This window comes from Mesorhizobium sp., from assembly GCF_005063415.1.
GTDB lineage: Bacteria > Pseudomonadota > Alphaproteobacteria > Rhizobiales > Rhizobiaceae > Mesorhizobium.
The window spans coordinates 57,672-115,342 of sequence record NZ_SUEG01000004.1 but is presented as its reverse complement, the minus strand read 5'-3'; the positions used below and the strand labels follow the sequence as shown (position 1 = coordinate 115,342).

Annotated in this window: 50 protein-coding genes and 1 pseudogene (1 of these 51 only partly in view); 35 read left to right on the top strand and 16 right to left on the bottom strand. The window is 63.3% G+C overall.

Features of this window, described 5'->3' with window-relative positions; translation table 11 throughout:
• The first annotated feature begins 235 nt into the window (after positions 1-235).
• The 3 genes from E5W70_RS02655 to E5W70_RS02645 are packed head-to-tail and all read left to right on the top strand — an operon-like array spanning position 236 to position 4,855.
• Positions 236-511 (top strand): hypothetical protein, encoded by a 276-nt coding sequence (locus E5W70_RS02655; protein WP_292653910.1) that lies wholly within the window; start codon positions 236-238, stop codon positions 509-511.
• Positions 505-3,684 (top strand): multidrug efflux RND transporter permease subunit, encoded by a 3,180-nt coding sequence (locus E5W70_RS02650; RefSeq protein ID WP_292653909.1) that lies wholly within the window; start codon positions 505-507, stop codon positions 3,682-3,684. Before E5W70_RS02655 ends, E5W70_RS02650 begins: the two co-directional genes overlap by 7 nt.
• Before the next feature lie 16 nt (positions 3,685-3,700).
• Complete coding sequence (locus E5W70_RS02645) at positions 3,701-4,855, top strand: efflux RND transporter periplasmic adaptor subunit (RefSeq protein WP_292653908.1); 1,155 nt, start codon at positions 3,701-3,703, stop codon at positions 4,853-4,855.
• 326 nt (positions 4,856-5,181) lie between these two features.
• On the opposite strand, the gene E5W70_RS02640 is transcribed toward E5W70_RS02645, so the two are convergent.
• Together E5W70_RS02640 and E5W70_RS02635 are read right to left on the bottom strand one after the other, a co-directional pair.
• On the bottom strand, positions 5,182-5,592 hold the full coding sequence (locus E5W70_RS02640; RefSeq protein ID WP_292653907.1) for a cupin domain-containing protein: 411 nt from the start codon (positions 5,590-5,592) through the stop codon (positions 5,182-5,184).
• A 59-nt stretch (positions 5,593-5,651) separates the two neighbouring features.
• The gene (locus E5W70_RS02635) at positions 5,652-6,266 is read right to left on the bottom strand and encodes a TetR/AcrR family transcriptional regulator (RefSeq protein WP_292653906.1); all 615 of its coding nucleotides are present in this window, start codon (positions 6,264-6,266) and stop codon (positions 5,652-5,654) included.
• 254 nt (positions 6,267-6,520) lie between these two features.
• Between E5W70_RS02635 and E5W70_RS02630 the strand changes: the two genes are divergently transcribed.
• From E5W70_RS02630 to E5W70_RS02615, 4 genes are all read left to right on the top strand, one after another.
• Positions 6,521-7,252 (top strand): GntR family transcriptional regulator, encoded by a 732-nt coding sequence (locus E5W70_RS02630; protein ID WP_292653905.1) that lies wholly within the window; start codon positions 6,521-6,523, stop codon positions 7,250-7,252.
• A gap of 40 nt (positions 7,253-7,292) precedes the next feature.
• Positions 7,293-8,399, top strand: a complete 1,107-nt coding sequence (locus E5W70_RS02625) for a mandelate racemase/muconate lactonizing enzyme family protein (protein WP_292653904.1) — start codon at positions 7,293-7,295, stop codon at positions 8,397-8,399.
• Positions 8,400-8,613: 214 nt separating this feature from the next.
• Positions 8,614-9,936, top strand: coding sequence for a homoserine dehydrogenase (locus E5W70_RS02620; RefSeq protein WP_292653903.1), 1,323 nt, complete (start codon positions 8,614-8,616; stop codon positions 9,934-9,936).
• A 19-nt stretch (positions 9,937-9,955) separates the two neighbouring features.
• Entirely contained in the window at positions 9,956-11,443 is a 1,488-nt protein-coding gene (locus tag E5W70_RS02615; RefSeq protein WP_292653902.1) for an FGGY family carbohydrate kinase, read from the top strand.
• A gap of 259 nt (positions 11,444-11,702) precedes the next feature.
• Here the strand turns inward: E5W70_RS02615 and E5W70_RS02610 are convergent, their stop codons facing one another.
• Positions 11,703-12,665: a sugar-binding transcriptional regulator gene (locus tag E5W70_RS02610; RefSeq protein ID WP_292653901.1), complete on the bottom strand. Its 963-nt coding sequence runs from the start codon at positions 12,663-12,665 to the stop codon at positions 11,703-11,705.
• Between the two features lie 267 nt (positions 12,666-12,932).
• Here E5W70_RS02610 and E5W70_RS02605 point away from each other — a divergent pair, with 267 nt between their 5' ends.
• The 5 genes from E5W70_RS02605 (at position 12,933) to E5W70_RS02585 (ending at position 18,259) form a co-directional block, all read left to right on the top strand.
• Positions 12,933-13,943, top strand: coding sequence for an ABC transporter permease (locus E5W70_RS02605; RefSeq protein WP_292653900.1), 1,011 nt, complete (start codon positions 12,933-12,935; stop codon positions 13,941-13,943).
• A gap of 150 nt (positions 13,944-14,093) precedes the next feature.
• Entirely contained in the window at positions 14,094-15,032 is a 939-nt protein-coding gene (locus tag E5W70_RS02600; RefSeq protein WP_292653899.1) for a sugar ABC transporter substrate-binding protein, read from the top strand.
• Positions 15,033-15,065: 33 nt separating this feature from the next.
• A complete protein-coding gene (locus E5W70_RS02595; RefSeq protein ID WP_292653898.1) occupies positions 15,066-16,574 on the top strand; it encodes a sugar ABC transporter ATP-binding protein in 1,509 nt (502 codons plus the stop codon).
• 126 nt (positions 16,575-16,700) lie between these two features.
• On the top strand, positions 16,701-17,465 hold the full coding sequence (locus tag E5W70_RS02590; RefSeq protein WP_292653897.1) for an SDR family oxidoreductase: 765 nt from the start codon (positions 16,701-16,703) through the stop codon (positions 17,463-17,465).
• An 8-nt stretch (positions 17,466-17,473) separates the two neighbouring features.
• Positions 17,474-18,259, top strand: coding sequence for an SDR family oxidoreductase (locus E5W70_RS02585; RefSeq protein ID WP_292653896.1), 786 nt, complete (start codon positions 17,474-17,476; stop codon positions 18,257-18,259).
• 56 nt (positions 18,260-18,315) lie between these two features.
• Here E5W70_RS02585 and E5W70_RS02580 read toward each other — a convergent pair whose 3' ends face one another.
• Positions 18,316-19,386 (bottom strand): D-alanine--D-alanine ligase family protein, encoded by a 1,071-nt coding sequence (locus E5W70_RS02580; protein WP_292653895.1) that lies wholly within the window; start codon positions 19,384-19,386, stop codon positions 18,316-18,318.
• 33 nt (positions 19,387-19,419) lie between these two features.
• Positions 19,420-19,548: a hypothetical protein gene (locus E5W70_RS02575; protein ID WP_292653894.1), complete on the bottom strand. Its 129-nt coding sequence runs from the start codon at positions 19,546-19,548 to the stop codon at positions 19,420-19,422.
• Positions 19,549-19,948: 400 nt separating this feature from the next.
• Here E5W70_RS02575 and E5W70_RS02570 point away from each other — a divergent pair, with 400 nt between their 5' ends.
• The 4 genes from E5W70_RS02570 to E5W70_RS02555 all read left to right on the top strand — a co-directional run bounded on the left by E5W70_RS02570 (position 19,949) and on the right by E5W70_RS02555 (position 25,840).
• Complete coding sequence (locus tag E5W70_RS02570) at positions 19,949-20,923, top strand: ABC transporter substrate-binding protein (RefSeq protein WP_292653893.1); 975 nt, start codon at positions 19,949-19,951, stop codon at positions 20,921-20,923.
• Positions 20,924-20,997: 74 nt separating this feature from the next.
• On the top strand, positions 20,998-22,074 hold the full coding sequence (locus E5W70_RS02565; protein WP_292653892.1) for a glycine betaine/L-proline ABC transporter ATP-binding protein: 1,077 nt from the start codon (positions 20,998-21,000) through the stop codon (positions 22,072-22,074).
• On the top strand, positions 22,071-24,053 hold the full coding sequence (locus E5W70_RS02560; RefSeq protein WP_292653891.1) for an ABC transporter permease subunit: 1,983 nt from the start codon (positions 22,071-22,073) through the stop codon (positions 24,051-24,053). Before E5W70_RS02565 ends, E5W70_RS02560 begins: the two co-directional genes overlap by 4 nt.
• Positions 24,054-24,193: 140 nt before the next feature.
• Positions 24,194-25,840: a hypothetical protein gene (locus E5W70_RS02555; RefSeq protein ID WP_292653890.1), complete on the top strand. Its 1,647-nt coding sequence runs from the start codon at positions 24,194-24,196 to the stop codon at positions 25,838-25,840.
• 122 nt (positions 25,841-25,962) lie between these two features.
• Here the strand turns inward: E5W70_RS02555 and E5W70_RS02550 are convergent, their stop codons facing one another.
• The 5 genes from E5W70_RS02550 to E5W70_RS02530 are packed head-to-tail and all read right to left on the bottom strand — an operon-like array spanning position 25,963 to position 30,769.
• Complete coding sequence (locus E5W70_RS02550; RefSeq protein WP_292653889.1) at positions 25,963-27,144, bottom strand: M20 aminoacylase family protein; 1,182 nt, start codon at positions 27,142-27,144, stop codon at positions 25,963-25,965.
• Positions 27,145-27,191: 47 nt separating this feature from the next.
• Positions 27,192-27,965, bottom strand: a complete 774-nt coding sequence (locus tag E5W70_RS02545; RefSeq protein ID WP_292653888.1) for an amino acid ABC transporter ATP-binding protein — start codon at positions 27,963-27,965, stop codon at positions 27,192-27,194.
• Positions 27,952-28,872: an amino acid ABC transporter permease gene (locus tag E5W70_RS02540; RefSeq protein ID WP_292653887.1), complete on the bottom strand. Its 921-nt coding sequence runs from the start codon at positions 28,870-28,872 to the stop codon at positions 27,952-27,954. The genes E5W70_RS02545 and E5W70_RS02540 overlap by 14 nt, the downstream gene beginning before the upstream one ends.
• Positions 28,873-28,880: 8 nt before the next feature.
• Positions 28,881-29,750 (bottom strand): ABC transporter substrate-binding protein, encoded by an 870-nt coding sequence (locus E5W70_RS02535; protein ID WP_292653886.1) that lies wholly within the window; start codon positions 29,748-29,750, stop codon positions 28,881-28,883.
• A 29-nt stretch (positions 29,751-29,779) separates the two neighbouring features.
• Positions 29,780-30,769 carry a nitrate ABC transporter substrate-binding protein gene (locus E5W70_RS02530; RefSeq protein ID WP_292653885.1) on the bottom strand — a complete coding sequence of 330 codons (990 nt, stop codon included), beginning with the start codon at positions 30,767-30,769 and terminating at the stop codon, positions 29,780-29,782.
• Positions 30,770-30,878: 109 nt separating this feature from the next.
• Here E5W70_RS02530 and E5W70_RS02525 point away from each other — a divergent pair, with 109 nt between their 5' ends.
• Positions 30,879-32,216, top strand: coding sequence for a PLP-dependent aminotransferase family protein (locus E5W70_RS02525; RefSeq protein ID WP_292653884.1), 1,338 nt, complete (start codon positions 30,879-30,881; stop codon positions 32,214-32,216).
• 27 nt (positions 32,217-32,243) lie between these two features.
• Here the strand turns inward: E5W70_RS02525 and E5W70_RS02520 are convergent, their stop codons facing one another.
• Complete coding sequence (locus E5W70_RS02520) at positions 32,244-33,602, bottom strand: NAD(P)/FAD-dependent oxidoreductase (protein WP_292653883.1); 1,359 nt, start codon at positions 33,600-33,602, stop codon at positions 32,244-32,246.
• A gap of 260 nt (positions 33,603-33,862) precedes the next feature.
• Here E5W70_RS02520 and E5W70_RS02515 point away from each other — a divergent pair, with 260 nt between their 5' ends.
• A complete protein-coding gene (locus E5W70_RS02515; RefSeq protein WP_292653882.1) occupies positions 33,863-34,582 on the top strand; it encodes an XRE family transcriptional regulator in 720 nt (239 codons plus the stop codon).
• A 160-nt stretch (positions 34,583-34,742) separates the two neighbouring features.
• Positions 34,743-35,113, top strand: a pseudogene (locus E5W70_RS02510) (endonuclease domain-containing protein).
• Between the two features lie 118 nt (positions 35,114-35,231).
• Here E5W70_RS02510 and E5W70_RS02505 read toward each other — a convergent pair.
• Genes E5W70_RS02505 through E5W70_RS02490 form a run of 4 tightly spaced genes read right to left on the bottom strand, consistent with a single transcriptional unit; the run spans position 35,232 to position 38,988 of the window.
• A complete protein-coding gene (locus E5W70_RS02505) occupies positions 35,232-36,272 on the bottom strand; it encodes a DUF3445 domain-containing protein (RefSeq protein ID WP_292653881.1) in 1,041 nt (346 codons plus the stop codon).
• A 9-nt stretch (positions 36,273-36,281) separates the two neighbouring features.
• A complete protein-coding gene (locus E5W70_RS02500; protein WP_292653880.1) occupies positions 36,282-37,247 on the bottom strand; it encodes a PDR/VanB family oxidoreductase in 966 nt (321 codons plus the stop codon).
• The gene (locus E5W70_RS02495; protein WP_292653879.1) at positions 37,244-37,840 is read right to left on the bottom strand and encodes a dimethylamine monooxygenase subunit DmmA family protein; all 597 of its coding nucleotides are present in this window, start codon (positions 37,838-37,840) and stop codon (positions 37,244-37,246) included. The genes E5W70_RS02500 and E5W70_RS02495 overlap by 4 nt, the downstream gene beginning before the upstream one ends.
• Positions 37,841-37,854: 14 nt before the next feature.
• Positions 37,855-38,988 carry an aminomethyltransferase family protein gene (locus E5W70_RS02490; protein WP_292653878.1) on the bottom strand — a complete coding sequence of 378 codons (1,134 nt, stop codon included), beginning with the start codon at positions 38,986-38,988 and terminating at the stop codon, positions 37,855-37,857.
• A 284-nt stretch (positions 38,989-39,272) separates the two neighbouring features.
• On the opposite strand from E5W70_RS02490, the gene E5W70_RS02485 reads away from it, so the two are divergent.
• The 16 genes from E5W70_RS02485 to E5W70_RS02410 all read left to right on the top strand — a co-directional run bounded on the left by E5W70_RS02485 (position 39,273) and on the right by E5W70_RS02410 (position 56,832).
• Complete coding sequence (locus tag E5W70_RS02485) at positions 39,273-39,560, top strand: hypothetical protein (RefSeq protein ID WP_292653877.1); 288 nt, start codon at positions 39,273-39,275, stop codon at positions 39,558-39,560.
• A 10-nt stretch (positions 39,561-39,570) separates the two neighbouring features.
• On the top strand, positions 39,571-39,948 hold the full coding sequence (locus E5W70_RS02480; protein ID WP_292653876.1) for a hypothetical protein: 378 nt from the start codon (positions 39,571-39,573) through the stop codon (positions 39,946-39,948).
• A 16-nt stretch (positions 39,949-39,964) separates the two neighbouring features.
• Positions 39,965-40,126, top strand: a complete 162-nt coding sequence (locus E5W70_RS02475; RefSeq protein WP_023673991.1) for a hypothetical protein — start codon at positions 39,965-39,967, stop codon at positions 40,124-40,126.
• Between the two features lie 15 nt (positions 40,127-40,141).
• On the top strand, positions 40,142-41,542 hold the full coding sequence (locus tag E5W70_RS02470) for an amino acid permease (protein WP_292653875.1): 1,401 nt from the start codon (positions 40,142-40,144) through the stop codon (positions 41,540-41,542).
• Between the two features lie 49 nt (positions 41,543-41,591).
• Positions 41,592-42,272 carry a hypothetical protein gene (locus E5W70_RS02465; RefSeq protein ID WP_292653874.1) on the top strand — a complete coding sequence of 227 codons (681 nt, stop codon included), beginning with the start codon at positions 41,592-41,594 and terminating at the stop codon, positions 42,270-42,272.
• Entirely contained in the window at positions 42,269-42,601 is a 333-nt protein-coding gene (locus tag E5W70_RS02460; RefSeq protein WP_292653873.1) for a hypothetical protein, read from the top strand. The genes E5W70_RS02465 and E5W70_RS02460 overlap by 4 nt, the downstream gene beginning before the upstream one ends.
• 84 nt (positions 42,602-42,685) lie before the next feature.
• Positions 42,686-43,579, top strand: coding sequence for a glutamine amidotransferase family protein (locus E5W70_RS02455; protein ID WP_292653872.1), 894 nt, complete (start codon positions 42,686-42,688; stop codon positions 43,577-43,579).
• Between the two features lie 4 nt (positions 43,580-43,583).
• Positions 43,584-44,318, top strand: a complete 735-nt coding sequence (locus E5W70_RS02450) for a GXGXG domain-containing protein (RefSeq protein WP_292653871.1) — start codon at positions 43,584-43,586, stop codon at positions 44,316-44,318.
• A 6-nt stretch (positions 44,319-44,324) separates the two neighbouring features.
• On the top strand, positions 44,325-45,653 hold the full coding sequence (locus E5W70_RS02445) for an FMN-binding glutamate synthase family protein (protein WP_292653870.1): 1,329 nt from the start codon (positions 44,325-44,327) through the stop codon (positions 45,651-45,653).
• A gap of 35 nt (positions 45,654-45,688) precedes the next feature.
• A complete protein-coding gene (gene glnT, locus E5W70_RS02440) occupies positions 45,689-46,996 on the top strand; it encodes a type III glutamate--ammonia ligase (protein ID WP_292653869.1) in 1,308 nt (435 codons plus the stop codon).
• A 36-nt stretch (positions 46,997-47,032) separates the two neighbouring features.
• Positions 47,033-48,286 carry a sarcosine oxidase subunit beta family protein gene (locus tag E5W70_RS02435; protein WP_292653868.1) on the top strand — a complete coding sequence of 418 codons (1,254 nt, stop codon included), beginning with the start codon at positions 47,033-47,035 and terminating at the stop codon, positions 48,284-48,286.
• Positions 48,287-48,303: 17 nt separating this feature from the next.
• The gene (locus tag E5W70_RS02430) at positions 48,304-48,579 is read left to right on the top strand and encodes a sarcosine oxidase subunit delta (RefSeq protein WP_292653867.1); all 276 of its coding nucleotides are present in this window, start codon (positions 48,304-48,306) and stop codon (positions 48,577-48,579) included.
• A complete protein-coding gene (locus E5W70_RS02425) occupies positions 48,579-51,563 on the top strand; it encodes a sarcosine oxidase subunit alpha (protein WP_292653866.1) in 2,985 nt (994 codons plus the stop codon). Before E5W70_RS02430 ends, E5W70_RS02425 begins: the two co-directional genes overlap by 1 nt.
• Positions 51,556-52,185, top strand: a complete 630-nt coding sequence (locus tag E5W70_RS02420; RefSeq protein WP_292653865.1) for a sarcosine oxidase subunit gamma family protein — start codon at positions 51,556-51,558, stop codon at positions 52,183-52,185. The genes E5W70_RS02425 and E5W70_RS02420 overlap by 8 nt, the downstream gene beginning before the upstream one ends.
• Positions 52,186-52,506: 321 nt before the next feature.
• Positions 52,507-54,876 (top strand): aminomethyltransferase family protein, encoded by a 2,370-nt coding sequence (locus tag E5W70_RS02415; protein WP_292653864.1) that lies wholly within the window; start codon positions 52,507-52,509, stop codon positions 54,874-54,876.
• 246 nt (positions 54,877-55,122) lie between these two features.
• On the top strand, positions 55,123-56,832 hold the full coding sequence (locus E5W70_RS02410; protein ID WP_292653863.1) for an APC family permease: 1,710 nt from the start codon (positions 55,123-55,125) through the stop codon (positions 56,830-56,832).
• A gap of 257 nt (positions 56,833-57,089) precedes the next feature.
• Here E5W70_RS02410 and E5W70_RS02405 read toward each other — a convergent pair whose 3' ends face one another.
• Positions 57,090-57,671 carry the end of an aldehyde dehydrogenase family protein gene (locus E5W70_RS02405; RefSeq protein ID WP_292653862.1) on the bottom strand. It continues 912 nt past the right edge of the window, so 582 of the gene's 1,494 nt are visible here — the last part of the coding sequence; its start codon lies beyond the right edge, outside the window; it ends in the stop codon at positions 57,090-57,092.

Genomic DNA, 57,671 nt, shown 5'->3' with positions numbered 1-57,671 from the left:
GTTTCCCGAAATTCCCTCGGTGCACCTCTTGACTAGGGTGTTACCGGTCTGTAACTTTAGAGATGTTACTTACCTGTAACACCCGCATTGCATCATGTCAAATTCGCAAGTGCCGGCCATCAGCCCCGCCCCGATCGGCAAGGGGACGAACCGCACCTTACGGCCTCGGCCGGCGAGCAAGAGAACATCCGATCCGCGGCTTGCCGCGGATCGCCAAAAACCAGGAGCCGCTTCGATGTCGCAGCGCAATGATCTGACGATCGATGAAGTCGTGAGGGATCCGATGATCCGCATGCTGATGAAGGCCGACCGCGTCGACCCGCGGTCTTTCGAGGCGATGCTGCGTGCGCTGGCGGATGAACAGGCCGAGCGCCGCAATGCGCCGCGCCGCCTCGTGGAAGATTTCGGCTTTCTGGAAGATTCCGGCTCAACGCGCAGCCGGCGGATGTCCAGGGTGGCCAAGGCCTTTGGCCGGGCCAGAGCATCGGGCGAGGCGTGCATCTCATGGTAAACTTCTTCATCCATCGTCCGATCTTTGCGTCGGCGATCGCCATCATCATGGTGCTCGCCGGGGGGATCTGTTATTTCCTTCTGCCCGTCTCGCAATTTCCCGACATCACGCCGCCCCAGGTCGTGGTCAGCGCCCACTACCCGGGCGCCAGCGCGCAGGTCGTCGCCGACACGGTGACGACGCCGCTCGAACAGCAGATCAACGGCGTCCAGGGCATGACCTATATGTCGTCGTCGAGCTCCAATGACGGCTCCTCGACGATCACCATCACCTTCGACGTCGGCTACGACCTGAGCACCGCGGCCGTCGACGTCCAGAACCGCGTCTCGCAGGCGGCTTCCTCGTTGCCGGCCATCGTCAACCAGGGCGGCGTGACGATCAAGAAGCAGAACCCGAACTTCGTCCTGATCGTCGACCTCACCTCGCCGGACGATTCCGTCAACCCGGTCGCGCTGAGCAATCTCGCCTATCTGCAGGTGGTCGATCCGCTGAAGCGCCTGCCCGGTGTCGGCGACGTGCAGATCTTCGGCGAGCGGCGCTATTCGATGCGCATCTGGCTCGATCCCGACAAGCTCGCCAATCTCGGCATTACTGCCGTCGACGTGCAGAACGCCGTGGCCGAGCAGAACGTCCAGGTGGCGGCCGGCAAGATCGGGCAGTCGCCGGCTCCGGCCGGCACCGCCTTCGAGATGCAGGTCAACGCCGTCGGCAGGCTGAGCGATCCCAAGGAGTTCGGCGACATCGTCGTGCGGGCCAATACCGCCAACGGCTCGCTGGTCAGGCTGCGCGACGTTGCGCGCATCGAGCTCGGCGCGCTGCAATATTCGTCGTCGGCCTTCTTCGGCAAGGACCCGACGGTGGTGCTCGCGGTCTACCAGATGCCGGGCTCCAACGCGCTCGATCTGCAGCAGCGCGTCAAGGACAAGATGCAGGAGCTGTCGGCCCGCTTCCCGAAGGGCGTCAGCTACGCCATGCATTACGATACGACACGTTTCGTTTCGGCCTCGATGCACGACGTGCTGATCACGCTCGGCGAAGCGCTGGTCCTGGTCGTCGCCGTGGTGTTCATCTTCCTGCAAAGCTGGCGCACCACGATCATCCCGACGATCGCAATTCCGGTGTCGCTGGTGGCGACGCTGGCCGTCATGCATATGCTTGGCTTCTCACTGAATATGCTCAGCCTGCTCGGCATGGTGCTGGCGATCGGCCTCGTCGTCGATGATGCGATCGTCGTCGTCGAGAATGTCGAACGCCAACTTGAGGCCGGCCTCAAACCGCTGGCTGCCACGCGCACGGCGATGGCTGAGGTCACCGGCCCGATCATCGCGACGACCGCCGTGCTGATGGCCGTGTTCGTGCCGGTCGCCTTCATTCCCGGCGTGTCCGGCCGGCTCTACAACCAATTCGCCCTGACGGTGGCGATCTCCTTCGGCATTTCGGCCTTCGTCTCGCTGACGCTTACCCCGTCGCTCAGCGCCGCCTTCCTGCGCCACCGGCCGGAAACGCAGTTCGTGCTGTTCCGCTGGTTCAACATGGGCTTCGAACGGCTGGCGCATGCCTATGCGAATGGTGTGCGCATTCTCATCCGCCTGCGCTGGATCATGCTCGGCGTGTTCGCGGCCGGACTTGTCGCGACCTATTTCGTCTGGCAGCGCCTGCCCTCGACCTTCCTTCCGGTCGAGGACCAGGGCTACTTCTTCGTCGTCATCCAGCTCCCCGATGGAGCCTCGCTGGAACGCACCGACGCGGTGGCGCAAAAGGCACGCGACATCCTACAGAACACGCCCGGCGTCGACATCGTCGGCTCGATCAGCGGCTTGAACTTCCTGACCAGCGCCGCGCAGTCGAACTCGGCGGTCGAATTCGCCATCCTGAAGCCATGGGACGAACGCGGCCCCGACCAGAGCGCCTCGAAGCTCGTCGCCGACGTGCGCAACAAGCTGCTGCAAATTCCGGAGGCTTTTGCGCTGAGCTTCGACCCGCCGTCGATCCCGGGCATTGGCACCACCGGTGGCTTCGAGTTCCAGGTCGAGGACCTGACCGGCCGCGGCAGCGTGGCGCTCAACGATGCGACGCAAGCCGTGATTGCCGAGGCGCGCAAGCAGCCCGAGCTCAACCCGCAGCAATTGTTCTCGTCGTTCTCGACCTCGACGCCGCAGTTCAACTACGATCTCGATCGCGCCAAGGCGAAGCTGCTCGGGCTCAACCTGCCGGACGTGTTCAATACGCTGCAGATCTATCTCGGCTCGCTCTATGTGAACGATTTCAACTTGTTCGGCCGCACCTTCCGGGTGACGATCCAGGCCGACAAGGACTCTCGTGCCGGCCCGGCCGACATTTCGCGGCTCTATGTCCGCAATGCGTCGGGTGGCATGGTGCCGCTGAGCACGCTGGGCAAGCTTGTGCCCGTCGTCGGCCCAGAGACCGTGCCGCATTACAACAACAATGCGTCGGCCCTGATCAATGGCGGCGCCGCCCCCGGCTTTTCGTCCGGCCAGGCGGTGGCGGCAATGGAGCGTGCCGCTGCCACGGCGCTGCCCAGAGATTTCGGCTACGAATGGACCGGCATCACCTATCAGGAGCTCAAGGCGGGATCGATCGCATCCGTCGTCTTCGGCCTTGCCATCGTCTTCGTCTTCCTGATCCTCGCCGCGCAATATGAGAGCTGGGCGATGCCGTTCATGGTGCTGCTGGCGGTGCCGCTTGCATTGTTCGGTGCGTTCTTCGTGCTGTGGCTGCGCGGCATGCAGATCGACGTCTATTCGCAGATCGGCTTCGTCATGCTGATCGGACTGGCGGCCAAGAACGCGATTCTGATCGTCGAGTTTGCCCGGCGCCGGCGCGAAGAAGGCCTCAGCATCGTCGACGCCGCGATGGAAGCGGCGCGGCTTCGGCTGCGACCGATCCTGATGACCGCCTTCGCCTTCATCCTCGGCGTGCTGCCGCTGATGTTCGCCACAGGTGCGGGTGCCGCAAGCCGGCAGTCGATCGGCACCACCGTCTTTGGCGGCATGGTTGCGGCGACGATCCTGTCGCTGGTGTTCGTGCCGGTCTTCTACGCGGTGATCGAGCAGCTGCGCGAGCGCCGCGGCGAGAGCGAGCCGGTTTCCGAAGCGACCGAACAACCAACTGCCGAACCCGCCTTCGTGCCCCTGGCCGAAGCGGCTGAATAGGACTGGAGAATTGATCATGCGTAAATGGAAAATCGCGCTGGGAACGGCCGTCGCCCTTGGGGCGATTTCGGTGGCGAGCGTTCACCTGCTCGACATGGGCAGCCTCAGCCTCAACGCCGGCACAGCCGGGGCGGCGACACCCAAGCCGGAAGCCTTTGTCATGCCGGTGCCGGTGGTGAGCGTCGTCAAGAAGACGATCCCGATCTATCTCGACTACGCCGCCCGGGTGGAGCCAATCCGCAGCATCACGCTGCAGGCGCGCGTGCCGGGTTATCTGCAGGAGCAGGTCGCCACCGACGGCAGCGACGTTGCGAAGGGCGATCTTCTCTACAAGATCGCCCCGGAGGATTTCCAGGCTGCCCTCGAGCAGGCGAAGGCGCTTATCCAGCGCGACACGGCAACACTCGACTATGCGCGCTCCAATCTCGGGCGCGGCAGCGAGCTCGCCAAGAGCGGCTATCTCGCCAAGGACGTGTTCGACCAGCGCACCAGCACCTTGCGCGAGGCTCAGGCCTCGCTCGCCGTGAACCAGGCCGCCTTGCGGACCGCCGAGCTCAATTTGAGCTATACCGAAATCAGTGCCCCGTTCGCGGGACGTATCGGACGCAGCCAGGCTTCCGTTGGAACGCTGGTCAGCGTCGCCGGCACGGTGCTCAACTCGCTGGTGCAGCTCGATCCGATCTACGTCACTTTCAATCCGAGCGAAACGGACCTGACCCAGATCGAGGAAGCTCGGGCCGCGGGACCGATCAGTGTCGACGTGCTGCTTCCTGGTGAGACCGAACCGCGCCAGAAGGGCGATCTTACTTTCATGGACAACACGATCGATCGCTCGACCGGCACGATCACGGCACGGGCGACGGTCGGCAACGGCAAGTTCACGCTGCTGCCCGGCCAATATGTCCGCGTCCGGCTGCACGTCAAAGAGCAGCCCGATGCGCTGATGGTGCCGCAGACGGCACTCGGCTCAGGCCAGCTTGGCAAATACCTCTATGTCGTCGGCAAGGACAACACCGTCGACCAGCGTATCGTTTCGCTCGGACCGACCAATGGCGATCAGGTTGCCATCTTGAGCGGTGTGGCCGAAGGCGACCGGGTGATTACCGGCAATCTGCAGAAGATCGGCCCGGGAATGCCTATCTCGCCGCTGTCCGAGAAACCGGCCACCTGATAACCCCCATCAGGTCCGGTCCCGCGGCGCCCTCGGCTCCCACGCCAAGGGCGCCGCTTTTTGCTGATAGTTTCGACACGGTCGATTCAAGCCGTAGCGCGAACGGCGGCTCTGGCGACGATGGCAGCATAGAGGTGCTCTCTAGCTGTGAAAGCAGTTTGTGGATCAGCAAACGAGACATCCATCCAGCCGACGGCTTGTCGCGGCTGCACGTATCACTCGCGCGAAGGCCCGCTTCGACCTGGATGGATGGACTGCTGGATTTAGGCGGCATAAGGCACCGTCCTCCAGGTCAAATCCTGAGCCTGGCGCAACGGTTTCGCCGGTCAGGCCGCCTGCAGGATCTGGATTCCGTGGCGTCCGGTAAGCTCGATCACGCGGTTAATCATGTCAGCGGTCGGCGGGCCGGAGGGCGCGTCCTTGGATGCAGCCTCTTCGAAGAATGCGATCATCTCGTCGTCGACGATCGCCATGAATATAACCGGCACGGGACCAGCATTGCGATAGCCATGGGGCGCGTTGCCAGGAATGGTGACGACATCACCGGGTTCCACCTCATATTCTTGCGCGACACCATCGATCACCGTCCACATCGTGAGAGTGCCCTCGAGAATGCGGAAAATTTCCGCGGAAGGATGCGTGTGGGGCGGCGTGCCGCTTCCAGGAGGTACCGTGACGTCGATCACGTTGAGTGCCGTCCCAGCGAGCTTTGCCCGGACAGCGACCTGATCGCCCATCACCCAGAAGCCTTGAACCGAATCGGCCGGATGGACCGTCGCTTTGGTCTTATGCCAAGTCACTTGCTTTTTCCCTTTCGAACAGCGCCCTGCTGCGATTTTGCCGCATTGAGCAAGGCGCGAATTGCCCAGGCGGCTGCCTCTCCGGCCTCACGGCCGGTAAGACCCCAGTAGTCTTTCATCGTCTGCCAGGCAGTGGCGCTGAACAGGAGCTGGATCACGGCCTCAAGCTGGCGCGCCGCCTTCGGGTCCATTCCGTTTGCGACTTGCGAAAGGCTGCTCCGAAAGGCACGTTGCCGCTCACCATTGGCTTGCAGGCGCATCTCGCGCCCGGTAGCGCTCGCATGCGAGGCTCTGACTACGCCTTCGATTGCGTCCAACGAGGCGAAAAGGTCGGGAGGAAGATCGATCAGATCCTGCTCCCGCTCAGGCCAGAACCGCACTCCCAGCGAGGCATTGGTGCTGGCCCAAAAGGCTTCCAAAAGCGCTTCCTTCGTCGGGAAGTGGCGGAAGATCGTCCTTCGGTTCACGCCCGAAACCTCGGCAACCTCATCGAAGCCAAGGAGGCTGTACGGATTTTGCTCCAGGATCGTTCGAATGGACGCGAGGATGCGCTCGCGCGTGGCCTGCGCCTGCTCTGCCCGCAGCGGGCTCTCGTATTTCTGAGTCATCATTTGTGAATTCATGTCACTGCTAGTGACACAAAGCTTCCCAGTCGTCAATGGACATTGCGAAGGCTACGCACCAGTCCGTTTCCCGCTGCGAGAAGCCAGCTGACGCTCAGCGAGGCAAGCGGGAAGGCTTGCATGGCCAGGCTGGCTGAGGCCGGAAGAGCGCCAATGTCATGCAGGATCGACAATCCAGAAATTCCTCTTGTTAGATTGTCGACAATCTGCTTGTGTCGCTTTTGGTCTCCTGGAGCAGCCGGATGGCAAAGCTGGATTTCAATCCGATCGCCGATACGACACGCAGGGCAGAGATCGTCGCGCTGCTCCGGCGGGCGATCCTGACCGGCCAGCTGGAGCCGGGGCAGAAGCTCAACGAACTCAGGATTTCCGAGCAGATGCGGGTGAGCCGCGCGCCGCTGCGCGAGGCGATGCGCGAACTGGTGCAGGAAGGCATCCTGACCAGCATCCCCTACGCCGGAACCTTCGTCATCGACGTTACCGCCAAGGATATCGACGATGCCTATTCGCTCAACAAGGTGCTGGACGAATTCGCCATCGCGCGGACCTGGCCGCTTCGCGACCAGCGCTTCTTCGACGAACTCGACCGGCGCCATGCGGCGGTGAAGCAGGCGACGCGCGAACTGGACACGACGCGGCAGATCGAAACGGCGCTGCAACTGCATGGCCTGATCCACGAATGGGCCGACAATTCGGTGCTGCTTGAAACGTGGCAACGGCTGACCAGCCGGCTGCAGATGTATTTCGCGTTGCACCAGCGGGCGCGCAACGAGCCGGTGCCTGCCGAAGATGCTCACGAGACCTATGTGCGGCTGCTCAAGGGCACCGACATGCGCGCCGCCCAGCGCCATGCCAAGGAGCACATCGATTTCGATTTCGAGGCATTGCTCGCCTATGCGCGCGGGCTGGAGCGACGCGGCCCAAATGACGCTAGTCGTGCAAGCCCGACCCGCGGCCGGCCCGGAACCGCCTGATGAGCCCCACCCTTAATATCGCAGATAACGGACAGAAAACGTGCAGATCAAAACCATCAAAGCCTACCATGTCGTCCAGCCCTTCCTTGACGGGCCTTATCGTATGTCCAAGGGGCGCGTCGCCGATGCGTTCGACGCGGTGATCGTCGCCGTCACCGCCGATAGCGGGCTCACCGGCTGGGGCGAGATGGCGCCGCTCGGCAATTTCTATTCGCCGGCCTTCGCCGCCGGTACGCGCGCCGGTGTCGTCGAGATCGCGCCGTATCTCATCGGCCATGATCCACGCGGGCTTGCCAGTATCAACAGGCTGATGGATACCGTGTTCAAGGGCCATCCCTACATCAAGTCGGCGCTCGACATGGCGTGCTCGGATCTTGCGGCGCGCGCCGCCGACGTGCCGCTGGTGACACTGCTTGGCGGACGCGAAAGCGAGACTGCCGAACTCTACAAGGTCGTCACCCACGGCACGGTCGACGCGATGGCCGCACTCGCCAAGCGCATCGTCGACCAAGGATTTCACCGGCTGCAAGTCAAGGTCGGCGGCAACGTCCATGACGACATCGAACGCGTCACAGCCGTTGCCGCCGCGGTGCCGAAGGGCACCGTCATCTTCTGCGACGCCAATGCCGGCTGGACCCCTTACCAGGCGCGCCAGTTCGCCGACGCGACGCGCACCATCGACTACACGTTCGAGCAGCCCTGCACGACGATCGACGAATGCCTGTCGGTGCGCCGCTCGCTCGACAAGCCGATGGTGCTCGACGAATCCGTCGCCTCGCTGGACGATATGCTCGACATCCATCGCAAGGGCGCCGCCGATGGGCTGACGCTGAAGATCTCGCGGCTCGGAGGAGTAACCAAAACGTGCCAGATCCGCGACCTTGCCGTCGACCTGGGCTTCATGATCACGGTCGAGGACACTGGCGGCGCCGAGATCGACACATCGGCCATGGCGCATCTGTCGCTGTCGACGCCGGAGGAGCGCCGGCTGCACGCCATTGCCTTTCACGAATGGGTGACGGTGCGCACCGCATCCAACATGCCGCCTGTGTCGGGCAGCCGCATGGGCATTCCGGACGGGCCGGGACTCGGTATCGATGTCGTTCCCGACCTGCTCGGCGCGCCCTTCTTCGAGATCGGCCGCTAAGCGCAATAACGCTGCACCCCAATCAACCTGAATTTGCCGCGTCCTTCTGACTGCAGAGGCACGGCCGTGTGGATTGACCGCTCGTACGATCGTCTTCGGGCGATTGCAGAGCGACAATGCCCAATTGCCGGTTGAAATATTTTTCATTTGGAAATAGAAATGTTCAAAACGTTGATTTGGACGCTGCGGCGCGTCAGGAACTGGAGGAAGCGACATGTCCCATCCGCAATTTGCAGCGGAACTTCTGCAGCGCGCTGAACAGCAGGGACCGATCACCATCGGGCTTGCCGGCGCCGGGCAGATGGGCACCGACATCGTCGTTCAGGTCGCGCTGATGCCGGGCATGCGGATCGGCGCCATTTCCGAAGTCAGACCGCAGGCAGCGATCGACGCGGCGCTGCTCGCTGGCCACGACCGTTCCGACATCGTCCAGGCCGGCAATGCGGCAGCGATCGACCGCGCCATCGAGGCCGGCAAGATCGCGGTGACCGAAGATTTGCATGCGCTGGCGGCGGCCGGCCGGATCGACGTCATCATCGACGCGACGGGCAATCCCAACATCGGCACGCTGTTCGCGCTCGAAGTGATGAAGAACGGCAAGCACATCGTCATGCTCAATGTCGAGGCCGACATCACCATCGGCCGTTTCCTCAAGGAGGAGGCACGCAAGGCCGGCGTCGTCTATACGGGTGCGGCCGGCGACGAGCCGGCCTGCACGCTGGAGATCATCGGCTTTGCCAAAAGCCTCGGCTTCAACATCATCGCCGCCGGCAAGGGCAAGAACAATCCGCTGAAGATCGACGCCATGCCGGCCGACTACGAGAAGGAGGCGGCTGAGCGCAACATGAATGCGCGCATGCTGGTCGAATTCGTCGACGGCTCGAAGACGGCGATCGAAATGGTGGCAATCGCCAATGCGACCGGGCTGGTGCCCGACGTGCCGGGCATGCACGGCCCGACCGCGACGCTGGAGGAACTGGCAAGCGTGCTCTGCCCGCGCGAGGATGGCGGCGTGCTGCATCGCAAGGGCGTGGTCGACTATTCCATCGGCAAGGGCGTGGCGCCCGGCGTATTCTGCATCATCGAGACCCGGCATCCGCGTGTGCTGGAGCGCATGATCGATCTCAAGGTCGGCAAAGGCCCCTATTTCACGATCTTCCGGCCCTATCATCTGACCAGCCTGGAAGTGCCGCTGTCGGCGGCGCGCGCGGTGGTCTACAAGCGCGCCGACATGGAGCCGCTCGACCGTCCGGTCGCCGAGGCGGTGGCGGTTGCCAAGAGCGATCTTGGCGTTGGCCAGTCGCTCGGCATGATCGGCGAGAACGACTATCGCGGCTTCGCCATGACCTGGGAGGATGCGCGCGCCCGCGGCGCCCTGCCGCTCGGCCTTGCCGAACGCGCCAAGGTGGTCAAGCCGCTCAAGACCGGCGACTTCCTGACCTATGAAAATTGTGTACCCGACGATTCGATGGTGATAACCCAGATCCGCCGCCGTCTCGACCAGTCGGACGGACGGTTCGCTACCAACGCGGCCTGACCCGCCGGATCTCCGCCTGATGGAAGATGTCGTAATCGGGATCGACGCCTCGACCACGGCCGTGAAGGCAATTGCCTTCACGCGCGACGGCGAGGAGCTGTTCCAGGCGCGCGAGCCGTATCCGCTTTCAAATCCGAAGCCCGGCCATTTCGAGCAGGACGCCGAACATTGGTGGACGGCGCTGCTTGGCGCATTGAAGCAGGTCGCCGAGGCGGTCGGCGCTGCGCGGGTGGCGGCGATCTGCATCGCTCACCAGCGCGAGACCTTCACGCTGGTCGACAGCGCCGGCAAACCACTCATCCCTGCGATCCTGTGGCTGGACGAACGCGCCCGGCCTCAGGTTATCAGGCTTTCGGCCGAACTCGGCCGCGAGGCGATCCGCGGCTGGAGCGGCAAGCCGCCGGACCCGACGCCGGCGCTGTATGCGATCGCCTGGCTTGCCGAATACCAGCCGCAGGTGCTGCACCAGGCAGCAGCGCTGGTCGACGTGCACGGATTCTTCGTTCAGCGGCTGACCGGGCGATTGGTCACCAGCACCGCAAGTGCGGATCCGCTCGGGCTGCTCGACGTCGAGAAAGGTACCTGGCATCCCCGCCTCGTTGCGGCCGCCGGACTGCAGATGGAGCAATTGCCCGAGCTGGTCGCGCCGGGCGCAATTTGCGGCGGGCTTTCCACAACCGCGGCGCAGCTGACCGGCCTGAAGGCTGGCACGCCGGTTGTGGCAGGAGCCGGTGACGGGCAAGCTATGGGCCTTGGCATGGGTGTCTATGGCGAGGGCAAGAGCTATCTCTCGCTCGGCTCCGGCGTGGTCAGCGGCTGCTATTCCGGCAAGGTGAAAACCTCGGACGCCTTTCGGACGCTGGTCTCGCCGACCGGCTCCGGTTTCATGCTCGAGACCGTGCTGCGCTCGGGCATGCAACTGGTCGACTGGATCGTCCGCACCACCGCTTCGCCCTCGGCGGCAGCGCTGGAGAAAGCGGCGCTGGATGTTGCCGCAGGCAGCGACGGCCTGCTCATCATGCCCTATTGGGCCGGCGTCATGAGCCCGTATTGGGACGGTGCGGCGCGCGGCGCCATTGTCGGCCTGTCGCTGGACCACCGGCCGGAGCATCTCTTCCGCGCTGTCCTGGAAGGCATCGCCTTCGAGCAGGCCGTTGCCACCGAGGCCATGGAAGCCCAGGCCGGCGGACCGACGGCGATGATTGCCGCCGGCGGCGGCACCAATTGCGCGCTGCTCATGCAGATCATGGCAAGCGTGCTCCAGCGGCCGATCTCGGTTTCGCCGGTCAACGAGGCCGCCGCACTCGGCGCTGCGATGCTGGCGGCCTCGGCTGTCGGCTGGTTTGCCTCGCCCGAGGCCGCAGCAAAGACGATGGCCGCGCAGCCGTCAAGACAGGTCGACCCCGTCAAGGCCCTGGTCCCGACCTATCGCGCCCGCAAAGAAATCTACCGCGACCTCTATCACGCGACGCGGGATATCCACGCGCGGCTGGATGAGGTTGGGTAGGTTTAGTTAGCGAGATGCTGGCGGGACAGCGCCCCCCTCTGTCCTGCCGGACATCTCCCCCTCTTGGGGGGAGATCACGCGCTCAGCCGCGTTCGCCAATCTCCAACGTTGCAGGATGAGCGCCGGCGCCAAAGCTGCCAATCTCCCCCCAAGAGGGGGAGATGGCCGGCAGGCCAGAGGGGGGCGCGAAGGATCGCAACAGAACGGAATTACGGATGCTGCATTTGAGATCAGACTGAGACCTGCGACACAACAGATATCAGCGACCCAGCAGGCCTTTCGCCGCGTCTTCGTCGGTGATCAGAACCGATACCTTGGTGTTGGCGAGCGCAGCCCGCATCACCGCAACCTTCTCGCTGCCTCCCGACACCAGGACGATGCTCGGGATATCCGAAAGATCCTGCAGCGGATAGGCGCAAACGCGGCGGTTGACCTCGTGGTCGACCGGGCGGCCCTCGGCGTCGATGAAATGACACAGAATATCGCCGACGGCACCGGCCGCCTGCAGTTCCTCAAGTTCGCTTGGCTTGATGAAGCCGTAATTGGCGATCGGGCTGTCGTTGGAAAACGAGCCGACGCTGAGCACGGCGATGTTGGCCCGGCGTGCGCGGAAAACGACATCCTGAACGCTGCGCTGGCTCATGAAAGCGTCGCGCTGCTCCGGCCTGTCGGCATAGACCGGCACCGGCAGGAGGAAACACTCCGCACCGATCTTTTCGGCGAAATCCCAGGCGCTTTCGGTTGGATTGAGCGGCTGGGCATGGGTGAGGCCGCCAAGCATCGAAACCACCGTCGTCCTGGCGATCGGCCGCCGCGGCAATTCATTGATGGCGAATTTCAGTGTCCGCCCCCAGCCCAGTGCGATGACATCGCCGGCATTCACATGGTCGGCCAGATAGGCGGCGGCGGCGTGGCCGATCATCAGCGGCGCGTTGCTTCGGTCGGCCGCCGACGGCACGACCACCGCCTGGCTGAGCCCGAACCGCTGCTTGAGGCTTTCCTCCAAAATCACGCATTCGACGACGCTGTCGCGGATGCGAAACTGGACGACACCCTCTTCGCGGGCGGCGGAGAGAATGCGATGCACCTTGATGCGGCCGACGCCGAGAATTTCGGAAATCCGCTCCTGTGTAAGACCCTCGACATAATAGTGCCAGGCGGCGCGGGCCTTGAGTTCGGCGTCCGGGAAGCGCGAGGCTCTTTCGTTCTCTACGATCGTCATCTGTTTGCCTTGCCGCAGCCACCGGCTCTGCTCATGATATTCCAATCCGGCGACTTCGAAATGCCCAAGAATTTCGGAGACCTTGCGTAAGGCAAACCGGCGGACAGCGCAAACCCGTCGTCGGATGAAGCGGCAGGCCTTGACAATTTTCCGACGAACAGTTTAGCTGAACAAAATTGCATGCTAAAGATAAATTGTTCACAGGGAGGGGCCTGGTGAACAAAGTGGCCCGGTGATGCAGCGCCGGATTGCTGTGGAGGAGACAAAGTGGCTGTGAGCAACGACGCAAGCGAGTTGAAGGCAGGCTCTGGCGCGCAGGCTACGGCGGGCGCAAAGTTTTCGGCTGTCTTTGCCGGAACCATGGGCCCGCTGATCGGGCTGGTTCTGCTGTGCCTGGCGCTCTCGCTGACCACCGACACCTTCCTGACTGTCCGCAACATCCTCAACGTGCTCGACCAGGTCACCGTGCTCGGCATCATGGCGATCGGCATGACGCTGGTCATCCTGATCGGCGGCATCGACCTGTCCGTCGGCTCGGTGCTGGCGCTGGCTTCCATGGTGATGGGCTTCGTCGCCCATCCGGATTATCTCAATCTCGGCCTGCCGGCCGGCATCGCCGCAGCCCTCGTCGTCGCCGGCCTTTGCGGGCTGGTTTCGGGCCTGCTGGTGACGGTCACCAAGCTGCCGCCCTTCATCGCCACGCTGGCCATGATGTCGGTGGCGCGCGGCCTCGCCAACATGATCACCGACGGCTCGCAGATCGTCGGCTTTCCCGACTGGTTCACCAGCCTGTCGATCATCCGCCATTTCGGCTTCCTGTCGGTCACCGTCGGGCTGATGATCGTGCTTGCAGTCATTTTCGCGATCTTCCTGAACTACCGCGCCACGGGACGCAGCCTCTACGCAATCGGCGGCAGCGCCGAAGTCGCCCGGCTGTCCGGCATACCGGTCAAGTCGCTGACAAACTGGGTCTACGCGATCTGCGCCGTGCTGGCCGGTCTCGCCGGCATCGTGCTCGCCGCGCGGCTCGATTCCGTCCAGCCAAGCTCCGGCCTCGGCTACGAACTCGACACGATCGCGGCGGTGGTGATCGGCGGCGCCAGCCTGTCGGGCGGCGTCGGTTCGATCGGCGGCACAGCCATCGGCGTCCTCATCATCGGCGTGCTGCGCAACGGGCTGAACTTGCTCGGCGTCTCGCCCTTCATTCAGCAAGTGGTTATCGGCGTGGTGATCGCGCTTGCGGTGGCCACCGACACCTGGCGGCGCCGAGCACAATGAAGAACGGGGCGCAATGAAGAATTGGGCTCAATGAGATTCACCCGGATATTCGGGCGAAAACGGATCGGTGATCCGAAAACTGGGAGTTGTTCGGCCAAGGGGCGCGGCGATGCGCGGGCAGGACAGATTGAACATCAACGGAGGAATAACATGCTGACCAAACGTTCATTGCTGCTTGCCGCCGCGGCCGTCATCCCGCTGCTTAGCCTGTCCGATATGGCCTCGGCCAAGGAGGCCAAGAAGCTCGGCCTCGCCGTCGCCAATCTGCAGGCCGACTTCTTCAACCAGATCAAGCAGTCCGTCGAAGCTTACGGCAAGGAAAAGGGGATCGAGGTCGTCACCGTCGACGCCAAGGGCGATTCGGCGACCCAGGTCAGCCAGGTGCAGGACCTGATCACGCAGAACATCGATGCGCTGATCTACATTCCAGCCGGCGCCACCGCCGCCACCGTGCCGACCAAGACCGCCAAGGCTGCCAGCATCCCAGTCATCAATGTCGACCGCAACGCCGACGGCGCGCCCGGCGACACCTTCATCGCCACCAACAGCGTGGCCTCGGCCAAGGCGGTTTGCGACTACATCGCCAAGCAGGCCGGCGGCAAGGGCGAGCTGATCATCATCCACGGCCAGAAGGGTACGACGCCCGAGGTCGACCGCTCGAAGGGCTGCGGAGAAGCGCTGAAGGGCTATCCCGACATCAAGGTGGTCGGCGAATTGTGGAGCGAAGGCTGGCACCAGGACGAAGGCTTCAAGCTGACGCAGGATCTGTTGCAGTCGCATCCCGACGTGTCGATCGTCATCGGCCAGGCCGATGCGCTGGCGCTCGGTGCGGCGCAGGCCGTCAAGGTCGCCAATCCCGGCCACAAGGTCTGGGTTGCCGGCTTCGACGGCGACGTGGCGGCGCTCAAGGCACTGAAGGACGGCGTCTTCGACGTGACCGCGACGCAGCAGACCCAGGGCATGGGCCGGCTAGCCGTCGATGCAGCAATCAAGCTGGTGGCCGGCGAGACCATTCCCGCCGAACAGCTGCAGGATGCGACGCTGACCACCAAGGACAATGTCGAGCAGTTCATCGCCAAGCATCCCTGATTGAGACCAGTCCGGCAGTCGACGAGCGCAACGATGTCCACCGATCCTCGCCACACGCACAGCCCCCATAACGGGCTAGTCGTCAGCGGCCTCTGCAAGAGCTACGGGCCGGTGCAGGTGCTGGCCGATGCGAGCTTCGAGGTGCGGCCGGGCGAGGTCGTGGCGCTGCTTGGCGAAAACGGCGCCGGCAAATCGACTGTCTCAAACATCATCGCCGGGTCGACCAAACCCGATGCCGGCACCATCACCTGGCGGGGGAACCCTTATTCCCCCGCCAATCCTGCCGCGGCGATCGACGCCGGCATCGGCATGATCCACCAGGAGCTGAAGCTCTTGCCCGATCTGTCGGTCGCCGAAAACGTCTATGTCGGGCGCCTGCCGATGCGTGGCGGTCGCATCGACCGCGCAACAATGAATGCACGGGCATCGGCCCAGTTGAAGCGTCTCGGCCTCGATGTCTCGCCCGAGCGCAAGGTGCGCACGCTGCGTATCGCCGCCCAGCAGCAGGTCGAGATCGCCAAGGCGCTGACGCTCAATGCCGAGTTGCTGATCTTCGACGAACCGACGGCCGCCCTCGGCGGCGAGGAAACGGAGCTCCTGTTCCAGCAGATCCGCAAGCTCAAGGCGGAAGGCATGTCCTTCATCTATATCAGCCACCGGCTGGACGAGATCGCCCAAATCGCCGACCGCGTGGTGGTGATGCGCGACGGGCGCATCGTCGCCCGGCACGAGCGCGCCGACATTCCGGTGCGCACTGTCGTCGAGCAGATGGTCGGCCGCAGTGTCGAGCGGATGTTCCCTAAGGTATCGGCGCCGGGCAACGACACGCTGCTCGAGGTCGAGAACCTGTCCTCGCCGGAACGCAGCTTCCAAAATGTCAGCTTTTCGGTGCGGGCCGGCGAAATCCTCGGCATTGCCGGGCTGATCGGCGCCGGACGCACCGAGCTGGTGCGGGCGATCGCTGGTGCCGATCCGATCTCATCCGGCTCGGTGCGCGTCGCCGGCAAGCCGGTGCATCTCAATGGCCCGGCGGCGGCGATCAAGGCCGGCGTCGTTCTGGTACCGGAAGACCGCAAGGCACAAGGCGTGGTGCTCGACCAGACGATCGGCGAGAACCTGGCGATCGGCAATTTCGACCATGTCGCGCCGAACGGCTGGGTGTTCCCGAAGGCGGTGCAGAAATTCGCCGAGGCCGGTATTCGCCGGCTCGGCGTCAAGGGCCGGCCGAACCAGGCGGTCAGCAAGCTCTCCGGCGGCAACCAGCAGAAGGTGATCATCGCCAAATGGGTGTCGCGCCCGCCCAAGGTGTTCATCCTGGACGAGCCGACGCGCGGCATCGACGTCGGTGCACGCGCCGCGATCTATGATGTCATCGCCGACCTCGCCCGCTCCGGCATGGCGGTGGTGGTGGTGAGCTCCGATCTCGAGGAGGTGCTTGGCCTGTCGCATCGGGTGCTGGTGCTGAGCCGTGGCCGCCAGCGCGGCATTCTCGACCGCAGCGAAGCGAGCAACGTCGCCGTCATGGAACTTGCCACAAGCTAGGACGGCCCATCGAAACAAAGCGCAGCAGGTGGTATCCTCCCGGGCACCAGACCGCGCGGGGCGCCAGCAACAGAGTTGGCGCCCCTTTATTTCCGGAGGACGGCGGTTGGAGAAGAGGGACCGACGATGAAACTATTCGATCTTCATGGTGACGTGGCACTTGTGACAGGCGCCGGCAGCGGCATCGGGCAAGCAATCGCCATTGGGCTGGCCGAGGCCGGCGCCGACATAGCCTGCTTCGGCCACGCCTCCAAAGGCGGGCTGGAGGAGACCGCGCACCGGATCACGGCACTCGGCCGCAAGGCGCTGGTGCTGAACGGCACGGTGACTTCAGAGGCCGATCTCGCGGCCGCGATCGAGCGTACGGAGAAGGAACTCGGCGCGTTGACCATCGCCGTCAACAATGCCGGCGTCGCCGGAGCTGAGCCGGCAGAGACGCTGTCGCTGGAGAAATGGCAGAAGCTCTATGACGTCAATGTCGGCGGCGTGTTCCTGTCCTGCCAGGCCGAGGCCCGCGCCATGCTGACGCGGCGTAAGGGCTCGATCATCAACATCGCGTCGATGTCGGGCTCGATCGTCAATCGCGGCCTGACCCAGGCGCATTACAATTCATCGAAGGCCGCAGTCATCCACATGTCGAAAAGCCTCGCCATGGAATGGGCCGATCGCGGCTTGCGCGTCAATGTCGTCAGCCCCGGCTACACGCTGACGCCGATGAACAAGCGGCCGGAGGTCGCCGACCAGGTCAGGATCTTTGAGCGCGACACGCCGATGGGCCGCATGGCGGCGCCGGAAGAGATGGTCGGCCCGACCGTGTTCCTGGCCAGCCGCGCCTCGAGTTTCGTCACCGGCATCGACCTGATCGTCGATGGCGGCTTCGTCTGCTGGTAGGAGAAAAGATGCAGAAGCGATTCCAGGGAAAAACGGCGGTCATCACCGGCGCCAGCGGCGGCATCGGCGCGGCAATGGCCAGGCGCTTCGCGGCGGAAGGTGCCGCGGTCGTCGTCAGCGCCATCGACCCGCGCGTCGACGAGGTCGCCGCCGATCTCAAGGCTGCGGGCGCCAGGGTCGCATCGCTGCGCATGGACGTGACCAAAAAGGACGAGGTCGTCGCCCTCTATGACCTGGCCGAGCAGGAGTTCGGCCGCGTCGATATCTCCGTGCAGAATGCCGGTGTTATCACCATCGCCAGGATCGAGACAATGACCGAGGCCGAATGGGACAAGGTGATGGCGGTCAACACCAAGGGCGTGTTCCTGTGCTGCCAGGAGGCGATCGCGCGTATCCGCAAGCACGGCGGCGGTGGCCGGCTGATCAACACCGCATCCGGCCAGGCGCGGCAGGGTTTTATCTACACACCGCATTATGCCGCCTCGAAATTCGGCGTCGTCGGCATCACCCAGAGCCTGGCCAAGGAAGTGGCCAAGGAGAAGATCACCGTCAACGCGATCTGCCCCGGCATCATCGACACCGACATGTGGGCCTATAACGATGCCGCATGGGGCAAGTTGATGGGCGACTACAAGCCCGGCGAGCTGATGGCCGAATGGGTGAAGAACATCCCGATGGGCCGCGCCGGCAGCGGCGAGGACGTCTCCGGCCTGGTCAGCTTTCTCGCCAGCGGCGATGCGGCCTACATCACCGGCCAGACCATCAATGTCGATGGCGGCCTGATCATGTCGTGAGATACGACACAGGCCAATGTCCCATCCGCTGGTATCTGAAAGCCCCATCGCTGCATTCAGGCTGCTCGGCCGGCCCGTGCCAATCCATGTTCCACGAGCCGGTCGATGATTTCGGAATAGCTGACGCCGCTTGCCGCCATTGCCTTGGAATACATGCTGATATCGGTGAAGCCGGGGATGGTGTTGATTTCATTGACCAAGAATTGCATGTCCGGTGTCAGGAAAAAGTCGACGCGCGCCATCCCGTCACAGCCGACGGCTCTGAAAGCCCTTGCAGCCACATCCCGCATGCCTGCCTCGACCTCCGGCGGCAGTCCGGCCGGCACTTTCAGCACCGCGCCGTTCTCGTCGATGTATTTGGCATCGTAGCTGTAGAAACCGTGGCTTTCCGCCGGCACGATCTCGCCTGGCCGCGAGACGAACAGGTCGCCTGCCGGGTCCTCCAGCACGCTATATTCGATCTCGCGCCCACGAATGAATTCCTCGGCCAACAGCTTGCAATCGTGCCGGAAGGCTTCAGCAAGCGCTCCATCGAATTCCTGGCTGGCACGGACTTTTCTGACTCCGACAGACGATCCCTGACGCGCCGGTTTGATGAAGAACGGCAGGCCGAGTTCGCTTTCCAGTATGGCGAGGGCAGGCGCCGCACCTTCATGGATCGTCACTGAGCGTGCGATTGGCAGCCCCGCCGCTTTCAGGAGCCGCTTGGCGATATCCTTGTCCAGCGCGGTTGCTGAACCTAGGATGCCGCAGCCGGCGAGCGGCACCAGAGCCACCTCGGCCACCCCCTGTACCGAGCCGTCTTCGCCATGGGGGCCGTGCAGGACGGGAAACAGGATGTCGATCTTTGGCAGATCATAGGGCATGCCGTCGGCCGGGATCGCCATCATCCGTCCGCGCCCACCCGGAACCAAGCAAACTTGCGTGCCGCCCGCAGGTTTTGCGAGCGTACCATCCTGGAAGCTGCTCAGCAGCCACTGTCCTTCGCGCGTGACGAAGATTGGGACGGCATCGTATTTGGCGGGCAGCAGAGCCCGCATGACATTGGTTGCTGAAAGCACCGAAACGTCATGCTCGGCGGAACGTCCGCCAAAGAGCACGGCGATGCGCAGTCTGTTCAGGGTCATGAAAGCCTCGGATATGATGTGGTGTTGAAAAGGTCAGAAGCCGATGGCGATACCGCGGTTCGCAAAGAAATAAGACGCTTTGGTCTGCTGCATTGTATCGGTACCCTGTCCTCGCGGCTCGCATACGGGATGACTGGCAACCTTGGCTTTTTTCAAACCCATCTACGGGTCCATGCAAAAAGATGGGCCGTGAAATTGGCCCCGGCGTTAATCGTTGCGCGACATGAACGTTGGTATATATAATTTCATCTCATGAAAGTGGCTCTGAGCGAGTTGCCGAGCCAACAGCCGAGATCATGGGACTTTGATGGTTTGCACCTCAAGACTGGCGATCGATCCGTGGATGACTGCTTCGGCAGCAATCCTTCGGCAGTCATGACGCGGCCGGTCCCGCCACATCTTCACCAATTTGGGCACCACTGCGTTTTGCGCCGGCATCCGCTTCGGCAGCATTGTGGCGCCTACGGCCTTGCGCAACGACCAGCTTTTCCAACACAATCAAAAAAAGACGCAAGAAGGGAACCAACGATAACGTCCACCAGAGCTTGACAGGAGAACAAGCATGTCACTTCGGAGCATGATTTCGAATTTCTCAATGGGAGCCTTAACACTTGCCGCAGCAAGTGCACTGACACCTTCGGCCTATGCGGCGGCGCCGGAATCCAACGACCCGATCAAGATCGCGCTGTTCGACTGGACCAGCGTCAATCTGAACGCCAAGATCCTCGGCGGCATCCTCGAAAAGCTCGGCTACACCGTCGAGTACCCGACCGCCGACTATCTCTCCAGCCTGACCACCGGCCTGACCAATGGCGACATCGATGTCGGCCTGGAATTCTGGGACACGACGGCCGGCGAGGCGATGAAGGCCTCGGACGCGACGGGCCAGACCGAACGCCTCGGCAAGCTCGGACCCAAGGCCAAGGAAGAATGGTGGTTTCCCGAATATATGAAAGAGAAATGCCCCGGCCTGCCGAACTGGGAAGCGCTGAAAGATCCGAAATGCGCCGAGGCCTTTTCGACGGCCGAAACCACACCGAAGGGGCGCTATCTCGGCGGCCCGGTGACATGGGAAGGTTTTGACGACGAACGCGTCGAGGCGCTGAAACTGCCCTTCACCGTCATCCATGCCGGCACCGATGCGGCGATGTTCGCCGAACTGGACTCGGCCTATCAGCGCAAGGCACCGATCATGCTGTGGATCTATTCGCCGCATTGGGCGCCGGCCAAATACAAGGGCGAATGGGTCGAATTCCCTGACTATACGACAGAGTGCTACACCGACCCGAAATGGGGTGTGAACCCCGACGCGAAATATGACTGCGGCAAGCCGCATGGCGAGATCTGGAAATATTCCTGGGCCGGGATGAAGGACAAATGGCCGGTCGCCTACAAGGTCGCGAAAAACTACACGGTCGATACCGACGAGCTCAACAAGATGAGCGGCCAGATCGATCTCGAAGGCAAGACGCCGGAAGACGTCGCCGCCGCCTGGATCGCCGCCCACGAAGCAGACTGGAAAGCTTGGGCCGAGTGACCGTCTGACTGGAAATCCGACGACCCGGCCATTCGTGGCCGGGTCTCGATCCCGTGTTCCAGAAGGACGACCGCATGACCGATACGATTGAACAGGCGGCGAAAGCGGGCAACGATGCCCGCCCGATAAAGCTTGCCTGTCGCAATGTCTGGAAGCTGTTCGGGGCGGACGCGGCCAATTTCATCCGCCGGCGCGATGGCAAGGCCAGCCTGGCGGACATCGCCGATGCCGGACTGGTTGGCGCGGTGCGCGCCGTCGATCTCGAAATCCGCCAGGGCGAGATCTTCATCATCATGGGACTTTCGGGGTCAGGCAAGTCGACGCTGGTGCGCTGCATGTCGCGGCTGATCGAGCCGACCCACGGCAAGGTCGAGTTTGAAGGCAAGGACCTGCTCAAGATTTCCGATGCCGCGCTGATCGAGCTGCGACGCCATCGCATGGGCATGGTGTTCCAGAATTTTGCCTTGCTGCCACATCTCAACGTACTGGAGAACATCGCCTTTCCCTTGGGCATCCAGGGGCAGGACCGGCCGACACGCGAGAAGCGGGCCCGTGAAGTCATCGAGCTGGTCGGCTTGCGCGGCCGCGAGCATTTCTATCCGCGCGAGCTTTCCGGCGGACAGCAGCAGCGTGTCGGCATCGCCCGCAGCCTCGCCACGAAGCCGGAAATCTGGTTCCTCGACGAGCCGTTCTCGGCCCTCGATCCGCTGATCCGCCGTGAGATGCAGGACGAGCTGATGCGGCTGCAGACCATGCTGCACAAGACCATCGTCTTCATCACCCATGATTTCGACGAGGCCATCCGGCTGGCCGACCGGATCGCCATCATGAAGGACGGCGAGGTCATCCAGATCGGCACGCCGGAAGAGCTGGTGGTCAACCCGGCGACCGACTATGTCGCCGAATTCACCCGCGACGTCGACCGTGCCAAGGTGATCTCGGCCAAAAGCCTGATGCGCGCCTGCGACGGCGCCGAGTACGGCGGCACGGTCGCGCCGGATGCCAAGATTGCCAGTTTCTCGGCAGATATTGTCTCTGCCGGCAAGCCCTTCGCGGTGGTCAACGGCACCGGCAAGCCTATCGGCGAAGTCACGCCGCAGGCGGTGATCGATCTTCTGGCAGGCATCGAGCGTCGTGGGGCCGGCGCATGACGGTCACGGCAAGCGCCAGCGCAGCGAGGCCCCGGCCGGTTCAAACCTGGCTGGCGATCTGGGCCTGCGCGCTCGCCGCCGTGCTTATTGTCTTCCTGCTGCAGGAAAGCCTGCCCTGGGCGGTCAATTACCCGGCCGGCGCGACCGTTCCTGTCGCCGACTGGGTCAGTTCCCTGATGAACTGGGTGAAGTCGAACTTCTCCTGGCTGACCCGCTCGATCACCGCGGTGCTCGGCGTGCCGCTCGATTTCGCGCTCGGTCTTCTGGCCAAGAATTTCAAGATCGGCCATGGCGCGGATATGATCGTCTTGCCGCGGCTGTCCTGGGTCGGCGTCTGCGCTGCCGCCTACCTTGCGGGGCGCGCCGCCGGCGGCTGGAAGCTGGGTGCGCTGGTCGGCGGCTGTTTTCTCTACACCGCGCTGTTCGGGCAGTGGACCAGCGCCATGCTGACGCTGGGCCTGATCTCAATCGCCGTACCGTTTTGCATTGTCACCGGGCTGTTCGCCGGCATCTGGGCATGGCGCAAGCCTTGGGTGGAGAGGCTGTTGATCTCCCCTGCCCTCGATCTGATGCAGACGATCCCAACCTTCGCCTATCTCATCCCCATGCTGCTTCTGTTCGGCAACAGCCCGGTTTCGGCAATGATCGCTACGGCAATTTTCGCGACACCGCCAATGGTGCGGGCGACGATGCTGGGCCTGTCGCGGGTGCCGTCGGAGATCGACGATTTCAGCGAGATGGCCGGCTGCACAGCACGGCAGAAACTGTGGCGGGTGCTGCTGCCGTCGGCGCGGCCGACATTGATGGTCGGCGTCAACCAGGTCATCATGCTGGCTCTCAATATGGTGATCATCGCCTCGATGATCGGCGCCGGTGGGCTCGGCTATGATGTGCTTTTGGCGTTGCGCGCGCTCAAGGTCGGCGAGGCCATGGAAGCTGGCCTCGCCATCGTCGCACTGGCAATTGCACTCGACCGGCTGAGCCAGGCGATCGCCCACAATCACGCCAAGGGCAATGTCCGCCATCAGCCCGGGACCAGCTTCTGGCGGCGCTATCCCAACCTGACGCTGGCCGTCGCCATCCTCGCCGTCACCACGCTGCTCGGCCTGTTCGTGCCGGCCTTCGCCGCGGTGCCGAAAGCGATCACCTTCACCACCGCGCCTTTGTGGAAGGCGGCGGTGAACTGGATCACCATCAACTTCTTCGACACGATCGAAGCGTTCCGCGTGGCGCTTATCCTCAATGTGCTGAACCCGGTGCGCGCCTTCTGCGAGGGCTTTCCGTGGCTGGGCGCGGTTTGTCTCCTCGGCCTTGCCGGCTACCAGCTCGGCGGCTTGCGCCTCGCCGCCCTGGTCGCGGCATTGACAGCGTTCTGCGCCGTCACTGGCCTTTGGGAAAAGACCATGGCGACAGTCTATTTGTGCGGCATCTCGGCCTTTGTCGCTTGCCTGATCGGCATTCCGATCGGGCTGATGGCATCGCGCGGCGACCGCTTCGAAAAGATCGTCACGCCGGTCATCGACACGCTGCAGGTGCTGCCGTCGTTCTGCTTCATCATTCCGGTGGTGATGCTGTTCAGGGTCGGCGACGTCACCGCGATGATCGCCACCGTCGCCTTCGCCGTGGTGCCGGCCATCCGCTACACCAATCACGGCATCCGGCAGGTGCCGCCGGCGCTGATCGAGGCGGCGAAGGTTTCCGGCTGTACCAGGCGCCAAACCTTCTTTCGCGTGCAGCTGCCGCTGGCGTTGCCCGAGATCATGCTCGGCGTCAACCAGACCATCCTGATGGCACTGGCGATGATCATCATCTGCGCCATGGTCGGCACGCGCGATCTCGGCCAGGAGGTGTTCATCGCCCTGTCCAAGGCCGATTCCGGTCGCGGCATCGTCGCCGGCCTGGCCATCGCCTTCATCGGTATCGTCGCCGACCGGCTGTTCAACGCCTGGACGGCGAAGGCTCGGGCAAGGCTGGGATAGTCCGGGATGTCGCAATAGCGCGCAGGTGATGAGTTACCGACCCCTACGCCCAAAGACATAGCCCTTCGGGATTATTGCTCGCTCTAGCCTCACATCGTACGGCTGTCATGGGACGGGCAGGCTCAACAGGAGAGCGAACAATGTCTAAACGCGTTCCCTTTACTCCCGGTAATCTAACGGACCGTCAATGGGGCACTGATGACATCCTCGCAGGCGATCTAAATACAAATATCTTGATCGGCGATGCTGGCGGCAGCCTGCTAGATTTCTCGAGGGGCGGCAACGACACCTTCACGGGGGCGCCATCCTCCACCACCACTGCTTACGGCGATGCCGGCGAGGATAGCTCGGACCACAGCAAGGGCGGCAATGACACTTTCACAGGCGCCTCGCTCGGCACCTACATCTTCTACGGTGACGTCGGCGGCAACATGTTCGTCCATGCTCAGGGCGGCGACGACAGTTTTAGGGCCGAGGGCGACTCCTTCAACACTTTTTACGGCGATGCCGGCGGCGACATGTCGGACCACAGCAAGGGCGGCAACGATACCTTGAGCAGTGAAGTGGGTAGACGGGTAGACAACACGTTCTACGGTGACGCCGGCGGCAACATGTTCGGCTTTGCTCAAGGCGGCGACGACATTTTCGTGACCAGCACTCGACAAGGCGCCGACCACACCTTTTACGGTGACGCGGGCGGCGAGATGTCCGATCATGGCAAGGGCGGCAACGACACCTTCCAGGGCTCGATAGAAGCCAATAACATTTTCTGCGGTGACGCGGGCAGCAACATGTCCGGCAATGCGCAGGGCGGCGACGACAATTTCACGAGCAGGACCGACTCCTTCAACACTTTCTACGGCGATGCCGGCGGCGATATGTCGGCCTACAGCAAGGGTGGCAACGATACCTTCACGGGTAGCTTCTTTTCCACCAACACCTTCTTCGGTGACGCCGGCGGCAACATGTCTGACCATGCTCAGGGCGGCGACGACCACTATACGGACCTGGGTGGGGAGATCGGGAGCAAAACTCTTTATGGCGATGCGGGTGGCGATCTTTCCGGTTTTGCCGCGGGCGGCAACGACACTTTCACGAACGCGGGTGGCTCGGAGATAACTTTCTACGGCGACGCGGGCGGCAGTATGTTCGACCATGCGCTTGGGGGCGACGACGTGGCCGTGCTGCAAGGCACTCATAATTTGGGGTATGGCGATGCGGTCGCGATGCTCGGCAGCGCTGTGGGTGGCAATGATTCCCTGACTGGCGGCGACAGGAGCTCCGGTCCGGATGTTGTAAGCGAGTTGTACGGTGACGCCCTCGCTATGTCCGGTTCCGCCCAGGGCGGCAACGACATTCTTACCGGGGGCGACAACACCGAAAGCGGCCAGGTCCGTAACTTCCTGTGCGGCGACGCTCTGCAAATGTCCGGTTCGGCCAAAGGTGGAAATGATACCCTGTACGCCGGGAGCGCGGCACCTGGCTGCACGGTCATCAATGACATGTGGGGTGACGGACAACTAAGCGAGTTGGCTCAGGGCGGCGCAGACCAATTCATATTCAAGGACGATGGTTCAATGACGGTCGGAACCCAAAACACCATTTACGACTTCAGCCAGACCCAAGGCGACACTATCGTGTTTAGTGGCGTGGAGGGCGTGCAATCGTTCGATGATCTCACTATTTCGCAAAATGGAACCAGCACCATTATTACCGCGGGAGTCGATCAAGTTACTCTCGCAAACTTTACAAGCCCGCTGACGACGAGTGACTTTTTGTTCGTCTGAAAGCGAAGCTCTTATCGCATTCGAAGAGGGGAATGCGTGAGAATTCGTTGAGCATCGTCGCGCGGCCGGTCGCCCCAATTCTGCTCGACCGGCCGATCGACAATCCAAGCCGCAGGTATGGCTCAAGCGGCCAGAAATCTCTCGGTCAATCGAGCCCAAAGCGCTGCGCCGACGGTCAAATTGCCGTCGTTGAAATCATATTTCGAGCTGTGCAGGATGGCTGAATCCTCGCCGTTGCCGAGGCGGAGGAAGCAACCAGGTTTGTGCGCAAGGAAATAGGAAAAGTCTTCGCTGCCGGGGATCAACGGGCAGACGGCCACCTTGTCCTGACCAACGAGTTCAACAGCGACGTCTGTCGCAAAGGACGTCTCGCTCTCGGAATTGACCACCACCGGGTAGCCGCGCTCGTAATCGATCTCGACCGTTGCGCCATGCGCCTGCGCCACAAGTGCTGCGATGCTGCGAATACGCTGCTCGAGCGTGTCGCGAATCTCGGCCGAGAAAGAGCGAACGCTCAGCGTGATCTCGGCGTGTTCCGGGATGACGTTGGAGGCCGTGCCGCCGTGAATGGTGCCGACGGTAACGACAGCCGTCTCGATCGGGTTGACGTTGCGCGACACCGCCGTCTGCAGGGTCATGACGATGTTGGCGGCAGCGACGATCGGGTCGACCGTCAGGTGCGGACGGGAGGCGTGGCCGCCACGCCCGGCGATCTTGATGGTGACAGTATCGCTCGCCGCCATCAGCGGCCCGGCGCGCATCAGGAACGAACCCGCCGGCGCGCCCGGATGATTATGCAGCCCGAATATCGCATCGCAGGGAAAGCGCTCGAACAGGCCGTCGGCGATCATCGCCTGCGCCCCGCTTCCCTTGCCGGCTTCCTCGGCCGGCTGGAAGATAAGGTTCACCGTGCCGTTGAAATGCCGTGTGCGCGCCAGATATTCGGCCGCGCCGAGCAGCATCGTGGTGTGGCCGTCATGGCCGCAGGCGTGCATCTTGCCGCTGGCCTGGCTGGCATAAGGGAGATTGGTCGCTTCGGTGATCGGCAAGGCGTCCATGTCGGCGCGGATGGCGATGCTGCGGCCGCTGCCCTGGCGCAAGCGGCCGACGACCCCGAGGCCGCCGACATTACGCGTCACCTCGTATCCCCAGCCTTCGAGCCGTTCAGCAACGTATGCAGCGGTTTCGTGCTCCTGGAAGGAAAGCTCGGGATGCGCGTGCAGGTGCTGGCGAACCGCCGCAAGCTCGGCGGCCTTGTCGGCGAAATCGGAAATGTCGGCGAACTGGTTGGAGGTCTTTGGCATGGGAGGTCCTTTGCTGGCCGAATAGGTAAATCGCGCCGGCTTTGCTGTCAGATGAAACGGCTTAAAAAGGCCCGCGTGCGCGGGTGCCTGGGTTTGGCGAGAACCTCGTCCGGAGGCCCGGCCTCGATCACATTACCGTCGTCCATGAACACCACCCGATCCGCCGCTTCGCGGGCGAAGCCGATCTCATGCGTGACCACGATCATGGTCAAGCCCTGCCTGGCGAGATCGCGCATGGTGGCGAGCACCTCGCCGACCAGCTCCGGATCGAGCGCCGACGTCGGCTCGTCGAAGAGCATCAATTTCGGGCGGATGGCGAGCGCACGGGCGATGGCGACGCGCTGCTGCTGGCCGCCCGAAAGCTGGCGCGGATAGGCGTCGATCTTGTCGGCGAGACCGACACGGGTCAGCAGTTCGCGGGCGTAGCCGGTCGCCTCCTTGCGGTTCTCCCGGTGAACGCCGACCGGAGCCTCGATGACGTTCTGCAGGGTCGTCATGTGCGGATAGAGATTGAACTGCTGGAACACCATGCCGATCTTGCGCCGCTGCGCTGCGATCGCCCGGTCGGAAAGCTTGTCGAGGCGGCCGTCGTGCAACCGGTAACCGATCTGCTCGCCGTCTACTTCGATCGACCCTTGGTCGATCGCCTCGAGATGATTGATGCATCGCAGGAAGGTCGACTTTCCGGAGCCGGACGGTCCGAGAACGACCACCACCTCGCCAGGCGCGACGTCCAGGTCGATGCCCTTCAGCACCTCGAGCGGGCCGAACGCCTTGTGAACGTTGCGCGCCCGGACCAGGGGCGTGTCATGCGCGCTCATTGGCAGCCTCCAGGGTCGCGGTCGCCGTCTTCTCGCGGGCGCCGCGGTCGCCGCGGCTGTAGTGGCGTTCGATCGCGCCTTGCGCGACGTTGAGAACCGAGGTGATCAGTAGGTACCACAGCACTGCAACCATCAGCAGCGGAATGATTTCGAAGGTGCGGTTGTAGATCGACTGCACCGAGTAAAGCAGGTCGGCCATGGCGATGACGCTGACAAGCGACGTCGCCTTGATCATGCTGATCAGCTGATTGCCGGTCGGCGGGACGATCGACCGCATCGCCTGTGGGATGATGATGCGCCGTAAAGCCCGGGCGCGGGTCATGCCGAAGGCTTCAGCCGTTTCGGCCTGCCCCTTGTCCACCGACAACAATCCACCACGGATGATCTCGGCCATGTAGGCGGCCTCGTTCAGCGCCAGACCAAGAACCGCGGCCGTCAAAGGCGTGATCAGGTCGTTGGTGTTCCAACTGGCGAAGCCGATGGAAATGCGCGGAAACAGCGTCGAAAGGTTGTACCACAAGATCAGTTGCACCAGCAGCGGCGTTCCCCGGAAGAACCAGATGAACAGGCCGGAGAGGAAGGATGCCAGCCTGTCCTTCGACATGCGCGCGATGGCGAGCAGCAGGCCGAGCACGATACCCAGGATCATCGCCACGACCGTCAGGCCGAGCGTTACGGAAAGCCCCTGCATGACCGTGGGATCGAAGAAATACTGGGCGACGACCGGCCAGCCGAAATTCGGGTTGACCGCAACGATATAGGCGAAGCCGGCCGCCACGGCGACGGTGAACGCCCAGAGCGCCAGCCGGACGAGCGGAAACGGCCGGTGGGCTCGTTTGACATCGCGCAGCGCGTCGTCGGGACGTCGCGGCAGCCCGGCCGCGTAGGCAGCGGTCGCGTCGGTCATGGCAGCCTCTACTGGCCCTGGTTGATGCCGGGCGCGTCGATCATGTTCTTCTCGAGGCCCCATTTCTTCATGACCGCGGCGTAGGTGCCGTTCTTCATCAGGATCTTGAACGCGTCGAGCAGCACGCCGCCCAGCGGCGAGCCCTTCTTGACGACGGCGCCTTGATAGATGTCCTTGAACCCATTGGCCTGGCCGACACCTGAAAGTTCCAGCTGGCCCTTCGCCTGCTCGACGAAATAGGTCAGCGGCGCCTGCGAGGAGAAGAATGCGTCGGAGCGCTTCGACCGGACGGCCAGTATCGAACTCGGCTGGTCGGTGAAGGATTGCACCTCGACGGCCGGCTTGCCGCCCTCGGTGCATTTCTGTGCCTGCTGCTTGATGACCTTTTCGGCCGACCCGCCCGACATGACGGCGATGCGCTTGCCGCAAGCGGTGTCGAGTGAGGTAATGTCTTGCGGGTTGCCCTTCTCGACGGCGAAGACGACGTATTCGCGCACCCAATCGATGAAGTCGTTGGATTTCTGGCGGTCGGGATAGTCGCCGACAGGCCCCATCGCGAACTGATAACGGCCGGCATTGATGCCACTCAGCAACGCCGGCAGGCCGGCGACCGAGGCATGATCGACTTCGACGCCGAGCAGCTGGCCGATAGCGTCCGAAATGTCCCTGGTCGCCCCCGACAGTTCGGTGCCGGTGACGATCTCATAGGGCGGGAACGAACCGTTGTTGACGGCTGTGATCTTTCCCGCCGTGCGGATCTCTTCCGGCAGCCGGGCGCGCAAGTCTTCGTTCACCGATTGCTTTTGGATGTCCTGGGCGAAGCTGGACTGCGCCAGCATTGTGACGAGCGAGGCGAATATGAAGCTGATTGTCCTCATGGCATTCTCCTGTTCTTGATTGCGCGTTGTCAGGCTGCGGTGGCCCGCGACCTGGCCTCGAAAGGAAACAAGGCTTCGGCGGAAATCGGCTCCGTCAGAATGCCCTGGGCGTGAAGCTCGGCGACGAAATCCTCGATCATGCGCCGGTTGGCAGGCAGGCCGCTGGCGTTCCAGGAGGCAGGCAGGTCGCGCCCCGCATGAAGCAGCTCCTCGAGGATCCAGGGCGAGGTGTCGGCATATTTTCGGCGCTTTGCCGTCCAGACGCGCTGACTTTCGTCGATCAGCCTGGCGAGTTCCCGCGGCAGCCAGGGGTGCTCCCTGGCCATTGCGGCCTTGACGGCGACCAGATGCATGCCCGGAACATAACCGACGTCGGCGAAATAGGCGCGTTCGGCCGCGCGAAAATCGCGCAGCACTTGCCGGAAGCCGGAAGCCGGGCCGAAAAAGCCGTCCGGCATGAAGGGCGTGAAAACAGCGTCGAGCTCGCCTTGCGCCAGCAGCTCCATCATCGGGCGTTCGCCCGGCGCTGCTTCGATTCGACCCGGCCTGCCGAATCCGTCGAGGCGGTCTGCGACCGGGTGCTCCGATGTCAGCCTGCCGGCGAACCAATAGGCATCCTCGACGCCGACGCCTTCCCGCCGAAGCGCCGCGCGCGTCCATGTGTTGCCGGAATCGCGCCAGCCGGTGACGCCGATGCGTTTGCCGGCAAGGTCGGAGAGCCGTTCCAGCGGGCTGGTCTCGACCGTTATGATGCAGCGATGGCGAAAGCCGCGCATGATGAAGCACGGTAGTCCAACCACCGTATCCCGGCCCGCCGCCATGGCCGACACATAACGGCTGAATGAGACCTCCGCCGCATCGTAGTTCGGATCGGTGCCGAGATCCGCGATCAGCGTGGCGACACGATCAACCTTCACCGACAGGCGGCTGGAGGTGACGTCACCCAGGACCAAGGGAGTGAGATAATCCCAATCGCGGGTGGCTATCGTGATGGAGACGGGCGTGGTGGAGGCGGGCATCGGCATGAACTTCAAAGCTATGTTTGACCGGCGATTGGTAAATGTTTATTTTTGGCCGATCAAATGTTATTATGTTATTGAACATTCGCTTTGACGATCGCGGGTTCCGATGGATTTCGATGCAGGATGGTTCGCTGAACGCCTTGGCGACCGCACGACGCGCGGCATCGCGCGCGAGACCAGTGCGCTGATCAGAAGCGGCGCGCTGCCCGTCGGCGCAAAACTTCCGCCGGTGCGCGATCTGGCCTATGTGCTCTGCGTCAGCCCGGCGACTGTCTCGCAGGCGTGGAGCGAGCTGCGGCGCTACAAGATCATCGGCGGCCGCGGACGCAACGGCACCTGGATCATGGGCAACCGCTTTGCCGCCCGGCCCGAGCGCCACATGAGCGGCGGCAATTACGGACACGACGTTCTGAACCTGGCGATCGCGGAGCCCGATGTGAGGCTCTTGCCGCAGCTCGACATCGCGCTGGCGCATGGCGCGCGTGCCGAAAAGCTCAACAGCTACGAGCGGGTGCGCATCCTGCCCGAGCTGGAGGCCGCGGTGCGCCCGTCATGGCCGTACGATCCCGGCGCGTTCCTGGCCACCAATGGCGGCTACAACGCCATCTACACCTTGCTGCATGCGCTGGTTCCGCCGGGGGCGCCGGTGGCTATCGAGAACCCGACGGCGCTTCGCCTGCTCGACATCCTCGAGGATCTCGATGTGCCGATCATCCCGGTGGACTGCGACAGTGAAGGTCCCTTGCCGGATGCACTTGCCAACGCTCTGCGGCAGCGGCCCGTCGCGTTCCTGTTCCAGCCGCGCGTCCATTCGGTTACCGGCGCCTGCATGTCGTCGGCGCGGCTGGAGGTCATTGGCGACCTGCTCGCCGGCACCGACGTGCTGATTGTCGAAGACGACGGCGTCGGCGATATTGCCTCGGCGCCGCGCATTTCGCTTGGCCGGCGCTTTCCCGATCGCGTCGTCCACATCCTGTCCTATTCCAAGACCCATGGCCCGGACCTGCGGCTCGCCGTGCTGTCCGGATCGGCGACGATCGTCGAGCAGATCCAGTCCTATCGCAGCTTCAGCTCGGGATGGACCAGCCGTATCCTGCAGGCGGCCACCGCCTGGCTGGTGCAAGACCCGGCCACGGCTGCCCTCGTTGAGCAGGCGAAGGAGGTGTATCGCCACCGTCGCGAGCGGCTCGCCGGCGAACTGGCGAAACGCGATGTCGCGATCGACGCCGGATATGGTCTCAGCGTCCTCATTCCGGTTGCTTCGGAACCTTATGCGATGGTCACGCTGGCCGCGCACGGCATCGCGGTCCATGCCGGAGCGAAGTTTTCGACAGGAAAAACGAACGCTGTCCGCGTCGCGACCAGCATCCTGGACGAGGAGCACCTCGAGCACGTCGCAAATTCCCTGGCGCTGGCAGCCGACCCCGCGCGGGAAGTTGTCTGAGGCAAAGGCAATCGCCGTTCGGACTCCCTACTCCGCCGCGACGCCTTTCACCTCAAGATAGCTCTCCATCGAATCGTCCATCGCCTGCAGCCAAGGCGTATGGTGCAGCGGCGCCATCGTGCCGGTCATCAGCGAGCGACAGGAATGGTCGCGGAAGCCCATAATGTCTTCCGCCTTGTGGTGCTCCCATTCCATGAAGGTCTGATTGACGGCCTCGACGTCGAAGCCCGGATAGTCGGTCTGCTCCATCAACTCCCTGGTGTAGTCGCCCTGGAACCAGATCATCTGCTCGGCGTCTTCCAGCGTTTCCTCGCGTGCCCGCCACTTTTTGCCGTGCTCGGCCATCGCTTCGGCCGAGGGCAGCTTGATCCGGCCCATGATGACGTCGCGGGCGAACCAGGCCTGCGCGTCGAACATGTTGAAGGTGTAGAACTGGTCCTGCATGCCAATATAGGACAGCTTCGGGTTTTTCTCCCAGACGACGCCCTCGTAGAGCCCGTCGGGCCACATGCGGTTGGCGGTCTTCAGCTTCAAATCCTCGGTGAGGAACGGGAAGGAATGGAGGTAGCCGGTGCACAGGATGATGGCGTCGACGTCTTTAGTGCTGCCGTCCTTGAAATGCGCCGTCTTGCCGACGACTTTCTGCAGCAGCGGCACCTCCTTCCAGTTCTCCGGCCATTTGAAGCCCATCGGCTTCGAGCGGTAGCTCGAGGTGATCGATCTGGCGCCGTATTTGTAGCATTGCGAGCCGATGTCCTCGGCCGAATAGGAGCGGCCGATGATCAAAATGTCCTTGCCCTTGAATTCCATCGCGTCGCGGAAATCGTGGCTGTGCAGGATACGGCCGTTGAAGGTCGAAAAGCCCTCGAAATAGGGAACGTTGGGCACGGAAAAATGCCCCGAGGCGACGACGACATTGTCGAACTCTTCCGAGTACGTGACGTCGTTGGTGCGGTCATGCGCGGTGACCGTGAACTTCTTCGTCGTTTCGGAAAAGGTGACCATGCGCACCGGGCTGTTGAAGCGCACCCATTGGCGCACGCCGGATTTTTCGACGCGGCCCTTGATGTAGTCCCACAGCACGGCGCGAGGCGGATAGGAGCCGATCGGCCGGCCGAAATGCTCCTCGAACGTGTAGTCGGCGAATTCGAGGCACTCCTTCGGGCCGTTCGACCAGAGGTAACGGTACATCGAGCCGTGCACCGGGTCGCCGTGTTCGTCGAGGCCGGTGCGCCAGGTGTAGTTCCACAGGCCGCCCCAGTCGGACTGCTTTTCGAAGCAGACGATTTCGGGAATGTCGGCGCCCTTGTCGGCGGCCGACTTGAAGGCCCGGAGCTGGGCCATGCCGGACGGCCCGGCTCCGATGACGGCAACACGATCTTTCATTGCGGGCCTCCCGATCTCATTTCCCTAACGAAACAAATTTCACTGACAGGACAGTAATTGCCCCTTCGATGCTGTCAACAGGCCTTGTCGCGAAACCCTCGTTTCACCAAGCTGGATTTCCAAGCGACGTGGTAGCTCGGGCGAAATCCGGACATTGCGCAATTCGACATGGGTGGCTTGCCGTGAGAGTTGCGCTTCTGTATCGGCACCGAATATGTTCACCGTGAGTGAAATGAATCGGCAAGGTCCGGGGTGGCAACATGGCGAAAAAAGCATCCAGTCTAAAGCCTGCTGCGGCCGCCGCCGTCGCCAAAGCCAAGCCGTCGATCGCTGCAATCGATCCGCGCAAGATACGCGCGCCGCTCACCCAGAACCCTCACGCCATTCGCGATACTCGCGAAAAAGTCCTGGAGGTCGCCATCGGCCGCGAGGTGCGGGCCTTCCGCAAGAAGCTCGGCATCACCGTCGCCGATCTGGCTGCCGCCACCGACATTTCGCTTGGCATGCTGTCGAAGATCGAAAACGGCATCACCTCGCCGTCGCTGACAACTTTGCAGGCGCTGTCACGGGCGCTCGGCGTCCCTGTCACCGCTTTCTTCCGCCGCTTCGAAGAAGAGCGCAGCGCCGTCTTCGTCAAGGCCGGCGAAGGCCTCGACGTCGAGCGCCGCGGCACGCGCGCCGGCCACCAGTACAATCTGCTCGGCCATATCGGCTCCAACACCAGCGGCGTCGTCGTCGAACCCTATCTGATCACGCTGACCGAGGATTCCGACGTGTTCCCGACCTTCCAGCACGAAGGCATGGAGTTCCTCTATATGCTCGAAGGCGAGGTGGTTTACCGGCACGGCAGCAACCTCTACCCGATGAAGCCCGGCGACAGCCTGTTCTTCGACGCCGATGCGCCGCACGGCCCGGAAGTGCTGACCGTTCTGCCGATGCGCTATCTCTCGATCATCTGCTACCCGCAAAGCGCGGGGTGAGAGTTCGATCTCCCCTTCTTGGGGGTTCCTCGTCGGGGAGATCGGCAGCTTCGCGACGGCGCTTCTTTGCAGCATTGGCAAATTGGCGAAAGCCGAAATGACATCCGATCTCCCCACTCGAGGGGGAGATGTCCGGCAGGACAGAGGGGGGCGAACCGCGATGACGCACAATCTAGTTTCCGCCAATAACCGCCGCAATGCGCGCAGGATGCGCAAGGTGATGACCGATGCCGAACTCAAGCTTTGGAATGAGATAAGGGCTCACAGGCTGATGGGACTGGGGTTTCGGCGCCAGATGCTATCGCCGGCCATGTCGTCGATTTTGCATGCCCGGACAAAAAGCTGATCATCGAGCTTGATGGTTCCCAGCATGGCCAGGCCGAAACGTCGGAATCGGACGCTGCAAGAACCGCGAAGTTCGAAGCGCTGGGCTGGACGGTCCTGCGCTTCTGGAACGATGATGTCATTCGCGATATCGACAATGTCTGCCAGCATGTCGTGATCGTGGCTGGGCTGGCCGGCGCGGCGTGAGCCTCGCGGAGTTTTGGGAGGCCGCGGGGCAAGCCCGGCGCTCTACGGCGCCCCCCTCTGCCCTGCCGGGCATCTCCCCCTCTTGGGGGGAGATCGGCAGCTTCGGCGACGGCAGCAGTCAATCCGGCCCGAAGCCTGCTGACGTCGGGCTGCCATCATCCAACCTCGACAGCCACTCGACCAGCGTCGGCCGATAGCGCGTCAGGCCTTTGTAATTGGCGAGTTCCTCGGGCAGGTCGCGGATGACGCGGTGCAGCCGCCTTGCCCATTTCGGCTGCGTCACCAGCTCGTCCATCTTGATCAGATAGCAGCGGATCGGGAAGACGATCGCGTTCGAGCGCGGCAGCCGCCAGAAACTCTGCAGCTCGACGCGCAGATGGGCCTTGTCGCCGACGTTTTCCGGCGTCACCGTGGCGCGGTCCGGACCCCATTTGTGGTAATTTTCCGGGCTGGTATCGAGGCGCGGATTGATGGTCATCGTCCAGTTCAGCCGGCGCGCCGGCTTGCCCTGCTGGATGTTGGTGAGGAACTTCAGCGCCCGGACGAATATGCCCTTCTCATGCGCCAGCGGCACCGGCGCGTGCCATTCGAAGAAATTCATGCCGATATCGAAATCGAGCGACCAGTCGGCCTGGGTGGTGACCATGCCGGCATCCATCCACAGATTGCCGTCGCGCTGGTCGAGGATGCAGAAATCGCCCTGGCTCTGCCGGGTGATGTATTCCATCGGCCCATAGGGCAGCGTCGAGACGTCACCGAAGGTAAAGCTGTCGTCGATACCGAGCGGCCGGTTGATCCAGCGCCAGCGGTCGCCGTCTCGGGTCAGCGTGAAATGCTCGGGATAGCCCAGCGCCTGCTGCTCCATCAGCAGTTCGAGCAGGTCCCAGCCGGCCAGCGTCATGTGCGGCAGCGACTGGCAGCGCAGCGGATCCTCGGCCAGCACCAAAGCGCGGTCCTGCATCTCGGCGACATAGTGCTCGTCGACGTCGATCAAATTCTCCAGCACGCTGCCCTTCGGCCCGACGACGTGCGGCTCGATGTTGACCGCATACATGTAGCTGTCTTCATGGAACGGGAACGGGAACCGCCTGATGTGCTCCGGGCTGTTCCTGAAGGTGAAGTCGTCGCGGAACGTCTCCTTGCGAAAGGTAATGCCCAAGCTCGCCTCCTATCTTTCCAGCACCAGCGACCTGCCCTCGAAACGCGACACGCAGGGCATGATCTTGCAGCCCGAACGGTGGTCTTCCTCGCTCAGCCAGTGGTCGTTGTGGATGAACTTGCCGTCATGCGAAATGACATTGGTCTCGCACTGGCCGCAGACGCCGCCGCGGCAGAGATAGGGCGGATCGACGCCGGCCGCCTCGATCGCCTCGAGCAGACTCTGCTGCTCGTCGACACGGATTTTCTTGCCGCTGAGCGCCAGCGTCACGTCGAAGGGCGCGCCGGGTTGCGGTGCGGCGAAATGCTCGAAATGCACGGTTTCCGCCGGCCAGCCGAGCGCCGCGGCACGCTCGCGCACCCAGCCGATCATGCCCGACGGGCCGCAGACATAGAGATGCGTGCCGAGCGGCTGCGACGACAGCAGCCGGTCGAGATCGACGCGCTCGTCGCGGTCGTCGTGATAGAGCCTGACCCGACGGTCGTAGCGTTCCCTGAGCAGATCGGCATAGGTGCCGAGCGAGGCCGTGCGGCAGGTGTAATGCAGCTCGAAATTGCCGCCGTCCGCCGCCAGCTGCGCGGTCTGCGCCATGAACGGGGTGATGCCGATGCCACCGGCCAGCATCAAGTGCTTCCTGGCGCGCAGATCGAGCGAGAACAGGTTGACGGGATAGCTGACCACCATCTCCGTGCCCGGCCTGACCTGCCTGTGCATGAACAGCGAGCCGCCGCGGCCGGCGTTGTCGCGGCGCACCGAGATGGTGTATTCGCGGGTGTCGAGCGGCGAGCCCATCAGCGAATAGGGATTGAGCCTGGTGCGTTCGCCATCGCGCATCTCGACGACGACATGGGCGCCGCCGGAAAAGGTCGGCAAAAGCTGGCCGTCGCGCCGGCGGAAATGAAAGCGCGTCACCAGTTCGTTGACCGGAACGACATCGCTGACGACGACGTCGAGCTTGGTGGTGCCGGTGCTCATCGAAAGACCTCCTCGATCGGAGGAATTTCGCTGCGGTCCTCGGCGTTGATGCAGACGCCCTGGAAGGCGGCGAGCCGCCGCGAATAGTGATCGCGCACCAGAAGCAGCAGGCCGCAATGCGAACAGGTCGCCGGCTGCGTCGTCACGTTCTCGGTGATGCCCTTGCAGTGGACGCACTGCATGCGGCGCGCCAACGAGCCGCGATGCTCGGTCTGGATCGAGGTGTGGTCGATGCCGGCTTCGAGCGCCGCGTGCATGGCCTGGCCGATCAGCCCTTCGGTGCCGGCAAGATAGAGCCTGAGGCCCATATGCGCATTGGCCAGCGTCTGCTTCAGCCGCGGCAAAGCGCTGGCGAAGGAATGGCCGAGGTAGAACTGCGCCGGCTTCAGCGCTTCGAGCACATCGGCATATTTGCCGTCGCGGCCGGGAATGAAGATGACGTGGGCGCCTCCGAAGAAGTCCGCCGGTGCCTTGGCGGCCAGGTCGGCAATCGCCAGCGCTCCCTCTGCATCCGCTATGAAAAGATGATGCTTGCCGGGCTGCAGAGACAGGGTCCCATAGACCGGCCGGCTGATGATGCTTTTCGCTGCCATACCCGCAGTATGCCTCAGCCTTTCGCCGTGCGCTTGGTCTTCTTCGGATCGTCGAACGGAAGCGGCTCGGCGGTTGCGCTGATGGCGCCGCTCTTGTTGCGGATCTCGAGCCTGGTGCCCTGCACCGCGCAGTCGACGTCGAGCCGGGCGATGCCCATCGATTTTTTGACCAGCGGCGAATACATGGCGCAGGTCACCACGCCGACTTTTTTGCCGTCGCGATAGACCGGTGCGCCCTCGTCGGCCGGCTCCTTGCCTTCGAGCAGCACGCCGAAGATCTTGAAGCGTTCCTTGCCCTTGAGGCGGTAGTGCTCCTCGGCGCCGCGAAAGCCCGTCTTGCCGGGGCTGACGGTGAAGTCGAGGCCGAGCTCCCACAGCGTGTCGCCGGGGCCTTCATTCTCGAACGGGTATTTCTGCGAATTGTCGTAGGGGTAAAACAGCAGGTAACTCTCGACGCGCAGCATGTCGAGCGTGGTGAAGCGGCACGGGATGATGCCGGCGCTCTTGCCCTCGTCGAGGATCCTGTCCCAGATCGTTCCGGCGTCCTGGCCACGGCAGAAGATCTCGTAGCCGCGCTCGCCGGTATAGCCGGTGCGCGAGATCATCACCGGGAAGCCGAACAACTGCGTCTGCATGTGGTGGAAATAATTGAGGTCGCGAATGCCGGGCACATGCTTTGCCAGATAATCGATCGCCGTCGGGCCTTGCAGCGAAAGGTCGTGCAGATTGTCGTCGAAGCGCAGCGACACGTCGCGACCGACCGAAGCGCGCTGCAGCTCTTCATGGCCGGTGCCCGAGCCATGCACGACCATCCAGGAATTCGGGCCGGTGCGGTAGAGGATGCAGTCGTCGGTGAACTTGCCGGCCTCGTTGAGCATGCAGGCATAGGCCGACTTGCCGGGATAGATCTTTTCGACATCGCGCGTCGTCGCCAGGTCGATCAGGTGTGAGGCGTGCGGCCCGGTGATGTGGACCTTCTTCAAACCGGACACGTCCATCAGGCCGGCCTTGGTGCGGATGGCGATGTACTCTTCGTCGGCGTCCTTGTCGTAGGTCCAGGCGGTGCCCATGCCGCTCCAGTCCTCGAGCTTCGAGCCGAGCGCCCGGTGGCGGTCCGCAAGCGCCGAAAATCTCCAGGATGCCGTCATCCGCTGGTCCTCCGTTCGAAAGAACTTTTTGCTTTCCCCTGCTCCCTGCACAGTGGCGGGAGCGTTGCCCGAATATTGATCGCAAACGCCGGGAGCCTGCAATACCCGTAAGCAAATAATTTCATTGTCAGGCAAATCCGGCGGACCAAACAAACAGTTAACGCTGCGTAAAATCGTCTTGACAATTCCAGAATTCGGCCGGATTTTATGAAAAAAATTTCACTCTCTTGAAAGAGGGCAATGACCGGCCAATCCGGACCGGGCGTTGAAAAAGGGGAAAGCCGATGTCCGACCTGCAACAGCGCGTCGAAGCGTTGTACCGTTCCGACGTGCGTGGATCCATGCTCCTGATCGTCTGCCTGTGGGCGACGATCCTCTTTGTCCTGTTCATGACATGGCCGTACATCCCCGACGCCGGCATCAAGCTCGTCGTCGCGGTCGCCGCCGGCGCCGTGCTGATCTTCAACACGGCCGCGATCCTGGCGATGGTCAACCACTACAAGGAAGACAAGGACTTCATCTACGGCCTCGACATCAAGAATGCCGACGCCTACCGCAACCGCAAGTCCTGAGGGGAGACGCATGGCCCGCTATACACCGCCCGAACAGAGCAAGGCCGGACAGGTCTTCGATATCGCCGTCGTCGTGGTCGCGATTTTCGTCGCGCTGTGGCTGCCGCTGAAACTGGGGCTGGCAGGGGCGGCAAAATCCATCGACGCGCTCGACGCCAAGACGTGGGAAGCGCTCGGACAAAACCCGACCATGGCCTCGATCTGGGAAAAGCTCGGCTACACGCCGGAAACCGCGCACGACATCATCCAGAACCGGTTCCACTACATCATCGACTGGCCGACGCTGATCATCATGGCCGCGGTGCTGATCGGCTATTTCATTTTTCTGTTCCGCGCATCGGACCGCGAATACCGCGACGTCATCAACGAAAAGTTCGGCGACAAATAAATAGGGAAGCATCGTCATGTGGGTGGCACTTTCTTACGCATGCTGGGGCATCTCGATCGTGCTCGCGCTGTGGATGCTCTACGACTGGTTCAAGATCGACACGACCTATTCCGAAGAGATGCTGACCTCGTCCAGGGAAGGCGAACTTGAAGCTGTGTCCGAAAAACACCGGATCTGAGTGGGGGATTGAACGATGACGATCACGGCTGAACCAGCGGTGCAAGTGCAAGGCGACAGGGTTTCGCTGCTCAGGGTGCTCGGCCCCGCCCATGTCTGGGCGCTCGGCGTCGGCATCGTTCTGGTCGGCGAATTCACCGGCTGGAATTTCGCGGCGGACAAGGGCGGCGCGCTGGCGGCGCTGATCGTCTGCTGGATTGTCGGCCTGCTCTACACCTCGGTCGCCATGATCGATTCCGAAGTCACCTCGACGGTCGCTGCCGCCGGCGGCCAATATGCGCAGGCAAAGCACATTGTCGGGCCGCTGATGGCCTTCAACGTCGCGCTGTTCCTGGTCTTTGCCTACACCATGCTCGAAGTGTCGGACGCTATCCTGCTCGGCGACACGATCGTCGCCAAGGCCGGCGTCGAGGGCCTCAACCACAATTCCTTCATCGCCGCGACAATCGTCGTGCTGGCATGGCTGAACTATCGCGGCGTGCTGATGACGCTCAACGTCAACTTCGTCATCACCGCGATCGCCTATGTCTCGATCGTTATCCTGTTCTTCTCGGTCAGCCCGTGGACGCAAGGCGCCGTGCTGAAGCTGAACGAGCTGGTCACCCCCGGCAACGCCCTGCCCTATGGCTGGATCGGCGTCATCGCCGCCTTCCAGTTCGGCATCTGGTATTATCTCGGCATCGAGGGCACCACGCAGGCCGCCGAGGAAGTGCGCTCACCGGCGCGCTCGCTGCCCTACGGCACGATGGCCGGCATGATCACGCTTCTGATCGCGGCCGCCATGACCTGGTATGTCTGCGCCTCGCTGATGCCGTGGGAATATCTCGGCATCACCTACTATCCGCTGTGGGACGCAGGCAAATTGACCGGCAGTGCGCTGCTGGAGAACCTGTTGTTCATCGCGACGCTGCTTGCCGCACTCGCCTCCGCCAATGGCTGCATCAACGACGCCGCGCGCGCCTGGTTCTCGCTCGGCCGCGACCGCTATCTGCCGACCTGGTTCTCGGCGGTGCATCCGAAATACCGCACGCCCTATCGCTCGATCCTGTTCCTGCTGCCGATCGCGCTGGCCTTCGCCTTCATCGCCGACCTCAACCAGGCGATCACCTTCTCGATCCTGTCGGGCGTGCTGCAATACACCTTCATGAGCATCAACATCATCATGTTCAGGAAGAAGTGGCCGCTCGGCTCGATCCGCCGCGGCTACACCCATCCCTTCCATCCGCTGCCCGCGATCGTGCTGTTCTGCCTTTGCGTGGTCACCTTCTTTGCGATCTTCCTCGGCTTCGGCTCGCAGCTGATCGCCATGGTCGCCTTCTACTTCCTGATCTCGCTGTGGTTCCACTTCTACCGCTACAAATTCGTGCGCCGCGGTGCGCAGTTCACCATGCCGTGGCCGAAGCCGCAGGGCTACTGACGGGAGGCGCGCCCTGTCGGGCGGACATTTGCGTGACAAGGTGCGTTAGGTGATCTCAGCAGTGCTCGCCGGGGCGGTTGCCCTGGCTCTCGTCCTTCATTTCGCCTGGCTTGCGCGCGCCAGCCGCATCAAGGCCTTGGCCGCACTTGCCGCCGAGGAAGCCGGAATCCGCACCGTCATCCCCAACGCGGCCAACATCCCGGACGGCACTGCCGGCGTCGTCACCTTCGCCGGCTCGTGGAACGGCCGACGGGTGCAGGTACGGACGATCGTCGACACGCTGGCGATAAGGAAGCTGCCGGCGCGCTGGCTGAGCGTTTCGATCACCGAAAAGGTCGCGATACCAGGCACTTTCGACATGATGATGCGGCCGGGATCGCCGACGACCTTTTCCAATTTCGATCATCTCGACCATACGCTGCCGAAGGCGGCTGGATTTCCGGCCGAGGCGGTGCTGCGGAGCGACCGCAAGGGCGTGCGCTTTCCCGAGGCTCTTATCGCTGGTCACCTCGACATCTTTGCCGAGGGGCGCGCCAAGGAACTGCTGATCACGCCGAACGGCGTGCGCATCGTCTGGCTGCTGGCCGAGGCCGAACGGGCGCGCTACGGCGTATTCCGGCAAGCTGAATTCGGCACGGTCAGGCTCGATCCGGCGCTGATCGAGAGGCTGCTGTCGTCGGCTTCGGCGCTGCGCGATGCCATCAATCAAAGCGAACGGCAGGCGGCATGACCAGCCAGATCACCACCTCCCCCGCACCACCGAACCCCTATCTGGTTCTCGGCGCTGCGATCGTCTTGCCGGCGAGCGGGCATGTCGTGCTCGGCGTGCCAGTGCGTGGCCTGCAGTTCCTGTTCTTCATGGTGATCCTCGCCTGGGTCACCGCCAAGATCGCGCCGCCCGACGCCAGCTTCATCGGACGCCATGCCGGCGGCTTCCTGATCTATGCCCTGTCGATCCTGGATGCCTACAAGATCGCGCGCATCCGCTATGCCAAATGGGTTCACAATGGCGGCGCGCGCGGCGATAGTGCGGTCGGCGGCGCCTCAGCCGATATATAACGACAGGAAAATTTTTTTCATACCAATTGAATTCCCCGGACGCATTCGATACATCTCCAAGGGAACAAATCTCGGGAGCCTGACATGTGCGGAATCGTCGGACTGTTTTTGAAGGACAAGTCGCTCGAACCCCAGCTTGGCGCGATGCTGTCGGAGATGCTGATCTCGCTCAGCGATCGCGGTCCCGACAGCGCCGGCATCGCCATCTATGGCGCGTCCTCCAATGAAGCCAAGATCACCATCCAGTCGGCCAAGCCGGAGCACGATTTCCGCGGCCTCGACGCCGAACTCGCCAAGGCGATCGGTGCGCCGGTGAGCATTGCTGCAAAGTCGACGCATGCGGTGGTCCGGACGACGCCTGCCAAGATCGACGAAGCGCGTGAGGCGATCCAGGCGCTGCGCCCCGACATCCGCATCATGGGTGCCGGCGACGTCGTCGAGATCTACAAGGAAGTCGGCTTGCCGGAAGCGGTCGTCGACCGTTTCGGCGTCCGCGAGATGACCGGCACGCACGGCATCGGCCATACCCGCATGGCGACCGAATCGGCGGTGACAACGATGGGCGCGCATCCGTTCTCGACCGGCGCCGACCAGTGCCTGGTGCACAATGGCTCGCTGTCCAACCACAACAATGTCCGGCGCGAGCTGATCCGCGAAGGCATGATATTCGAGACCGAGAACGATACCGAGGTCGCTGCCGCCTATCTCTCCTCGCAGATGGCGCATGGCAAGAACCTCGGCGAGGCGCTGGAAGGCACGCTGAGCGACCTCGACGGCTTTTTCACCTTCGTCGTCGGCACCAAGAACGGCTTTGGCGTGGTGCGCGATCCGATCGCCTGCAAGCCTGCCGTAATGGCCGAAACCGACCAGTATGTCGCCTTCGGCTCGGAATATCGTGCGCTCACCAAACTGCCCGGCATAGACAATGCGAAGGTCTGGGAACCCGAGCCCGCAACCGTCTATTTCTGGGAGCATTGAACCAATGCCGGCAATCAACCTCTCCAAGGCGGGTCGCGAACAGAGCCATGCGTCACGGGTCTTCGACCTGGCCGAAATGTCGCTGCGCGAGCTCAACCAGGCGCTGCACGATTTGGCGCCCGGTTCGAACGAAACCGCCTGGGAAGTACTGCACCCGCGAGGCAGCCATTCGGTCGCCGTCGGCGTCGACCAGCCGGTCGCCATCGATGTGCGCGGCAGCGTCGGCTATTATTGCGGCGGGATGAACGACGGCGGCACCATCACCGTGCATGGCTCGGCGGGACCCGGCGTCGGCGAGAACATGATGTCCGGCCAGATCATCGTCAAAGGCGATGCCAGCCAGTATGCCGGCGCCACCGGCAGGGGCGGGTTGCTGGTCATCGAAGGCAACGCGTCGTCGCGCTGCGGCATCTCGATGAAAGGCATCGACATCGTCGTCCATGGCAATATCGGCCACATGTCGGCCTTCATGGCGCAGTCCGGCAACCTCGTGGTGCTGGGCGATGCCGGCGATGCGCTCGGCGATTCCATCTACGAGGCACGGCTTTTCGTGCGCGGCAAGGTCGAAAGCCTCGGCGCCGACTGCATCGCCAAGGAGATGCGGCCGGAGTATCTCGAACTGCTGCAAGGCTTGCTCGACCGCGCCGGCGTGACCGGCGTCAAGGCGGCGGAGTTCAAGCGCTACGGCTCGGCGCGCACGCTTTACAATTTCAATATCGACAACGCCGACGCGTATTGAGGCTCAATGACCTATCGCAACCCGCCGACGACGCCGCGCAAATCCGCGACCTTCGACGACTACACCCTTTCCGAGATCCGCCGCGCCGCGGCGACCGGCATCTATGATATCAGGGGCGCCGGCGCCAAGCGCAAGCTGCCGCATTTCGACGACCTTCTGTTCCTCGGCGCCTCGATCTCGCGCTATCCGCTCGAAGGCTATCGTGAGCGCTGCGACACCAGCGTCGTGCTCGGTTCCCGCTATGCGAAGAAACCGATCGAATTGAAAATCCCGATCACCATCGCCGGCATGAGCTTCGGCTCGCTGTCCGGCCCGGCCAAGGAAGCGCTCGGCCGCGGCGCAACGCTGTCCGGCACCTCGACCACCACCGGCGACGGCGGGATGACCGAGGAAGAGCGCGGCCATTCGAAGACGCTGATCTACCAGTATCTGCCGTCGCGCTACGGCATGAACCCACGCGATCTGCGCCGCGCCGATGCGATCGAAGTCGTTGTTGGCCAGGGCGCCAAGCCCGGCGGCGGCGGCATGCTGCTCGGCCAGAAGATCTCCGACCGCGTCGCCGAAATGCGCACGCTGCCGAAAGGCATCGACCAGCGCTCGGCCTCGCGCCACCCCGACTGGACCGGGCCGGACGACCTCGAGATCAAGATCCTCGAACTGCGCGAGATCACCGACTGGGAAAAGCCGATCTACGTCAAGGTCGGCGGCGCGCGGCCGTATTACGATACCGCGCTTGCGGTGAAATCGGGCGCCGACGTTGTCGTCGTCGACGGCATGCAGGGCGGCACGGCGGCAACCCAGGAAGTGTTCATCGAAAATGTCGGCCAGCCGACGCTTGCCTGCATCAGGCCGGCTGTGCAGGCGCTGCAGGATCTCGGCATGCACCGCAAGGTGCAGCTGATCGTCTCCGGCGGCATACGCAACGGCGCCGACGTCGCCAAGGCGCTGGCGCTTGGCGTCGACGCGGTGTCGATCGGCACGGCAGCGCTTGTCGCGCTGGGCGACAACGACCCGCGCTGGGAAGCGGAATACAACGAGCTCGGCACCACCGCCGGCGCCTATGACGACTGGCATGAGGGACGCGACCCGGCCGGCATCACCACGCAGGATCCCGAGCTAATGAAACGGGTCGATCCGATTGCGGCCGGACGACGGCTGGCGAATTATCTTAAGGTGATGACACTTGAGGCTCAGACAATCGCCCGCGCCTGCGGCAAGAACAGCCTGCACAATCTCGAGCCCGAGGATCTTGTGGCCTTGACGATCGAAGCCGCCGCCATGGCCGGCGTGCCGCTGGCCGGCACCAACTGGATACCGGGCAAGAACGGCTTCTAAGACAAACCAAAAATCCCAGTAAGCGAGGAATTATAATGGGGAACGATCTCGCCGCCTTCGCCAAGGAGAAGGGCGTCAAATATTTCATGATATCCTACACCGACCTGTTCGGTGGGCAGCGTGCCAAGCTGGTGCCGGCGCAGGCGATCGCCGACATGCAGCGGGACGGTGCCGGCTTTGCCGGCTTTGCCACCTGGCTCGACCTGACGCCGGCTCATCCCGACATGCTGGCGGTGCCGGATCCGGATTCGGTGATCCAGTTGCCGTGGAAGCCGGAGGTCGCCTGGGTCGCCGCCAACTGCATCATGGACGACAAATCGGTCGAGCAGGCGCCGCGCAACACGCTGAAGCGGCTGATCGCGGAGGCCGCTGGCGACGGCATGCACATCAAGACCGGCGTCGAGGCCGAATTCTTCCTGATCTCGCCGGACGGCAAGACGATTTCCGACGAATACGACACGGCGTCGAAGCCCTGCTACGACCAGCAGGCGGTGATGCGCCGCTATGACGTCATCGCCGAGATCTGCGACCACATGCTGGCGCTCGGCTGGGGCGCCTATCAGAACGACCACGAGGACGCCAACGGCCAGTTCGAGATGAACTGGGCCTTCGACGATGCGCTGGCGACCGCCGACAAGCATTCCTTCTTCAAATTCATGGTGAAGTCGGTTGCCGAAAAGCACGGCCTGCGCGCGACCTTCATGCCGAAACCCTTCCAGGGCCTGACCGGCAATGGCTGCCATGCGCATATCTCGGTGTGGGACAGGGACGGCAAGACCAATGTCTTCGCCGACAATGCGATGGAGCTCGGCCTGTCGGCCAAGGGCAGGAATTTCCTCGGCGGCATCATGAAACATGCTTCCGCGCTTGCCGCCATCACCAACCCGACGGTCAATTCCTACAAGCGCATCAACGCACCGCGCACCATCTCCGGCGCCACCTGGGCGCCGAACACAGTGACCTGGACGGGCAACAACCGCACCCATATGGTGCGCGTGCCCGGCCCCGGCCGCTTCGAGCTGCGCCTGCCGGACGGCGCGGCAAACCCCTATCTGCTGCAGGCCGTGATCATCGCCGCCGGCCTCGACGGTGTCCGCTCCAAGGCCGATCCCGGCCGGCGCTACGACATCGACATGTACCAGTTCGGCCATACGGTCGAAGGGGCGCCGAAGCTGCCGCTCAACCTGCTCGACGCGTTGCGCGAGTTTGACAACGACAAATCGCTCAAGGCGGCGCTGGGTGAGGAATTCTCGTCGGCTTATCTAAAGCTCAAGCAGCAGGAATGGAATTCCTATGCTTCCCACTTCACCCAGTGGGAGCGCGACCACACGCTCGACATCTGATCCGGAATTGTTGCACGCCCGGCGCGAAACAGGTTCATGAAATACTCGATCTTCTCCCTCGCCCGGGCGGCATTTTCCGGCCACAAGAACTGGCAGCGCACCTGGCGCGACGCCAGCCCGAAAAGCCACTACGACGTGGTGATCATCGGCGGCGGCGGCCATGGCCTGGCGACGGCATGGTTCCTCGCCAGCGAATACGGCATCAGGAATGTCGCGGTACTGGAAAAAGGCTGGATCGGCTCCGGCAATGCCGGCCGCAACACCACCATCATCCGCTCCAATTACGGGCTGCCCGGCAATACCGGCTTCTACGAGCTGTCGATGAAGCTGTGGGAACGGATGGAGCAGGACCTCAACTACAACACCATGGTCAGCCAGCGCGGCGTCATCAATCTCTACCATTCCGACGCACAGCGCGACGCCTATGCGCGGCGCGGCAACACCATGCGCATCAACGGCATCGACGCCGAACTGCTCGATCTGGCGGCGGTCAGGAAGATGATGCCGTTCCTGAACTTCGACAATGCGCGCTTTCCGGTGCAGGGCGGGCTTTTGCAGCGACGCGGCGGCACGGCACGGCACGACGCCGTGGTCTGGGGCTATGCGCATGCGGCTAGCGCGCTCGGCGTCGACATCATCCAGAATTGCGAAGTGACCGGCTTTGTCCGCGATGGCAACGGCAAGGTGACCGGCGTCGAGACATCGCGCGGCAGGATCGGTGCGGCCAAGGTCGGCATGGCGGTCGCCGGCTCCTCGTCGCGCGTCGCGGCGATGGCCAGCATGCGGCTGCCGATCGAAAGTCATGTGCTGCAGGCCTTCGTCTCCGAAGCGATCAAGCCGCTGATCCCCAATGTCATGACCTTCGGCGCCGGGCATTTCTACGTAAGCCAATCCGACAAGGGCGGGCTGGTCTTCGGCGGCGACATAGACGGCTACAATTCCTACGCCCAGCGCGGCAATCTGCCTGTCATGGAAGACGTCTGCGAAGGCGGCATGGCGCTGATGCCGATGATCGGCCGGATACGGCTTCTGCGCCAGTGGGGCGGCATCATGGACATGTCGATGGACGGCTCGCCGATCATCGACAAGACGCCGGTCGACGGACTGTATCTCAACGCCGGCTGGTGCTATGGCGGCTTCAAGGCGACGCCCGGCTCCGGGCTCGTCTTTGCCCATCTTCTGGCACGCGACGAGCCGCACAAGGAGGCGGCGCGCTTCCGCCTCGACCGGTTCCGGCTGGGCGCTCTGATCGACGAAAAGGGCCAGGGCGCCCAACCGAATCTGCATTGAAGGCTGGCTGAAAGAGCATGCGTATTGTCTGTCCCTTCTGCGGCGAACGCGAACTCGGGGAATTCACCTATCTTGGCGACGCCAAGCCGGCGCGTCCAGCGGCCGGCGCCACCGAAAACGAGGTCTTCGACTATGTCTACCTGCGCGACAATGTCGCCGGGCCGATGAGCGAATTCTGGTACCATGGCGGCGGCTGCCGGGCCTGGCTGAAGATCGCCCGCAACACGCTGACGCACGAGATTTCGTCGGTCGAGCCGGCTGCGGGCGTCGGTGCGAGGCAGGTGGGCGCTTGATGGTTGGCCCTGCGCAGACACACCGGCTTGAGAGCGGCGGTCTCATCGATCGCGCCGCGCCGCTTGGCTTCCGCTTCGACGGCAAGAGCCTTGCCGGCTTCCAAGGCGACACGCTGGCCTCGGCGCTGATCGCCAATGGCATCAAGCTGGTCGGCCGCTCGTTCAAATACCATCGGCCGCGCGGCATCCTGACCGCTGGATCCGAAGAGCCCAACGCACTGGTTGAGTTGCGCACGGGAGCGCGGCGCGAGCCGAACACCAAGGCGACCACGGCCGAGCTTTATGACGGGCTCGAAGCCGCGAGCCAGAACCGCTGGCCATCGCTGCGCCACGATCTGATGGCGGTCAACCAGCTGTTTGCGCCGATCTTCGTCGCCGGCTTCTACTACAAGACCTTCATGTGGCCGGCGAAATTCTGGGAAGCGGTTTACGAGCCGGCGATCCGCCGCGCAGCCGGTCTCGGCCGCGCCGCCGGCGTCGCTGATCCCGACCATTACGACAAGGCGTGGGCGCATTGCGACGTGCTGATCGCCGGTTCCGGCCCTGCCGGGCTCGCGGCGGCATTGGCGGCCGGGCGCAGCGGCGCCCGTGTCATCTTGTGCGAGGAAGATTTTGCGTTCGGCGGCCGTCTGCTTGCCGACGGCGGCACGATCGACGGCGTGCCGGCCGCCGAATGGATTACGCGCGCGCTGGGGGAACTCGCGACGCTGCCCGATGTCCGCATCATGAACCGCACGATACTGTTCGGCGTCTATGATGGCGGCACCTATGGCGCGATCGAGCGAGTCAACGACCACCTGCCCTCGCCGCCCGAGCACCAGGTGCGCCAGCGGCTGTGGCGCATCGTGGCTAGGCGCTGCGTCGTTGCCGCCGGCGCCATTGAGCGGCCGATCGTCTTTGCCGGCAACGACACGCCCGGCGTGATGATGGCTTCGGCAATGCGGACCTATGTCGCGCGCTACGCGGCGACGCCGGCAAAGCGGATCGCCCTGTTCACCAACAATGAGGACGGCTGGCGCACCGTCGAGACCGCACTTGCCGCCGGGTTGCAAATCGCGGCGGTCATCGATGCGCGCCCGGACGTGTCCGCCGCGCATCGCGCGCTCGCCGCCAAGGGCGGCTTTGCCGTGCTTAACGGTTCCGTCAGCGGAGTCGAGGGCGGCAAGGACGGCGTTCGGAAAATCGCGGTGGCGCTCACCGGCGGCGCACGGGCCGAGGTCGAAGCCGACGGACTTGCCGTCTCCGGCGGCTGGAACCCGGCAGTCGGGCTGACATCCTACCATCGCGGCCGGCCGAAATGGCGCGATGACATCGCGGCCTTCGTGCCGGATAGCGCCCCACCCGGCATGGTGGCCGTGGGTGCCGCCAACGGAGCGTTCGGGCTTGGCTCCTGCCTGCGCCAGGGTTTTGCTGCGGGTGCGGCAGCGGCACGGGATGCGGGACGCAGCGGTAATGCCGGCGCGCCACCGGTCGCCGATGACGAGGATTTTTCGCTCACCCCGCTCTGGCATGTTGCCGGTAAGGGCAAGGCCTTTGTCGACTACCAGCACGACGTCACTGCATCGGACATCGAACTGGCGCAGCGCGAGGGCTTCGAATCCGTCGAGCACCTGAAGCGCTACACGACGCTCGGCATGGCTACAGACCAGGGCAAGACGTCGAACGTCGCCGGCCTCGCCATCATGGCGGTGGTCAGCGGCAAATCCATTCCCGAGACGGGCACGACCATCTACCGGCCGCCTTACGTGCCGGTCGCCATCGGCGCGTTCGCCGGCCACCACCGCGACGAGAATTTCCATGCCACAAGGCTGACGCCGTCGCACCACTGGGCCGCCGAGCAAGGCGCGATCTTTGTCGACACGGGCCTGTGGAGGCGTGCGCAATGGTATCCCCGCGCCGGTGAGAAGGACTGGCTGGAATCGGTCACCCGCGAGGTCAAGGCAGTGCGCGGCGGCGTCGGCTTCTGCGACGTCTCGACGCTCGGCAAGATCGACGTGCACGGCCCGGATGCCGGCGCCTTCCTTGACCGCGTCTACATCAACACCTTCTCAAATCTCGCCGTGGGCAAGGCCCGCTACGGGCTGATGCTGCGCGAGGACGGCATCGTCTATGACGACGGCACCACGTCGCGGCTGGCTGAGAATCATTATTTCCTGACCACCACGACCGCCAAGGCCGGGCCGGTGATGCAGCATCTCGAATTCTGCCGGCAGGTGCTGTTTGCGGAACTCGACGTGCAACTGACGTCGGTCACTGACCAGTGGGCGCAATTCTCGATCGCCGGACCGAAGACACGAGATCTGCTGAGGGAAATCGTCGATCCGGCCGAGGACCTATCGAACGAAGGCTTTCCCTTCATGGGCGCGCGGGAAGTCGCGCTACGCGGCGGCATCAAGGCGCGGCTGTTCCGCATCTCATTCTCCGGCGAGATGGCGTTCGAGATCTCGGTTCCGGCGCGTTACGGCGACGCGCTGGTGCGCAATTTGATGCTGGCCGGCAAGCCGTTCGGCGTAACGCCGTACGGCACCGAGGCACTCGGCGTCATGCGCATCGAAAAGGGCCATGTCGCCGGCCCGGAGCTGAACGGCACGACGACGGCCGCCGACCTCGGCCTCGGCAAGATGATGTCGACCAAGAAAGACTTCATCGGCCGCGTCATGGCGAGGCGCGAGATGCTGGTTGCGCCGGACCGGCAGGTCGTGGTCGGCATCAAGCCGGTCGACAAGACACGCCGCCTGCGCTCCGGCGCGCATATCATCCCGAAGGACAAGACACCCGGTCCCGATAACGACCAGGGCTACGTCACCTCGGTCTGCTTTTCGCCCATGCTCGACCAGTGGATCGGGCTTGGCCTGGTCGAGCGCGGCCGCGAGCGGATTGGCGAGATTGTCCATGCCCATGATCCGCTGCGCGGCGAAGATTACGATGTCGAGCTATGCAGTCCCGTCTTCTACGATCCGGATGGAGGACGCCAGCGTGGCTGAGTTTTCCTGGATTGCCCGCAGTCCGCTGGAGCACGCCCTTGTCGTCGGCGCCTGTGGCGCGCGCGGCACGGCGGCCGGCGTATCGCTCACCGAGATCCGCAATTTCGACCTGATCCAGGTGATGGCGCGGCGCGGCAAAGCAGCAGAACTGGCGAAGGCTGCCGAAACCCGCTTCGGCGTTGCCGCCCCGGGAACGCCCAAGGCGGTCCGAGTTGCCGACGCTACGCTGATCTGGTCGGGACCGGATCAGTTCCTGGTCCTGTGCAACGGCGGCAAGCACGCGATCGAACCGCTGAGCCAGGCGTTTGCGCAATCCGGCTCGCTGTCCGACCAGTCGGATGCCCGCGCGCTGATCAGCGTCTCGGGAGAAAAGGCGCGCGCGATTCTGGCCAAACTGTCGTCGCTGGACCTGCACCCGGCGGCGTTCCCGGCCGGCACCGCCGCGGCGACCTCGGTCGATCACACCAGCGTCAATCTCTGGCGCGGCAATGACCGGCCGGATGGACAGGCGGTGTTCAATCTTCTGGTATTTGCAACCTTTGCCGAAAGCCTGTGGCATACGATGCTCGATGCCGCCGCGGAGTATGGCGTCGATATCAGGCATTCCGAGGAATTGGGGTAAACTGTCTGCGTCGGCGCCGCCCCTCATCTGCCTGCCGGCATCTTCTCCCCGTATCGTGACGGGGAGAAGGGGGCCTGCCGCGACGGCTGCGCCTTTCCTGCAACGCCGATAATTGGCGAAATCGTTGGTGACAGGATCTTTCTCCCCGTCACTATACGGGGAGAAATGCCCCGGGAGGGCAATGAGGGGCAGCGCCGACAATCGGAAGGATAAGGCCGAGTTGCTCCACCTTCACTTGCCAACTCCGGCTCTTCTGCCCTATTCTTCCCGCTAAAATAATTTCACACACAGGCAAACTTGTTTCTCGAAACCAAGGTTGAGATGAGCCAGTCGCCCTACCCCGCCGTCGCCGCCGGACCGCCCCGGCCGAGCCTGATCCTGCGGCCAGGCCAGATCGCGCTGCCGGCCGGGATGGAGCGCTATACCGTCCAGGGCAACGGCGCGGTGCTGATCGAGGTCGAGGCCGGCGATACGATCAGCGTGCGCAATGTCGAAGGCGGGCAGGCCTGCGAGCTGCTGGCATGGGATAGCAGCGGCGCGACCGATTCCGGCATTTTCGGCGAGAAATCGAACAGCAATGCCGCCGGCATCAAGGCGCTGCTGGCCGATGGCGACGACAGCCTCGCTTCCTTGCGTGGCGGGCTCGAACGCCGCCAGGTGCAGCTCGACCAGGCCAAGGCGGTTCGCGTTTTCGGCGGCCCCACCCCTGCCGGCACCGAACAGGGGTTCACCATCGTCCGCGACGGGTCGATGCTGATTGCGGCGCCCGGCGGGCCGATGCTGGTCGACGGCCACGATACGGCGACACCGCTCGGCGTCATCGTCCGGCGCGCCACCATCCGCCCGGCGGCGAAATCCAGGCTTGCCGACCCGCTGGCCGATCCCGTGCTCGACCTGCGCGTCCATTCGGCGACGGCGGAAGCCTATTTCGTTAGAGCGGGCGACTATCTGCAGATCATCGATGTCGACGGGCGCCAATGCACGGATTTCCAGTGCTTTTCGGCGCGCAAGCTGGACAAGGGGCGCGATCATCCGCTCGACGTGACGACGACGCGCACACTGATGGGCTCGAGCTATCCGATGCCCGGCCTGCATTCGAAATATTATGACCAGGACATGGAGCCGCTGGTCGAGGTTGTGCAGGACACTTGCGGCCGCCACGATGCATTCGCGCTCGCCTGCGCGGCCAAATATTACGACGACATCGGCTATCCCGGCCATCCCAACTGCTCGGAGAATTTCAACCGGGCGCTCGCCGACAAGGGTGTGACGCCCCGCGCCGGCTGGATGGCGATCAACTTCTTCTTCAACACGGCAATTGACGCGCATGGCGTCGTGGTTTCCGACGAGCCGTGGTCGCGGCCGGGCGACTATGTGCTGCTGCGCGCCTTGACCGACATTGTCTGCGTCTCGTCCGCCTGCCCCGACGATACGACGCCGGCCAATGGCTGGAACCTGACCGACATCCATGTGCGAATATATTCCGGCCAGCACAAATTCTCGCGAGCGATCGCCAGACGCATGACGCCCGATTCGGAACCGAAAATGACCCGCCAGACCGCCTTTCATTCGAGCTTTGCCAAGCACACCCGCAACTTCGTCGAGTACAAGGGGTATTGGCTGGCCAATTCCTTCGCCAGGCAAGGGCCGATCGACGAATACTGGGCCTGCCGGCAGGACGCCGTGATCATGGACCTGTCGCCGCTGCGCAAGTTCGAGGTCACCGGGCCGGACTCCGAGGCGCTGCTGCAATACACGCTGACCCGCGACATCAAGAAGCTCGGCGTCGGCCAGGTGGTCTATTCGGCCATGTGCTACGAGCATGGCGGCATGATCGACGACGGCACGCTGCTCAGGCTCGGCAAGGATAATTTCCGCTGGGTTGGCGGCGACGATCTATCCGGCGAATGGCTGCGGGAAACGGCGCAAAAACTCGGCCTCACCGTGCTGGTGCGCTCGTCGACCGACCAGATGCACAATGTCGCCGTGCAGGGACCGAAAAGCCGCGACGTCCTGCGACAGATCATCTGGACCTCGCCGCTGCAGCCGTCGATCGACGAGCTCGAATGGTTCCGTTTCGCGGTCGCCCGCATCGGCGGCGGCAACGGCATTCCGGTCGTCGTTTCGCGCACCGGCTACACCGGCGAGCTCGGCTACGAGATCTGGTGCCATCCGCGCGACGCCGAAAAGGCGTTCGACGCGATCTGGCAGGCCGGCCAGCCGCACGGCCTGAAGCCGATGGGGCTGCAGGCGCTCGACATGGTGCGCATCGAGGCCGGGCTGATCTTTGCCGGCTACGAGTTCTCCGACCAGACAGATCCGTTCGAGGCCGGCATCGGCTTCACCGTGCCGCTGAAGACCAAGAGCGACGATTTCATCGGCCGCGAGGCGCTGATCCGGCGCAAGGAAAATCCGCAGAGGAAGCTGGTCGGCCTCGACATCGACGCCAATGTCGCGGTCGGCCACGGCGATTGCGTGCATGTCGGCCGGGCCCAGATCGGCGTCGTCACCTCCGGCATGCGCTCGCCGGTGCTGAACAAGACCATCGCGCTGGCCAGGCTCGACGTCGCGCATTCGGCGATCGGCACCGATGTCGAGATCGGCAAGCTCGACGGCCACAGCAAGCGGCTGCCGGCGCGCGTCGTCGCCTTCGCCCATTACGATCCGCAAAAGACCAGGCCGCGCTCCTGATCGATCGCCCCACGGGAGGCTTAGTCCGGCCTTTCGGCGATGCGGCTGCTTGTCCTGTCCTTCACAGCAATGTGCACAGCGTCACAAAGCGCTTGACGCGAAAGCGCGTTGGGTCAATCTTCACTGCTAAGAATAAAATACTACTGAGCGGAAAACGCCTGGGCCGTTCAACGTGAGCGTCGATGACGCCTCGCGAGATTGCGGCTGTTGCCGATGGGGAACATCAAAAATGGGGAATCCACGTACATGAGCACGATAGTCACCACCCTGGTGTCGCCTGCCGAAGGGCAGCTGCACCGGAACATCGATTGGCGCGGCGCCTTCTGGGTCGCAAGCGGCGTTCCGGCCCTTGTCCTGTTTTCGATCGGCGGCATCGCCGGCACAACCGGAACGCTGGCCTTCCTGATCTGGACCGTATCCATGGTCATGGGCTTCCTGCAGTCCTTCACCTATGCGGAAATCGCCGGGCTGTTCCCGAATAAATCCGGCGGCGCCTCGATCTATGGCGCCACCGCGTGGCTGCGCTATTCGAAATTCATCGCGCCGCTTTCGGTATGGTGCAACTGGTTCGCCTGGTCGCCGGTGCTGTCGCTCGGCTGCTCGATCGCCGCCGCCTATATTCTCAACGCGTTGGCGCCGGTGCCGCTGTTCACCGACACTTCGCCGGAAGTCGCCGCCTATATCGCGGCCCATGCCGGAACCAGCGCCGCCGACGCCATCACCGCGGTCACCGCGGCAGCGACGCCGGCGATCCGCAACTGGACGCTCTATGGGCACACGCTGGGCCCGGTATCCTTCACCTTCAACGCCACCTTCTTCATCGGCGCGGTGCTGATGCTGATTATCTTCTCGATCCAGCATCGCGGCATCCTGGGCACCGCCAATGTGCAGAAATATATCGGCCTGCTGGTCATCATCCCGATGCTGATCGTCGGCGTGGTGCCGATCGTCACCGGCCAGATCAACTGGGCGAATTTCTCCCCGCTGGTGCCGCTGGCGGCAGCCTATGCGCCGGAGCCCGGTGCGTGGAACATCGCCGGCTGGACGCTGGTGCTCGGCGGCATGTTCATCGCGGCATGGTCGACCTACGGTTTCGAGACTGCCGTCTGCTACACCTCCGAATTCAAGAACCCTGGCACCGATACCTTCAAGGCGATCTTCTACTCAGGCCTGTTGTGCATGCTGCTGTTCATCCTGGTGCCGTTCACCTTCCAGGGCGTGCTCGGCTTGAACGGCATGCTGGCGACGCCGATCGTCGACGGCTCCGGCGTTGCCGATGCGCTGGCCGGCATGGTCGGCGGCGGACAGCTGATCCACAGCCTGCTGGTCATGCTGATGATACTGGCGCTGGTGCTCTGCATCATGACGGCGATGGCCGGCTCTTCGCGCACGCTCTACCAGGGTTCGGTCGACGGCTGGCTGCCGCGCTATCTCAGCCACGTCAACGAGCACGGTGCGCCGACGCGGGCGATGTGGACCGACCTGATCTTCAACCTGATTGTGCTGGCCATCGCTTCGGCCGACGCGACGAGCTTCTTCTTCATCCTCGCCGTGTCGAATTGCGGCTACATCATCTTCAACTTCCTCAACCTCAATGCCGGCTGGATCCATCGCATCGACAATGGCCATATCGCGCGGCCATGGAAGGCGCCGAGCTGGCTGCTCGGCATCGGCGCGATCTTTGCCTATGTCAACGCGGTCTTCATGGGCGCCGGAGCCAAGGTCTGGAATCCAATGGCATTGTGGGCCGGGCTGATCACGGCCGCCTTGATCATCCCGGTGTTCTGCTTCCGCCACTACATCCAGGACAAGGGCAAGTTCCCCGACCACATGCTGGCCGATCTCGGCATGAACTCGTCCGACCTTGCGGTACGCAAGGCGGGCATGCTGCCCTACCTGACGCTGGTCGCTGGCGTCGCGGTGATGCTCCTCGCCAACTGGCTGTTCGTCATCTGAGGCTTGCCTTGAGGGATCGGGCGCGCGATGCGCCCGGTCCCTGCATTTTGTTCTTGCTTTGTGCCGGCAGCTATGCTAGTAATTTGGCTATGGTGCTGATTCGCCCCGAGACCCGCCGCTGAGGCGGGTTTTTCGTTTCTGGGCCTAAAGCGCGTCGCGTTCGATCGGCCTCATGCGACGCGCCTTAGATTCTTGTTTTTATGCATGTCGTTATCGCAAAACCGCTGCACACTTTTGCGTGACATGCATTAGCTGGCTCAATCGATCTTGATGAACACGCCCTTGGTGTTGAGATATTCGTCGAGGTGTTCGGCGCCGCCCTCGCGGCCGTAGCCGCTCATCTTGTAGCCGCCGAAGGGCACGGCCGGATCGATCGCGTGATAGGTGTTGACCCAGACCGAGCCGGCGCGGATCTTTCGCGACAGCCGGTGGGCGGTGGCGAGATTTTGGGTGAAGACCCCTGCAGCCAGGCCGTAAGGCGTGTTGTTGGCCCGCTCGACCGCCTCGTCCAGCGTATCGAACGGCAATGCCGAAATCACCGGCCCGAAGATCTCCTCGCGGGCGATCTTCATCTCGTCCGAGACACCGGCAAAGACGGTCGGCGCGACGAAATTGCCGGCGGCAAGCACGCCTTCCACAAGCCGGGTGCCTCCGGTGACGAGTTTCGCCCCTTCCGCAGTGCCGGCCTCGAGGTAACCGGTGACCCGTTGCAACTGCTTTTCGGAGACGAGCGGACCGATCTCGGTCGCCGGGTCGATGCCGTCGCCGACCCTGAGACCCTTGGCATATGCCGCCATCCGCTCGATGAACTCGTCATGGACGGCGCGTTCGACAAACAG

Excerpts from the sequence above, each read along its gene's own strand:
- E5W70_RS02555 (WP_292653890.1), top strand. The coding sequence starts at position 24,194 with ATGTCTAAACGCGTTCCCTTTACTCCCGGTAATCTAACGGACCGTCAA.
- E5W70_RS02560 (WP_292653891.1), top strand. The coding sequence starts at position 22,071 with ATGACGGTCACGGCAAGCGCCAGCGCAGCGAGGCCCCGGCCGGTTCAA.
- E5W70_RS02475 (WP_023673991.1), top strand. The coding sequence starts at position 39,965 with ATGTGGGTGGCACTTTCTTACGCATGCTGGGGCATCTCGATCGTGCTC.
- E5W70_RS02610 (WP_292653901.1), bottom strand. The coding sequence starts at position 12,665 with ATGACGATCGTAGAGAACGAAAGAGCCTCGCGCTTCCCGGACGCCGAA.
- E5W70_RS02520 (WP_292653883.1), bottom strand. The coding sequence starts at position 33,602 with ATGAAAGATCGTGTTGCCGTCATCGGAGCCGGGCCGTCCGGCATGGCC.
- E5W70_RS02480 (WP_292653876.1), top strand. The coding sequence starts at position 39,571 with ATGGCCCGCTATACACCGCCCGAACAGAGCAAGGCCGGACAGGTCTTC.
- E5W70_RS02590 (WP_292653897.1), top strand. The coding sequence starts at position 16,701 with ATGAAACTATTCGATCTTCATGGTGACGTGGCACTTGTGACAGGCGCC.
- E5W70_RS02410 (WP_292653863.1), top strand. The coding sequence starts at position 55,123 with ATGAGCACGATAGTCACCACCCTGGTGTCGCCTGCCGAAGGGCAGCTG.
- E5W70_RS02450 (WP_292653871.1), top strand. The coding sequence starts at position 43,584 with ATGCCGGCAATCAACCTCTCCAAGGCGGGTCGCGAACAGAGCCATGCG.
- E5W70_RS02585 (WP_292653896.1), top strand. The coding sequence starts at position 17,474 with ATGCAGAAGCGATTCCAGGGAAAAACGGCGGTCATCACCGGCGCCAGC.
- E5W70_RS02435 (WP_292653868.1), top strand. The coding sequence starts at position 47,033 with ATGAAATACTCGATCTTCTCCCTCGCCCGGGCGGCATTTTCCGGCCAC.
- E5W70_RS02645 (WP_292653908.1), top strand. The coding sequence starts at position 3,701 with ATGCGTAAATGGAAAATCGCGCTGGGAACGGCCGTCGCCCTTGGGGCG.
- E5W70_RS02525 (WP_292653884.1), top strand. The coding sequence starts at position 30,879 with ATGGATTTCGATGCAGGATGGTTCGCTGAACGCCTTGGCGACCGCACG.
- E5W70_RS02580 (WP_292653895.1), bottom strand. The coding sequence starts at position 19,386 with ATGACCCTGAACAGACTGCGCATCGCCGTGCTCTTTGGCGGACGTTCC.
- E5W70_RS02620 (WP_292653903.1), top strand. The coding sequence starts at position 8,614 with ATGTCCCATCCGCAATTTGCAGCGGAACTTCTGCAGCGCGCTGAACAG.
- E5W70_RS02455 (WP_292653872.1), top strand. The coding sequence starts at position 42,686 with ATGTGCGGAATCGTCGGACTGTTTTTGAAGGACAAGTCGCTCGAACCC.
- E5W70_RS02540 (WP_292653887.1), bottom strand. The coding sequence starts at position 28,872 with ATGACCGACGCGACCGCTGCCTACGCGGCCGGGCTGCCGCGACGTCCC.
- E5W70_RS02570 (WP_292653893.1), top strand. The coding sequence starts at position 19,949 with ATGTCACTTCGGAGCATGATTTCGAATTTCTCAATGGGAGCCTTAACA.
- E5W70_RS02430 (WP_292653867.1), top strand. The coding sequence starts at position 48,304 with ATGCGTATTGTCTGTCCCTTCTGCGGCGAACGCGAACTCGGGGAATTC.
- E5W70_RS02500 (WP_292653880.1), bottom strand. The coding sequence starts at position 37,247 with ATGAGCACCGGCACCACCAAGCTCGACGTCGTCGTCAGCGATGTCGTT.
- E5W70_RS02650 (WP_292653909.1), top strand. The coding sequence starts at position 505 with ATGGTAAACTTCTTCATCCATCGTCCGATCTTTGCGTCGGCGATCGCC.
- E5W70_RS02425 (WP_292653866.1), top strand. The coding sequence starts at position 48,579 with ATGGTTGGCCCTGCGCAGACACACCGGCTTGAGAGCGGCGGTCTCATC.
- E5W70_RS02545 (WP_292653888.1), bottom strand. The coding sequence starts at position 27,965 with ATGAGCGCGCATGACACGCCCCTGGTCCGGGCGCGCAACGTTCACAAG.
- E5W70_RS02640 (WP_292653907.1), bottom strand. The coding sequence starts at position 5,592 with ATGGGCGATCAGGTCGCTGTCCGGGCAAAGCTCGCTGGGACGGCACTC.
- E5W70_RS02460 (WP_292653873.1), top strand. The coding sequence starts at position 42,269 with ATGACCAGCCAGATCACCACCTCCCCCGCACCACCGAACCCCTATCTG.
- E5W70_RS02550 (WP_292653889.1), bottom strand. The coding sequence starts at position 27,144 with ATGCCAAAGACCTCCAACCAGTTCGCCGACATTTCCGATTTCGCCGAC.
- E5W70_RS02490 (WP_292653878.1), bottom strand. The coding sequence starts at position 38,988 with ATGACGGCATCCTGGAGATTTTCGGCGCTTGCGGACCGCCACCGGGCG.
- E5W70_RS02630 (WP_292653905.1), top strand. The coding sequence starts at position 6,521 with ATGGCAAAGCTGGATTTCAATCCGATCGCCGATACGACACGCAGGGCA.
- E5W70_RS02495 (WP_292653879.1), bottom strand. The coding sequence starts at position 37,840 with ATGGCAGCGAAAAGCATCATCAGCCGGCCGGTCTATGGGACCCTGTCT.
- glnT (WP_292653869.1), top strand. The coding sequence starts at position 45,689 with ATGGGGAACGATCTCGCCGCCTTCGCCAAGGAGAAGGGCGTCAAATAT.
- E5W70_RS02615 (WP_292653902.1), top strand. The coding sequence starts at position 9,956 with ATGGAAGATGTCGTAATCGGGATCGACGCCTCGACCACGGCCGTGAAG.
- E5W70_RS02655 (WP_292653910.1), top strand. The coding sequence starts at position 236 with ATGTCGCAGCGCAATGATCTGACGATCGATGAAGTCGTGAGGGATCCG.
- E5W70_RS02595 (WP_292653898.1), top strand. The coding sequence starts at position 15,066 with ATGTCCACCGATCCTCGCCACACGCACAGCCCCCATAACGGGCTAGTC.
- E5W70_RS02530 (WP_292653885.1), bottom strand. The coding sequence starts at position 30,769 with ATGCCCGCCTCCACCACGCCCGTCTCCATCACGATAGCCACCCGCGAT.
- E5W70_RS02485 (WP_292653877.1), top strand. The coding sequence starts at position 39,273 with ATGTCCGACCTGCAACAGCGCGTCGAAGCGTTGTACCGTTCCGACGTG.
- E5W70_RS02635 (WP_292653906.1), bottom strand. The coding sequence starts at position 6,266 with ATGATGACTCAGAAATACGAGAGCCCGCTGCGGGCAGAGCAGGCGCAG.
- E5W70_RS02600 (WP_292653899.1), top strand. The coding sequence starts at position 14,094 with ATGCTGACCAAACGTTCATTGCTGCTTGCCGCCGCGGCCGTCATCCCG.
- E5W70_RS02445 (WP_292653870.1), top strand. The coding sequence starts at position 44,325 with ATGACCTATCGCAACCCGCCGACGACGCCGCGCAAATCCGCGACCTTC.
- E5W70_RS02515 (WP_292653882.1), top strand. The coding sequence starts at position 33,863 with ATGGCGAAAAAAGCATCCAGTCTAAAGCCTGCTGCGGCCGCCGCCGTC.
- E5W70_RS02470 (WP_292653875.1), top strand. The coding sequence starts at position 40,142 with ATGACGATCACGGCTGAACCAGCGGTGCAAGTGCAAGGCGACAGGGTT.
- E5W70_RS02575 (WP_292653894.1), bottom strand. The coding sequence starts at position 19,548 with ATGGGTTTGAAAAAAGCCAAGGTTGCCAGTCATCCCGTATGCGAGCCG.
- E5W70_RS02415 (WP_292653864.1), top strand. The coding sequence starts at position 52,507 with ATGAGCCAGTCGCCCTACCCCGCCGTCGCCGCCGGACCGCCCCGGCCG.
- E5W70_RS02565 (WP_292653892.1), top strand. The coding sequence starts at position 20,998 with ATGACCGATACGATTGAACAGGCGGCGAAAGCGGGCAACGATGCCCGC.
- E5W70_RS02535 (WP_292653886.1), bottom strand. The coding sequence starts at position 29,750 with ATGAGGACAATCAGCTTCATATTCGCCTCGCTCGTCACAATGCTGGCG.